This is a genomic window from Paenibacillus sp. FSL R5-0749 (assembly GCF_038595085.1).
Classification (GTDB): Bacteria; Bacillota; Bacilli; order Paenibacillales; family Paenibacillaceae; genus Paenibacillus.
The window spans coordinates 1,499,456-1,557,126 of the sequence record NZ_CP152005.1; the positions used below are offsets into that span (position 1 = coordinate 1,499,456).

Here is a 57,671-nt window from a genome sequence, read left to right on the forward strand (position 1 = left end):
TGCAAAAGGACATTTGCCATAAGTGAAGGGGAGCGGGTGATTGAGCGTCGTTTTGGAGCTGAGGCCGTTAAGAGGCTTGCAGAGAATGCGTCGCACATCCTATCGAATTCGTGTCTTGTCACAGAACGCTGGAAACCTCGCAAATGGCTACTGTCCATCTGGTAGTTACATAGGATAGATCACAACGTATAGGAGGAATGAAAGTGGAACTGAAAGGATATTTTCGACTCTTACAAAAGAAACTGTGGTTGATTGTTGCAATTGCTCTGGTAGCGGGTGTGGGTGCAGGGGTCAAAAGTATTTTCTTCACCCAACCGATCTATGAGGCGAGTTCCAAGCTTATCGTGAACCAGACCTCCAATGTTCAAGGCCAGGCGATGATGGACTTCAGCATGATTCAAACCAATATCAAACTCATTAACTCCTACAGAGAAATTATTAAATCTTCAGCCATTATGGATAAAGTGGCTTCCACGTATCCAGACCTTGGCTTAACCTCAGCACAGCTCATGAATAGCACCTCCGTCTCTACAGCCAGCGAATCCCAAGTGATGAGCATAACTGTACAGGGGACTTCCTACGAAAAAGCCGCAAAAACGGTCAATGCCATCTCCAACGTGTTCCAATCTCAAATCCCCCTAATCATGAAAATCGATAATGTCGCTATCCTCAGCGAAGCCAAAGTGGATAGTAACGCATCTCCAATTAATATGAAAACCACATTAAGCATCATTGTCAGTCTGTTCGCAGGTTTTGTGCTCGCGATTGCACTTGTATTCCTGATGGATTATCTGGATGACACATTCAAATCCGAGACTGAACTTGAAAAAGAACTGGGCCTGCCTGTGCTTACGGTGATATCCAAGATGAAAAAAGATGATCTGAAAAATACGAAAAATTACGTATCTCAACAGAAAGTGGGGGATGGCAAATATGTCACGGCTAACCAATGATAATAACAGTCTGGTGACCTATTTTAACTCCAAATCTCAAATCTCGGAGGGGTACCGTAAATTGCGGACCAATATTCAGTTCTCCTCAATCGACAGTCATATCAAAAAAATCATGGTGGCTTCAGCCGAAGCCGGTGAAGGCAAGACCACAACCATTAGCAACCTGGCGGTCACCTATGCTCAGGAAGGCAAAAAGGTTCTGCTGATTGATGCCGATCTGCGTAACCCTTCTTTGCACCAGGTGTTTTCCGTACCCAATCATATCGGGCTTAGCAGTGTGCTGTCCAATCAGTACGGTGTGGAAGAAGTGCTCAGAGAGAGCTATATCGATAATCTTCAGTTATTCACTTCCGGCCCAATTCCGCCCAATCCGTCCGAGATGATCGGTTCCAACCGGATGAAGAGGCTGATGGAGAAGTTAGAGGATCAATATGATGTCATCATGTTTGACACACCACCGGTGCTCGCAGTAACGGATGCGCTCATTGTGAGTTCGCTGTGTGATGGTGTGCTGCTGGTCGTGAACTCAGGCAAGGTCAAGAAGGAATTGGTGAAGAAGACCAAGGCTGCTCTGGAGCATGTGAATGCACGAATCCTGGGCGCAATCCTGAACAATATCAAAAACGTTGCAGTTCCGGTGGGTTACGGAGAGAAATAAAGTTCTGTCCGTTGCTCCAGGTAAACAGGTAATGTCTACTGCACCTTTATCACTGTAGGCACTCGGTCATGCTGTGGGTTCAGTGAACCTTAGACGTTAATCGTCGAAGGTGTGACGTGAGGACGGGTTAGATGCCCTGGTTCAACTTTTAAACTAAAAAAAAAGAGGATAGGGTGGTATTTATGAAAAAAGTGAGAAAAGCAATCATTCCTGCAGCTGGACTGGGTACACGTTTTTTGCCAGCCACGAAAGCGATGCCCAAAGAAATGCTCCCTATTGTGGACAAACCAACTATACAGTATATCGTTGAGGAAGCCATTGCCTCTGGAATTGAAGACATTATCATCGTAACAGGTAAAGGGAAGCGTGCGATTGAAGATCATTTCGACAACGCTTTTGAACTGGAACATAACTTGCTGGAAAAAGGGAAGCTGGGCCTGCTTGAAGAGGTTCGCAAATCCTCTAACGTGGATATCCACTACATAAGACAAAAAGAGGCCAAAGGACTTGGTCATGCTGTCTGGTGTGCACGTAACTTTATCGGTGACGAACCTTTTGCCGTGTTGCTCGGAGATGATATCGTCGTATCGGAAGTGCCATGCACCAAACAATTGATTGATCAATATGATCAGGTTCAACATTCCATTGTTGGCGTACAAACCGTACTTGCTGAACAAACAGACAGATACGGCATTGTGGACCCGCTTCAATCGGATGGCCGTTTGACAGAGGTTCTCAGGTTCGTAGAGAAACCTGCCCAAGGCACAGCGCCTTCCAACCTGGCGATTATGGGGAGATACGTACTGAGTCCAGAGATTTTCGAACATCTGGAACAACAAGAGATTGGCCAAGGGGGAGAGATTCAATTAACAGATGCGATTCAGCGTTTAAATGAGACACAAGGAGTGTATGCTTACGATTTCGAGGGAGTACGTTATGACGTGGGCGAGAAACTGGGATTCATCCTGACAACCATTGACTTCGCTCTGCAAAAACAGGAACTTAGAATTCCAATGCTGCAAGCACTGCAACATATTTTGGAAAAAGAGTCGGTAGAATATGCAGCCGGGGGGGAGTTTGAATGAGTCCATCTCCCCAAACGAAGGAAGCGGAGATTGTTATGGACCCAAGTCTGGGGTACAATGCATCAACGATGTCAGGACAAAATGCGGATAAAGTGTATCTATTTATGAAAAGAATGCTCGATTTGCTGGGTTCTTTCATAGGTTTGATCATTTTGTGCCCCTTGTTTGCGGTCATCGGAATACTAATCAAAATCGAGGCCCCTCAGGGGTCTGTTTTTTTTCGTCAGGTCCGGGTTGGACAGAATGGGAAAGAGTTTCATATGTACAAATTCAGGTCCATGGTTGCGAATGCTGAAGATTTGCTGGAACAACTGATTGATCAGAATGAAGTGAACGGGAATATGTTCAAAATGAAAAACGACCCCCGCATTACCCGCATTGGCAAGTTCATTCGGAAGACCAGTCTGGATGAGCTGCCTCAGTTGTGGAACGTGTTCAGAGGTGAGATGAGTCTCGTAGGACCCAGACCAGCTCTGCCCAGAGAAGTGAAGAACTACACTTCCTATGACAGACAACGCCTGCAGATGATCCCGGGATGTACGGGATTATGGCAAGTCAGCGGTCGCAATAGTGTTGGGTTTGAAGAAATGGTAGAGCTGGATCTGACGTATGCCCGTGAACGCAGCATGATGGTGGATATCAAAATTATCTTCAGAACGTTCAAGGTGCTGGTAGGTTCGAAGGATGCGTTTTGAAACACGATTCTGGCTTTGAGGTGGCATAGCAGATATGCAAAAAACCGGTATACTTGCTGCATTAAATATGAAGTCGTTTAACATCATTTTGTTTTCACTGATAATAGTCTTCGCAGCAATCTATCTTCCGCTAGTTTCAGTTGTTGCACTTATAGCTGTGATTCTGCTGGGCGTTTATGTTAAACAGCCCAGCTGGATTTTTATGATTCTTATTGTAAGTTTCTCATTGTCCATTGATAAGATATTTAGCATTCATCTGGCAGGACTGGATTCGCTGTCCTTCTACAAGCTGGCGATTCTGGGTTTTGTCATGTCTCTTTTTTTACGATTTGGTATTCGAAAAGATCTGATATATCCTGCACTCGCAATTGTTTTTTTATTTGTGGAGAGTTATTTTCTATCGGATCTGCCCAGTAAGGTTAATCCGCTGGATCCATTCAAGGCCTTTCTAGGAGTCATTGTTCCTTTTTTGTTGCTGATGCCCCATTTTTCAAGAGAGATCAGTCAACGAATTATACGTGTACTCGCATGGTTGCCACTGTTCAGTCTCGCTGGTGGTTATATTCTGCAACTCGCCGGCATATTGTCCATTACGAACCTGGAGATGTCGGGCGTAACCCGGTTACAGGGAGCTAATATCGCCGCGCATCTGGCCATGTTGTGTTTTATCTCGATCTGCGTCTGTCTGATCCAGATCAAGCAAGGCCATCAGGTTGTACTGTATTACATGCTTACCTTGACACATCTGGTTATTCTGGTCCAGACAGGAACAAGGGGACCACTTATTGCACTCATTCCAATTATTCTGGTCTATCTTTTTGATCAACTGAAAGCCTTCATCAAAGGCAGAGTCAGTGCCATTATTCCTCTCATTCTATTCGTTGTGGCCGTCGCCTATATGGTGATTGCGCAGTGGGACAACTATGAGATGAGATCAGAGAGCAAAGGCTTGTCGGGAAGGGATGTAGCCTGGAACTATTTCATTGGCAAAGCGAATGAGTATCCGATATTTGGACGTGGGCTCGGCTCAACGCTCGTGGCTAATGATGGAAGTATCTTTTCTGGCTTCGTCGTTCCGCATAATGAATACATTCGTTTTTATTACGATGGCGGGTTAGTTGGAGCCATCCTGTTGTTTCTATCGTTGCTTCTGGTATTCCGTGCCGTATTCTTCCGATTGAGCGGCATGATCCGTTTGTATTTTGCCGGTATGATTATCGGTTTCCTGACCTATTCCTTTTTTGACAATACCCTGTCCACCGTTCATCTGATTGCTCCATTCTGTATCTTCCTGAACGCATTATATGCTACGGGAAAAGGAGTACACTCCAACTCAGGGGCGGAAGCAGAAGTGGATATCCAGGTACAGCGAGCCAAGGACGCATCCTTTTCAAAGGAGATTAGAACATGAAGGTCTGTTTGATCAGTTCTACAGGCGGTCATTTTGATGAATTGACCAAGATTATACCTGCGGTTGAAGAACATGATTATTTCCTGATTACCGAGAAGAACAAAAGCAGAAAAGTAGATTCATCTCAGGGCAAAATATACTTCTTAATGCAGCAAGAGCGTAAGAATGCGATGTTTTTGCTGATTTTTATGGCTAACATTATCAAATCATTCTTTTTATATCTGCGCGAGCGTCCGAAGGTCATCATTACGACAGGGGCAGGGGCCACATATCCATTTTGCCTCATCGGTAAAATCTTCGGTGCCAAGCTGATTTATATCGAAAGTTATGCCAAAATCTATTCCTCCAGCGCAACCGGGAGATTGATGTACAAAATCTCGGATGAGTTCTTTATCCAGTGGGAAACGTTGCAGGATAGCTATCCCAATGCAAAATACAGGGGGGCTTTATTTTGATATTTGCTATTGTTGGAACCCAGCGCTTTCCCTTCAATCGCATGTTCGAGCTTATTGATGAGGCGATTGAGGCTGGAATTATTGAAGAGGAAGTTATTGCCCAGTCGGGATATACGGAGTATCAGCCGCGAAACTTCACTGCAATTCCTTTCCTGACGCAGGAAGAGATGAATGGATATGTGCAGCGCAGCAGATGTATTATCACTCATGCGGGTGTTGGCTCCATCACGAATTGTCTCGAACGCGGCAAGCCGGTGATCGTCATTCCGCGCCGGAAAGAGTGGGGTGAACATGTTGATGATCATCAACTTGAGATTTCTAAGGTTTTTCAGGAGAACGGCTATGTTGCCGTTGCAGAGAGTCAGGCTGAATTACAAAAACTGGTTCCTTGCATAGAGCAGCAGACGTTCCAGCCTTATGTGAGAAAACAGTCTGATCTGATCTCGTCCATCAAAAATTACGTGAATAGTCTGTAAGTATTCTGAAGATTAACCATGAAAAAAGGAGTCTATCATGAAACCAAAAGTATTGGTTGTTGGATCATCCTTGAAGGATATGGGTGGAATTGTGAGTGTAATCAAAAACATTGAGGATTCTTCCATCTCTGATATGTATGCCATGCAGCGGGTGGAAACGTATATCACGGGCAGCGTGTTCTCACGGCTGCTTATTTTTATACGGGGATTCATTCAATTCTGGATGAAGCTGTACACGTTCAAGCCGGATATTGTTCATATTCATATGGCGAACAACGGAAGCTTTTATCGGAAGTCACTATTCCTGCTAACCGCAAGAAAATTGTTTCGAAAGTCAGTCATTATGCATATTCATGCGGCCAGCTTTGATGATTTCTACAATCGATTCGCCCTGCAGCGCAAGTATTGTCACTACATTTTGAATCAAGCCGATAAATTGATTGTCTTATCCCAGACGTGGAAAGAATACTTTGTCACGATTGTTCCGGAGACAGCTATTGAGGTGCTCTATAACGGAGTCTTTGTGAAAGAGCCCTTTGCGAAAGAGCAGAAGGCTGCAGTTAATGCTCTCTTCATGGGAAGACTGGGTGAGCGAAAAGGCGTCTATGATCTGCTTCAGTCTATTCAGCAATTAAAGGCGCTGGGCGTTACAGCTACCTTCAATCTGGCGGGGGATGGCGAAGTCGAAGAGGTCAAAGCGCTTGTACAGCAGTATGGAATCGAAGAGCGTGTCAACGTACTCGGCTGGATTAACGGAGAGCAAAAGGAAAAGCTGATGCGGGAAGCGGATCTGCTGGTCCTGCCTTCTTATCATGAGGGATTACCTATGGCCATACTTGAAGCAATGAATTGTGGCTTGCCCATTATATCGACCAACGTCGGAGGCATTCCCGAAGTGATTACATCCGGTCATAATGGGCTGTTAATCGAGCCGGGAGATGTGCACGGGCTAACATCAGCACTGGAATATCTCATTACGGATGAAGAGATTAGAGCAAGAATGGGTTCATATAACAGAGCGATTATATCGGATAGGTTCGATATGAATCTTCTCGTAGGCAGGCTGTCAGGAATATATGATGCACTTCAAGTGAAGGTATCCTAGTGAACAGGAAAAGGTGATGAAATGAACCCCTTGGTATCTTGCATCATTACGACCCATAACCGGGCCGAGTTATTGAAAAATGCGTTGAGAAGTGTACGAGAGCAAACACATCCGTATCTGGAGATTTTCATTGTGGATGATGGATCAGAAGACCAGACGCCAGAGATCTGTCAGGCTTGGGCCCGGGATGATTCACGGATTCGGTACATTCGGGTTCCATATCCCAAAGGAGCCAATCATGCACGGAATGTGGGGATATCCCAAGCCAATGGCAAGTACATTGCCTTCCTGGATGATGATGATGAATGGATGGCCGACAAAATTAAAACCCAGGCGGAAGTGCTGGAGCGTACGCAGGAATCGTTTACCTTTTGCAGCAAGTATCTCGCATACACGAATGAGCAGCATCAGTTGGTCAAACGGAAATTGTCGGTGGAGCCTCGTGATGTTGTACGGTATGAGGATCTGCTTACATTCAATTGGATCGGGGAAACGTCCAAAATCATGGTACTCACCTCGCTTGCCCGTGAAGTTCGATTCGATGAGAATCTGACATCCGCTCAGGACTATGATTTTTATCTGCGCATATTGAAACGAGGCTACATTGCCGTGAATGTGAAAGAACCGCTCGTGGATATCAATATCCATAGCGGGCCGCGCATTTCAACCTCCACAACGGCCAAGTACAAAGGCCAACGCAAAATTATTTTGAAATACTACAACGATATGTCCAAGGAACAGAAACGCCGCCAATTACATCATTATCGAATGCTCGAATGGTCGAGAAATACTCTGCGCAATAACGTTTATTTGAAAAAAGCACTGTCGCTGTATCCCTGGTGGAAAGATTGGGTGCTGCTCAAGCGTAATACCAAAATTATGATGCAAGGTTTTCTGATGAGATTTCATGCAAGGCGCGCAGTTGGAACGTATACAGAGGAACCTGTGCGAATGAAACTAAAGTAAGAGGTGTCTGGATGGAAAATCCGACGGTGTATATGCTGCCTAAGATGATTGAGAACAATAAATTCAATGAGCTGTTATCCGATTCCATTGAGAACAAGGGATGGGAAGTAAAACAGTTTACCAAAAAAGATCTAATCAAACTGAGAAAAAATGATGTGCTGCATTTTCATTGGCCCAGCTTCTATTACAGAGGTTCATCCGTGCTGTCAACCGTGATCAAATCCATTCTATATGTTTTGATGATTTGTTTTGCGCGTGTGCGCGGTGTCAAGTTGTTTTGGACGGTGCACAATATCTGGCCTCACAACAGCGGTAAGACGCGCTTCGATTATTGGATGAGAAAAATACTTGTCCGAAACTGCTCCAAGCTGATTGTCATGGGCAAACCCCTGATCTCTGAGATCTGTTCGACGTTCGGGATTGATCCCAGCCGGATCGAGGTTATTCCGCATGGACATTACAAGGGCGTGTATCAGGGAAAAGGCGTGAATATTCGCTCCCGGTTTGGCATCCCGGAGGATAGTTATGTGTACGCGTTCTTCGGTCAGGTGTCACCCTACAAGGGCGTGGATGATTTGCTGGAGGCATTCAAGGAACTGGATTCGGACCAGGCCCATTTGTTGATTGCCGGTAAAAAAGTGAAGGACTACGATCTCGGTGAAGAATTCCTCAAGAGCGGTCATATTCATACCCATTTTCATTTTATTGAAGATGATGAATATTCGGACTATTTTGATGCGGTCGATTCCATCATTCTGCCATACAAGCAAATTGCAACTTCTGGTAGTGCAATTCTGGCTTTGACCTTCTGTAAACCGGTGGTGGCACCACGGATTGGCTTGTTGGAGGAATACCTGCCCGATGATTGTGCAGTACTCTATGAACCTTCCGATCCGGATGGATTGCTTAAAGCGATGAATATGATCCGTTTAAAACAATCGGAGTTTCAGGAAGGCAGTGGTTTTGTCAAAGCGTTAGAGCGGCTGGATTGGCCAGTGATTGCCCAAAGGACACTTACCCTGTACTCCAGTTAGTGCAGATGAGAGGGTGGACCTAATTGAACAATATGGGGATGAAATGATGAAGGTAACCGTCGCGATCTGTACGTATAACCGTGCACATGATGCGGTAGAGGCGATACGAAGTGCAATACAACAGAATTACGCAAGCAGCGACTATGAGATCATACTGATTGATAATAATTCGAAAGATAACACACGGGAAATCGTGCTTCAAACGATTTTGCAGCATGAGACCCATTCGATCCGGTATGTGTTGGAAGAAAAGCAAGGCTTGTCTGTAGCCCGTAACCGGGCCATTCACGAGGCGCGCGGCGAGTATATCCTGTTTCTTGACGATGATGCCTTTGCTTGCAGGGATTGGATTCGCCAGATCGTTAGTGTGTTTGAGATGAGCGAAGATATCGGATGTGTCGGTGGCAAGATTGATCCGATCTGGGAAGTGCCAGAACCGATGTGGATTCCACCCGAGAATAGGTCGCTGTTCACCATTCTGGATTTTGCAGATGAAGTCACTGAAATGAAAAGCCCCTATATTCCATTTGGTGCGAATGTGGCTTTTCGGTTATCCGTCTTTGATCAACTGGCTCCCTTCCGTGAAGACCTTGGAAGAGTGGGCAACAATCTTCTCTCCAGTGAAGAGAGTGAGTTAATTGCAAGAATACGGACAAAGTTCAAGGTATATTACACGCCGTATGGGGCAGTACAACATAAAGTAGCCAAAGAGCGAACGACGAAGAACTGGTTTCTGCGCCGAATCTATTGGCAGGGTGTGAGTGATGCCATTCGTGATCAGGATCGGGGTGTTGTGCGTACGGCCAAACATGGCATCAAGCTGGCACAGGGGATAACAACTTCTCTGATCTACATCTATAATTCAGATCGGTTCACACGTCAGCTTGCCAAAGTATGTTACCGAAACGGCATGATTGTTGGGTCGCTTCGTCAAAACAGTAAGGGATGAGGATCGCTATGGCGCAAGTTGCACTTCGCAAAGTATTCAGAGGAAATGGCTTAATGAGTGCCATATTTCAGACAAGTGGAACCAATCTGCTGGTCATGACACTGACGATGCTGTCTTCCATTTTGACGTCACGCATGTTCGGCGTAGAGGGAAAGGGCGCATTCTCGGCCATCCTGTTCTGGCCTGCGCTCTTAACCGGATTGGTCGGATTCGGACTACCCACGTCTATCATCTATAACATCAAACAGAGTGCAACCGAGAAGAGTGCACAGTATGTTCGATTAAGCTTTCTTTTTCAAGTTCCAGTGTGCATCATCATTGGTGTTGTGGCCTGGTTTGGATTACCTTTCTGGCTCTCCAGCTTTCCGCCGGAGGTCGTGCAGATCTCCAGATGGTATACGATTGCTACGGTTCCTGTACTTATTGTCATCAATCTCATATCAGCCCTCTCGCAGAGTCGGGAGAAATTTGCTGTATATAATGGCATCCGGTTGATGATCCCCCTGTTTAATGTAGGTGGGCTTTTTGTGTTATGGGGCCTGGGCATGCTGAGCATTCAGCTCGCGGCTGCGATCTATTTTGTAACCAGCTTCTCCGTGGTGGCGTGGGCCATCTATGCCAACCGTAATGAATTGAGACTGAGATGGTTCAAGGATCGGGTGGACCGGAGCTCAGCCAAGAAGCTTTTTGGTTATGGCAGCAGGGTGTATGGCGTTGAATTGTTAGGAACGCTGTATACCCAGTTTGATAAAATCATTATTTTGGCTTTGCTCACCCCGCGTGATTTTGGACTGTATTCTGTCGTATTTGCCTTATCCCGAATCTATAATGCCGTTCAGACGGCGATTAGCAATGTGGTTTTCCCAAAAGTGACCGGATTGCCTCAAGAGCAGATTATTCGAACGGTTGGCAGAGCCTTCCGCATCTCGCTCATGGTCATGATGATCATCGTAATTCCTACCATGTTTGTGGGGAACTACCTGATGGGTCTTCTGTTTGGCTCCGAATTCCTGGAAGCGAGCGTCGCATTTTATATTTTGGCTGTGGAATGCATCATTGGTGGTGGTTCATGGATTCTGGCATCCGCATTTAATGCGCTTGGACGACCAGGGCTTGTGATGATCAGACAGCTCATTGCACTCTCGGTGACGGTGGCCTTGTTCTTCGTGTTCACCCCGCTATGGGGGCTCAACGGAATTGCGATTGCTTTATTGATCGGGTCCATTGTACGAATGGTAGTCACTGTGGCCGCGATGAAGATTGTATTCAAGGTGAAGTTCGCCGCCATGTTCTATGACAAGGAAGATCTGCCGTTTCTCTATGAACGGTTAAACAAAAAAAGAAGAAGAGTCACCCAAGGAGGAGATGGAGATGCTGGGCACTAACAATATTCATCCAATGGAAGAGTTGAAGGGACATTTACGTCAGATTTTGAAGGTCATTCCACCGCGTACCGAAATCTATTATTTGGATTACCCGGTGCATAGCAATGGTGGCGACTTGTTGATTATGAAAGGGACTGAGGCTTTCTTCCGGGACAATGATATTCAAGTACGTGCCAGATACAGCATTCTGGATTGCCCTTTGTCTCTCAAGGTACCGGAAGGTATCACAATTGTGTTGCATGGGGGAGGTAACTTTGGTGACCTGTACCCTGCTCATCAGAAATTGAGAGAACGAATGATTGCCCAGCATCCGAATCATCGGATTGTCATTCTGCCTCAGACGATGTTTTACAAAAGTGATATTGAATTGAAAAAAACAGCCCAAGTATTCAATCGTCATAAGGATGTGCACTTTTTTGTCCGGGATACCTTATCTTATGAGATAGCCAGTAAAGAATTTCAACAAACAAATGTTTATCTGTCTCCCGATATGGCGCATCAATTGTGGCCTCTGAAGTCCAAGAGCAAGCCCAATGCAGAGATGTTGTATTTCTTCCGTAAAGACATTGAGAAGACTCAGAATCAGGTGCATTACGAATCCGTCAGTGGACCTAAAGCCACGTTTAAAGACTGGGAGACATTGTACAACCGGGTTGACCGGAAAATCATTCGCATGATTACATCCCGGTTGAAGTCAGGGAAAGGCAGCTCTTTCGCCCGCTGGTTGTGGTACAAATACTCTGATCGGATGGTACATACGGCCATTAAGGAATTCAATAAGTACCAAACCATTACGACATCCCGTCTGCATGGACACATTCTGGCCTGTCTCCTGGATCAACCGAATATCCTGCTGGATAATTCATATGGCAAGAACTCGAATTATTATGCAGCCTGGACCAAGAGCAACCCAGCAGGCAGACTCGAATCCAATCAGACCAGCACATATACCAAGCAGACCGAGACCGGCAAGGGAGCGAGTTCGGTCGTACTGTCAGATGGTGCAGCCCTATGAGAAGTATTCTGTTATCCGGTGGTTCTGGCAAGCGACTCTGGCCGTTATCCAATGATTCCAGATCCAAGCAGTTTCTTAAAGTGCTCCATGGGCCGGGGGGGAGTCCGGAATCCATGGTACAGCGGGTATGGCGACAGTTGAATCATGCCGGACTTGCATCACAGGCGCTGATCGCAACTAGTTTGCCACAGGTCGAGATTCTGACTTCTCAGTTGGGAGATGATGTGAGACTGGTCGTGGAGCCAGAACGGAGAGATACGTTTCCTGCAATTGCGCTGGCAGCCTCCTATCTTTATTCCGTAGAGAGTGTGAGTTTGAATGAGACGATTGCAGTGTTGCCGGTGGATCCTTTTGTTGAAAAAGAATTCTTCGAAGTGCTGGCAACCTTGCCGGAGATACTCGATAAGTCAGGTGCCGATCTGGCCTTAATGGGAGTTGTGCCGACCTATCCGTCAGAGAAGTACGGATACATCATTCCGCAATCCCGATCTTCCAGTGAAAATAACGATGAATACGTCAATGTAGCGAAGTTCCAGGAGAAACCCTGCGAATCCGATGCGGTCCTTATGATGGAGCAGGCCGCATTATGGAATTGCGGGGTTTTTGCTTTTAAGCTGGGTTATTTGATCAATCTGCTGATTGAGATGGAACTGCCGATCCAGTACGACGAGATGCTGAAGCAATACGGAAGATTGAACAAGATCAGCTTTGATTACCAGGTTGTCGAGAAGGCGAATCAGATTATCGCTATTCCGTATAACGGATTTTGGAAAGATCTAGGCACATGGAACACACTCACGGAAGAGATGGGAACTTCGGTGGTAGGAAAAGGGTGGATTACAGGCGATTCCCTGAACACACATCTGGTCAATGAACTGAACATTCCGGTTGCCATATTGGGCTTGTCGAATGTGGTGGTGGCCGTAAGTCCGGATGGCATTCTGGTCAGTGACAAAGAGGCAAGTCCACGCATCAAGGAAATCTTGAAGAACGAGGATCAACGTCCCATGTATGAGGAGCGTAGGTGGGGTTGCTACCGGGTTCTGGATTACACCAGAAACGAAGCTGGTGGTGAGGTTCTTACCAAACGAATCTGCATCAGTGCCGGGAAAAATCTGAGTTATCAATACCATTTGCTTCGCAATGAGGTGTGGACGGTTGTATCGGGAACAGGCGAATTGATTCTGGATGGGCAGAGCCGAATGATCGGGCAGGGAGATACGGTGGTCATTGACCGGAGCATGCTTCATTCCGTCAGAGCCGTTACGGAACTGGAGATCATCGAAGTACAGATCGGAAGCCAGTTGATTGAGGAAGATATCGTTAGAGTGTCTACCGAATGGCAGGACATTGTTCAGACATATGTGAAGCACGCGTAACCAACACATTAGGACATGGGGGAGATTATGGAATGAATATTACGGTGATTGGCACAGGGTATGTGGGTTTGGTATCAGGCGTATGCTTTTCGGAACTGGGAAATAACGTGATCTGTGTCGACAATAATGTGGAAAAAGTGAATTTGTTGACGGATGGTCACGTTCCGATCTATGAACCGGGTCTCAAGGACATTATGAATGCCAATATGAAAGCGGGTAGGCTGTCCTTCACGACGAACATTCAGGATGCCATCAGTCGTTCGGATATTATTATCATCGCTGTAGGAACACCATCCCTGCCTAATGGCGAAGCGAATCTGAGTTATATTGAGCTTGTTGCACGAGAAATTGGTTCTCATATGGATAATTATAAAATAATAATGACTAAAAGCACTGTTCCTGTCGGAACTAACGATCGTATTCAGGAATGGATCAGCAGTTTGACGAATCATCCATTTGACATGGCATCGGTACCAGAGTTCCTGCGTGAAGGTACCGCTGTGCAGGACACACTGTATCCTGACCGGATAGTCATTGGCACACATAGCGATCGGGCAATTGCCACCTTGAAAGAGCTGCATCAGCCATTAACCGATCAGATTATTGTCACGGATATTCGCTCAGCCGAAATGATTAAATATGCATCCAACGCATTTCTGGCAACCAAGATCTCCTTTATCAATGAAATTTCTAACATCTGTGAAAAAGTAGGCGCAGATGTCAGCCGCGTTGCTGAGGGTATGGGCTATGACAGACGAATCGGTGCTTCCTTCCTCAAGGCAGGCATTGGTTACGGAGGGTCCTGTTTCCCTAAGGATACACAAGCTCTGATTCAAATTGCAGGTAATGTGGATTATGACTTCAAACTGTTGAAGTCGGTGGTGGAAGTGAACAAGGATCAACGCTTCAACGTCATTCGCAAACTGGAAGACGCGTTGGGCTCGCTTGAAGGGAAGGAGATTGCGATCTGGGGGCTCGCCTTCAAGCCGGATACGGATGATGTTCGGGATGCTCCGGCAATTGAGATCATTCAGCGTTTGCTTGAGCAAGGAGCAGTCATTCGGGCGTACGACCCCATTGCTACTGAGAACTTCCGCAAAGAGGTGGATTCTTCATCCATTACGTGGGAGGATCGTGCGATGAACGCAGCGGAGGGCGCTGATGCACTCTGTGTTCTGACCGAATGGAAAGAGTTCATGGAGGTTAATCTGACCGATTTGGCAGCACATATGAATCAGCCCATTCTGATTGATGGAAGAAATATTTATGGAGAAGAACAGATTCAAGACACCCCCTTTCAATACTACTCCGTCGGTCGTCCAGGTCTAACCAATATCGATGGAAGAAAAACGGCAGTTATCTGACGGAGGCCATAACATGAGACGCGGGATTAAAATAACATTAGGTGCCATTTCCCTTGTTGCAGTCGTTATGATTGGATATTCTGTGTATCTGTATCTGCATGTTAAATCAGCGGCAGATCAGATGTATGAACCCCGGGAGCCCATCAAGCAGGTATCTATTGTCGACCAGAGGGGCGGGGGAGATTTCCCCGTGGACATGGAGAATGAGGAACCTTTCAATGCTTTGATTCTGGGTGTGGATGAGCGTTCGAATGATCGGGGTCGCTCCGACACCATGATTGTATTGAGTGTTAATCCTGCGAAACAATCGGTACTTATGTTTAACATCCCCCGGGATACCCGAACTAGTATCGTTGGGCATGGCACGGAGGATAAGATCAACCATGCCTATGCCTTTGGGGGCGTTAACATGTCTGTGCAAACGGTGGAACAAATGCTTGACATTCCCATACATTACTACATGAAAGTGAATATGGAGGGCTTTGCACAGGTCATCGACATGGTGGGTGGAGTGGACGTGAATAACCCGTTCGCATTTGACTACGAGGGTTACCGGTTTGAACAGGGGAATATTCATCTGGATGGTGAAGCTGCTTTGGGATTTTCGCGGATGCGTTATGATGATCCAAAGGGAGATCTTGGGCGTAATGACCGCCAGCGGGAGATTATCAAACAAGTGCTGAAGAATACGGTCCAGGTATCCAATGTGTTGCAACTGGAGACGTTGCTGGACGAAGTCAGTGCACATGTGAGAACCGACGTTACCTTTGATGAAATGAAGCAGATGTTCTCCAACTATCGTCCGGTGCTGAATCATATTGAATCTGTAGAGATCAAAGGCACAGGCAAGAAAATAGACGGCGTGTATTACTATATCGTGGAACAGTCAGAGCGAGACAGAATACATCAGATGATTGAAGGCCATTTAAAATGATCAGATAGGGCGGTGAACCAGATGCGTATCTCCAGGCTATTGAAATTATCCCTGATTGTGCTACTAATGTATATGCTCATGATACCCGCAAGTACAAACGTTGTTCAATCAGCCCAAGACTATCAATGGAAAAATATCCCCATTGGTGGAGGGGGGTACGTTACAGGTGTGGTCATTCATCCGACTGAGCCTGATCTGGTTTACGCTCGAACTGATGTGGGGGGAGCCTACCGACTGGATGTAACTTCAGGAGATTGGGTTCCACTGCTTGATCATTTTGGAGATGAGGATAGCAATCTGTATGGTGTGGATGGCATTGCGCTGGATCAGCAAAATCCCAATGTCGTGTATATCGCTGCTGGGAAGTACGGGAATGTGGGGCCAAGCGATATTCTAAAATCTACAGACCGAGGAGAAACCTGGATTCGAACCGGACTTAATCTTCGGAATGAATCGAATGGAAATATTCATCGAGCCATGGGAGAGAGCATCGCTGTGAATCCAACCAATTCCAATTACCTGCACGTCGGTACACGATATGATGGATTATACACCTCCAGTGACGGTGCAGCCACGTGGAGCAAAGTGTGGGATGTACCAAACGGGTTGGCCGGTGAGGGCATACGGAGTGTAGCATATGGATTAAATCCGGTGACGAAACAAGGTCAGGTTGTGTATGCGGGAGTTCGCGGTATTGGTGTCTATAGCAAAGCACCTAGAAGCAATGGGCAGACCACATGGCAGCTTACCGGGAGAAGTCCCGAATATCCTGCGCGTATGACTGTGGCGAAGAACGGAACCTTATATGTCACCACGGATAATCAGGGCGTCTATAAGTTCAATGGTGTGCAGTGGACGAATATCACACCAAGTTCCAGTTACTCTTCTTACTATGGGATCACCATCGATCCCAATAACGATAATCATATCCTGGTAGCCGTTCGTACAGGCGGAGATAATCTGCCCCTGTATCGTTCGGTAAACGGCGGAATTAGTTGGACTGTAGTTAATAAAACGCTGGTATCCAAACCATCATGGTGGACACCCAACATGTTTTTCTCAGCAACATCCAGTATCAAGTTTGATCCAATTCATCCGGGCACCGTATACGCTACAGACTGGTTTGGCGTGTACAAGACGGAAAATATCAATGGTACCAATGGATTGACTGGCAATACGTCGAGTACTTGGGAAGCCATTACCGATGGTCATGAAGAAGTCGTTGCACTCACTGCATCCACACCGCCTCAAGGTGTATCGTTCTTTAGTGGGTTAACGGATCAGGTCGGATTTAGACATGACAATGTAAATAATGTTCCTCTTAATAAAATTCCGCTCGCAGGTATGCGAGAAATTGTGAGTATTGACTATCATGAGGCAAATCCGAATTACATGATATTTCTCGGAAGCAGTGACTGGTATGGTACGACCACACGCTTATTTGTCTCTTCCAATAACGGAGTTACAGTAACTCCGGTAAATGTTCCGGCAGGCTCTACACTGGGGCGAGTGGCCTATTCTGCCATTAATCCAAATGTAATTGTTTATTATCCTCAGACAGGTAATCCGGTCAGAAGCACGAATCGTGGCGCAACGTGGCAAAATATGAATGGTGCCCCTTTTCAGGCCATTGGGGGAAATATGGTCTTCGCCTATAACCATCCACTGGCTGCGGATCGCATCAATGGATATAAATTTTATATGTACGCTGCTGGTTATCTATATCGCTCAACGGATGCAGGTGCGAACTGGTCCAAAGCCAATACAGTTCGTCTTCCTGTTAACACGGATATCAATACGAGCTTCATTAAAGTCGAGGCTGCCCCAGGTGTGGCGAATGCCGTATGGGTAAGTCTGGGAACCGATGGACTATATGCATCGACGAACTCGGGAAATACATTTTCTAAAATCCAGAGCGTGCAGAATTCCAAATTATTTGCCTTTGGAAAAGCTAAGCCAGGAAAATTGGTTCCAGCCGTCTATGTATACGGCACCGTTAATAACGTGTATGGTTTCTTCCGTTCAGATGATATGGGAGTAACCTGGAACAATATAGGTCCAGTAGGTGAAGGAATTGGGCTAGGCAATGAGCCGCAAATTATGGCGGCAGACCGTCAAATCTATGGTCAGGTATATGTAGGTACGAATGGCAGAGGCATGTATGTTGGATCAATAGAATAAAGAGAGATATGAAAGTGGTGAAGATCAACATGATGGAGGAGGGCTCCGGGCGCGCGAGACAAAAGCATGTACGAAGAACGTACGGGTTTCTCATTGCTCTGCTGTTGATTGTGATCTGGATTCTGGTCATCTGGTCCATGTCAACGCAATCCTCTCAACAGCAAGACATTCAGCCTTGGCTTCATAAATGGTCTCAAAAATTGCACATCGGTTTTACGCTTCCCGATGTGCAATTCACTTACGGGGAGTACGAGTATTCACTGAAACAGAGGCCGTATGATTTTGCAGAGTTCATCTTTCGCAAGAGTGCGCACTTATTTGTCTACGCTGTGCTTGCCATGCTTGTGTATGGCGGGCTTCGATACAGGAGAACATCCCTTGTGACCAGTATCGTGTCTGCTCTGGCTGTAGTGTTCGTCATAGCCTCTATCGATGAGTATATTCAGCAGTTCAGCCCGGACCGGACAAGCTCGATACGTGATGTTGGAGTGGATTTGCTCGGTGGTTGCTGTGGAATTGCCATATATGCAGGACTTCATTCCATTATTCGCAGGATTATAAAGAAAAGGCGTGCTTCCATCTACGATAAGTGATTTCCCAGGAAATGCTGTCTTCAGAACCTGCTTCTACTTGTCTTCCAACCATCATAAGTATGGAGTAGGACAAGGAGGGCGGGGACATGCTGCGAAGAAGGAATAGGAATGCTTTGTTTAAGAAGATCGGTTTCATTGCGATCATTCTAATGTTACTATGGTTAATCGGCAGAACCATTCCATATGTATTTCGTGCAGATACACCGGATGAAGCTGCAGCTGTTGCTGAAGAATTTTACAAATATGAGCAGACGGGTGACTTCGGCAGTTCGTGGGAACTCTTTCATCCGCTGATGAAAGAGCGGTTTCCGAAAAGCGCATATGTACAGAACCGAGCACATATATTCATGCAGCATTTTGGCGTGGAGACCTTTGAACTGGAGATGGAAAAGCCGGAGCGCGAATTCGATGTAACCGTGATCGATGGCGTTAAGCCATTTTCTGAAGCCTACAGAATCCGTGTCACCCAGAAGTACTCCGGTACCTTTGGCCAATTCGATATTGTGCAGACCTGTTATCTGGTAGAGGACGGTGATGAGTGGACATTACTCTGGTATTATCCAAATCAGAAGAATAAGGATACCTCACATGTCGACAATAGTGACTGATCAGGCATCGTGGGATCGTTGTGAGAGAGACTGGAACTCTGTCATGATGATATTCACCTATACATTGAACCAAATTGTATCATTTACCTTACATGAAGCTCTGTGAATGCGAGACTTTTGTCGCATTTATGGAGCTTTTTTTGTGTTTTCCTCGTTTTTATGGCTGTAAAGCCTTGACAACAGTCCCGGTGTCAAGTAAATTACGAGATAGATACAAAATGTATCAATTTTCAGCGTCTAACGACAAATAACAAGGACTTCTAAGCTCCTTGTGAGGGGAAGGAATATCATTGATCGAAACGGGCCGCTTTTACTGTGTCAGTTGTGGGATGATTGTGTCGGTCGCTAGGAGCTCTGTCGAAATGAAGGAAGAGGGCAATGGAGGCAATCACGTATTTCGCACCGGATTCTACCGGAGTGAAATGCCGCTTGGATGCTGTGAAGCGTGTGTAGTTGAAGCGAAACGTCAGGGGAAATCCCAGTTTGCGGGACAATATACTAAAGATTATGATACACTATGTGCATATGAGAAACGGGCATGATGTATATGTTCGTCCATGAAGGAGGGGATTGAATGCAGCAGGAGCCGGTCGTCCGGATTCAGGGCGTCAGCAAAATCATATCCTCCCGATCATTGGTCAGCGACCTGACTCTGGATATTTCTCCGGGGCAGGTTTTTGGTTTTTTAGGACCTAATGGCGCGGGGAAAACAACGACGATCCGAATGATGGTTGGACTGATGTCCATCAGTAAGGGTGACATTTTAATCTCGGGACACAGTGTGAAGAATGAGTTCGAGCAGGCGGTAGCGCAGGTAGGAGCCATTGTGGAAAATCCGGAGATGTACAAGTTTCTGACCGGGTATCAGAATCTCGTACACTTTGCCCGCATGTCACCTGGAGTTACCAAGGAACGAATTGCGGAAACGATTGAGCGTGTCGGGCTTACCGCCCGTATTCACGATAAAGTCAAAACCTACTCACTGGGCATGCGCCAGCGTCTGGGTGTCGCACAAGCGATATTACATAAACCAAAGTTGCTTGTACTGGATGAGCCAACCAATGGACTGGACCCACAGGGCATACGGGAACTGAGAGACTATTTGCGTGAGCTCACTCAGGCGGAAGGCATTACGGTCTTCGTCTCCAGCCATTTGCTGTCGGAGATGGAACTGATGTGTGATACGGTGGCTATTATCCAGAACGGCAAGTTGATTGATGTAAGAAACCTTCGAGCTGAAACGGGTGCGGATGCATTAATTGAAGTTGCTTTTGAAGTGAATGATGCAGAACGCGCTGTCAACCTGATTCAGGGTGCTACTGCACAGGGCAATGTGCTTGTGGCACGGGTGTCTCGTGAGCAGATTCCAGATATCAATGCCAAGCTGGTTAGCGAAGGGTTTCAGGTATACGGTATTCGTAACGTGACTCATACCCTGGAAGAACAATTCTTGCAAGTCACTGGGGGTGGAGGCATTGGGTAGTTTCGGTAATCTAATATTGAATGAAAATATGAAAATATTCCGTCGTCCACGTACCTGGATCATGTTATCAATTCTGGTGCTGATCTCACTGTTAATGCCCGTGTTATTGCGAGAAGGAATGGGTTCCGCTGGTGTTCCATTCTGGGAAGCGGCTGTAACCACTGTTCAGATTGTATTCTTTCTGAATACGATCTTCTGTGTTGTGATTGCAGCGGAAGCGGTCGCGGGCGAATTTACTTGGGGAACAATCAAACTGCTGCTTATTCGTCCATGGTCACGAAGCAAAATTCTGGCTTCCAAGTACCTCACTGTGATCATCTTCAGCATTTTGAGTACTCTGGTTGTCATTGTCATGGCAACAGGGATGTCCTATCTGCTGTTCTCGCATGATGCTCCTTCGGGGAGTGGCAATGCACTAACGTTATGGGGATATTTGTACGTTGATCTGTTCATTACACTTGCGATTGCCTTCATGGTGTCGTCCGTATTCCGTTCAGGCGCACTTGCAATTGGCTTATCCCTGTTCATTATGTTCTCACAAAGTATCTTCTCACTCATATTTAATCCGGCCCGTTATGAGTGGGCCAAGTATGTTCTATTCAACAACATGGACCTTAGCAAATACATGAGCTCGGGAGCGGATTTTGCGCTCATGGGTGGTCCGAGTGCAGGAATGACACTTGGTTTCTCCATTGCAGTCCTAGCAGTGTATTATGTTATTTTCATGGTGATTTCCTGGGTTGTATTCAGCAAAAGAGATGTGGCAGGCTAACGCCTGCTTCTTTTTTTTGCTCCAATGCTGTCTTGGTAAGAAAACAGTGTATAATCAGCATCGCCTGTGGCATGACTGTCATTTAAGGGTAATTAGTACCATAAGTAAATGACTATATACATATGAACGCCGCAGTCACTTTGGCCGAGCAGCGCATGGAGGGATCACGTTCCTTGATTAACAACAAGTTCTACCGCATATGTACAGCAATTATTTTGTTGCTGCTCATTGTGTACCTTGGGGATAAAGTAAACTTTATATTCAGCCCCCTGACCTCACTGATTCATATCATCATCATTCCGCTGCTGATTGCCGGGTTCTTCTATTATCTGCTTAGACCGCTCGTCGATTATATGGAAAGGCACAAAATTAAGCGTGCATTGTCAGTTCTGATCATTTATGTCGTGACTGCATTGATGATTGCAGGTTTTAGTGTACTGGTATGGCCTTCATTGAGAGAGCAGCTGCTGAATTTTGTGGAGAATGCTCCAGCATTGGTTACTTCGCTCAGCGAACAGTTGAATGCACTTGAAAAGAGCAATTTTGTATCCAGATACCTGCCTGATGATTCCAATCTATTCTCACGATTATCCGATGTTCTGAGCCAAGGGATCACGCAGGTTACCGATTACGTCTCCGGGTTATTCTCCGTAGTATCGAATCTGGTTATCATTCTGGCGACGTTCCCGATCATGCTGTATTACATGCTCAAGGAAGGCAGCAAGTTTGGAACGAATCTGACCTTATTGTTGCCGAGGCATTATCGGAAGGATGGAGAAGAAACCGTCCATGAGATCGATGAAGCACTAAGCAACTATATTGTTGGCAGGGTCATTGTTAATGTTGCTCTGGGCATTCTGATGTACATCGGTTTTCTTATCTTGGGTCTGCCGTATGCATTGCTGTTGACTGTTGTGTCGATTATTCTGAACTTTATCCCTTATGTGGGTGCATTGCTGGCAGCTATTCCGGTTGTCATTGTCGCGTTTATTGAATCCCCTTCGATGGCGATCTGGTCACTGGTGATTATTGTGATCGCACAGCAAATTCAGGATAACCTGATCTCACCTTACGTTTATGGCAAACAGCTTGATATTCATCCTCTCACTACCGTTATTCTATTGCTCGTGGGTGCCGATCTGGGGAATATCCTGGGCATGATTATCGTTATTCCGCTGTATATGATTCTGAAAATTATCGTTCGCAAAATCCATTATCGGATTGTCGAAGATAAGACTGAACTTTGAAGAGCATTCAAAATATCCCGCTGTCATAGGATAACACTAAGGTTATTTTGAATCACATAGAATAAGCTCAATAGGATAAGCCGCATATCAATGGTGATGGGTCAGGTAAGTTGGCACTCACGATGGATATGCGGCTTTATTTTTTTATTTTCATTTTTATTGCTCACTTATGTTATAGCTGTTATACTTGATATATAACAGATAACAAAAAAAGAAGGTGAACCCTTGATTATTCAACTGGATATGCAATCTGAACTTCCCATATATTCGCAACTCGTTTATCAAATTATTGAAGGCATTGCCAGTGGAGAGTTACAGCTAGGTGAGGCGTTACCTTCGGTTCGGAATTTGGCCGCAGATATTGGTGTTAACCTTCATACAGTCAACAAGGCTTATACAATACTCAAGCAAGACGGGTACATTCTGGTTCATAGACAAAAGGGCGTTGTGGTAAACCCTGATGGAATGCCTAATTTAACGGATGATTTTTTGAAAAAGCAGCAAAGAGAATTAAGACCGATTATTGCCGAAGCAATATGTCGCGGAATGACCAAAGAGGAACTGTCTGCGGTATTAGACCAAATGTATGATGATGTAAAGATGGGTCACAACAAAGAATAAAGAATCAAGGGAGTGTGTTATGTATGCAACTATTTAGTATATTGCCTATCATTTTAATCTTTGCTCCATTAGCCCTACTTTTATCCTTTGCACCTTATGTGACAAGGGAAACCATCAGCTTTGGGGTTACGGTAAGTCAATATAATTACTACACACCAGTCTTACGTAAGCTCCGGAGAACGTTTACCACAGTAAGTCTGATCGGAAACGGGCTGATTATTCTTGCCTGTCTGTATGTACTCCGATCTGCCAATGAAGAGTCTACCGCAATGATCACCAGTGTTTGCACCATGATATTCATTGTGTACTGGTCCGCACTACACATAGTATTTCATTTCAAGATGAAAAAGATAAAAGAAACACTTACAACTGTAGAAGCACCTCAAAGGGTTAAAATCGACACCACCTTCCGCCAAAATAAACTCACCTATTCCAACTATTGGTTTCTCGTTCACATAGCTATTATTGTAGCCATTGCGATCATTACAATCTTGAATTATAACGCACTGCCTAACGTCATTCCGATGAAATATGATCTTCAGGGCAATGTCACTTCCAGTGTGCCCAAAACCTATCTTTCGGTACTGGCTATTAACCTTGTACAGCTAGGTATCATTGCACTGATGATGTTGGTGAACTGGAGTATTAAAACAAGCAAACAACAGCTTGCTCCATCTAATCCTGCCCAATTTGCTGCTGATCATATCCGATTCCGCCGTAAGTGGTCTCTATTTACGATCATAACAGGCTTGCTTCTTACCATCTTATTTGCCTTCATTCAGATAAATATGTTCGTTCCTAATCAGGTCTTGTTAACAGCGATTAGTCTGATCACCTCAGTGGGGATCTTATTAGGTGCTATTTTGTTGTCTCTCACAGGCAGACAAGGCGGTGGGAAAATTAGGAATCATCAGGAAGATCGCGAACGTTCCAGGGAGCAGCCTGTGAATGACGATGATTATTGGAAGCTTGGCTTTATTTACTTCAATGCCAATGATCCTTCTTTTACCGTAGAAAAACGTTATGGCATAGGCTGGACGATTAACTTCGCTCGTCCACTATCTTGGGTCCTAGTGTTACTCATTATTGCTATTGTTGTTTTAAGCAGAGTTCTGAGCCAATAAAAGCTCATAGACTATGCATATTATAAAAATGATTTGGAGGAAATATGACCATGACCAATTGGAAAAAGCTACTCCTGTCTCTTAGTTTCGTATGTCTCATCCTGCCCGTGACATCGATCTCAGCAGCTGCTGAAGAACACGCTGGGAATGAAAATCTGGTTCCTATTCGTGAGATTGCAGAACAGAATGGTGCAGAGGTATCTTGGCAACAAAAAACAGGACAGATCACGATACGCAAAAATGAACTTATCATTGTAGTTAAGGTAGGGGAGAAACAGGCGATAGTGAATGGGCAAGTAGTACCCATAAGCAATCCTGTTCGGTTAACGAAAGGGGTTACCTTCATGGATGAAGGATTTCTTAACGAGACTTTGAAGACATCAACTGAGGATCGGTTCATTTCACTTATAAGTGAGGGCAATGGCAAGGAAGCTGCGAAGTATGTTCATAGCTCTGTGAGTGGAGTGTTGTCTCCTGCGTTGTTGAGCCAGTTATGGACAGCATTAGAAGGACAAAATGGTAAAATCACAAATAAAGCCATAGCTAAACACGTAGAAAATAACACCGTGCATCGCAATGTCACCTACACGTTCAAGACAGAGCTTACTCGTATTAATATTACGGTCAGAATGAATGATAATGGACTTGTGGATGACTTGCATATTGCCGCCGCTACTCCAGATGTGTATCAAAAACCAAGCTACGATGACCCATCTGCGTACATAGAACAAGACATAACGGTGGGTCAGGGCGATTTAGCTTTACCAGGAACATTAACATTGCCCAAAGGAGAGGGACCTTTCCCGGTTGTCATTCTGGTACACGGTTCTGGGCCTAGCAATCGAGATGCTGCCATTGGTGGGGCGAAGCCATTCCGTGATCTTGCGGTAGGTTTAGCTTCACAAGGCGTTGCCGTATTGAGATACGATAAGGTCACGTATGAGCATACCTATAAGGTGGCTTCTCAGCCTAAATTCACGTTAAAACAAGAAAGTGTAGATCAGGTAGCCGATGCAGTAGATTTGCTTAAAAAGAATTCAAATATTGATCCTACAGCCATTTTTGTGGCTGGACATAGTCAAGGCGGGTTTGCAGTACCGTTGATTATTGCTGACGATAAGCAGCATGATCTTGCAGGAAGCATTCTGCTTGCTGCGCCAAGTAGCAGCTTTGCGGATGTGCTTATCGAGCAGCAGGACGAATTGGTAGACCGGATGGAGCGGCTAGGTTTAGACACGAAGATCATCAAAGAACAAGCTGCTTTTTATAAAAATGCTGCTGCGATCGTCAAAGATCCTCAATACTCTATAGATCATCTTCCTGAGGCATTTCCACTTCAACCTGCTTATTGGTGGTTTGAGCAGAGAGATTATGTGCCTGCGGAATTGGCTAAAACGCAAAATACTCCTATGCTTGTTATACAAGGCGAAAACGATGTGCAAGTGTCTATGAATCAGTTCCAAACCTGGAAATCGGCTCTTCAAGGTCATTCCAATGTAACGTACAATAGCTATCCAAAGGTAAATCATCTTTTATCCAGCTATGATGGACTTTCGATTGGTCAAGAGTACGCTGAGTCGTCTAATGTCTCCAAAGCCATTATCGATGATATAGCGAATTGGGTATTAAAATGATATGGAGAAGAGTAACACATTGAGCCTAAAATAATAAAAAAGAGGAGCACTTGCCAATGTAGGCAGCTGCTCCTCTTTTTTTGTTTATGAATGTGCTTTATTTAACCCGATTGGACTCTTTGTCGTCTTCATCGGTGTAATCAGACATCGTCAATGGTTCCTTGGGGACAATGGCCACTTTGTAGAACCGATTCTTGTCTTTTTCCAGCAAAACAAAAGTAAGATTCTCGAACTCATATTCTTCCTGTTCGTTCATCTCGGGACGATGACTGTAGAGCCATCCACCAATGGTGTCCCACTCATCTGCATCCAGGCTGGACATAAACATGTCGTTCACCTTCGATAAGGAAACCTTGCCATCCATAATGACATAGTTCTCATTGATGACCTGAATATCTTCCACTTCGTCTGCGTCGAACTCATCGCGGATCTCACCGACAATCTGTTCAAGCACATCCTCGATGGTTACAATTCCGGATGTTCCTCCATATTCATCCACCAGCACGGCGATGTGCACGCCATCCTTCTGCATTTTCTTGAGCAAGTCCTTTACAGGAGTTGTTTCGTGAACAGCGGATACAGGCTGAATCAGGGAAGACAGATCGACAGGCTCATCATTTCCGTATAGTTCCAGGAAGAATTGCTTCGTATTAATGATACCGATAATATCGTCTTTGCTCTCATTAACTACTGGAAAACGGGTATACTGTTCTTCACGAATAATCTCCAGGTTTTCCTCATTCGTTCTATTTACATAAAGGCAGACCATATCGGTCCGGGGTACCATGATTTCTTTGGCTAACATCTCATCAAAAGCAAAAATCCGGCTTACATAACCGAACTCGGCTTGGTTTATTTTACCGTTTTCGAAGCTTTCATTAATAATGATCTGCAACTCTTCTTCAGAGTGAGCATCTTCGTGCTCGGAAGCAGGTTTGATTCCGAACAGTTTCACCAGTTGGTTCGCTGAGCCGTTTAACAGCCAGATAAAAGGATACATAATTCGGTTAAACCAGATGATAGGTGTAGACGTCAGCAGGGCTACAGTTTCTGCTTTGCGGATTGCAATCGTTTTTGGAGCAAGTTCACCAACCACAACATGCAGATACGTGATGGAAGCAAACGCAATAACAAATGATAAGAATGAAGAAACGGCCTCAGGAATTTGCAAGCTTTCGAACACAGGGTGGAGAATCTTCTCTACCGTCGGTTCACCCAACCAGCCCAGTCCCAGAGAGGTAATCGTGATGCCGAGCTGGCAGGCGGACAAATATCCATCCAGATTGGCAACGGCTTGTTTCACAGCCAGCGCACGCTTGTTTCCTTCTGCAATCATTTGGTCGATCCGGCTTGGACGAACCCGTACCAGAGCGAACTCCACTGCAACAAAAAACGCCGAAAGTCCTATCAAAAACGCAACCAATATTAAATTTAACGCATACCTCTCACTGTCCATTCACTACTGTTCTCCTTTAAGTAATAAGTTTTTAACGAGTATTATATCTAATTTTACGTAAGAAGACCACCTTCTCATGAAGAAAAGAGGAAGAGTCTGGAAGGGACGATGAGCAAATTGGCGCTGCAATGGGGTTCTGTATCATGATTAATCTGATATGTAGAAGGTAACACAGTCATAATATACAACCTGTGATGAGATATTCCGATTACCAGAATCAAGTATGCGGTCTGCTTATGTAAAGTTTTATCTAAGCAAACGTTACGAATAGGGGCTACATTGGGTATCTATGATTAGCTGTATGCATAATCGTCAAAGCTGTGTAAGTGAGAGAACGGCAAGGTCATGAAGCTTGCCACCTAAGGAGGAAGCCGAATGTTCTGGCTGGTCATTATATTAGTCGTATTTATTTTTCAGGCAGCCACGATTCTTTTGCTGGAATTTCGGAATCCGGCTAAGGCTGTGGCTTGGCTGTTTATTTTGTTCTGCGTGCCTTTGATCGGTTTTGTAGTGTATTATTTCGTGGCGCAGGATTATAACAAACGAAAAAAACTCCGCAAGGGTGGATCGCGAATCTTCCGTGAAATGAAGGAAACGATCTGGAAACAAGCCCACATCATCGGGGATGTCGAACAGATGCCTGGCGATCGTTTCAGCCATCAGCATCGATTGTTTAATCTGTTAACCCATCTGTCGGAGAGCCCGATCACGGGTTGTAACCACAGTACGGTACTCACCAATGGTGAAGAGGCATTTGCGGCAATGCTGAGAGAAATGAAAAAAGCAAAGCACCATCTTCATGTGGAATTTTACATTTTCCGTGATGATGTCATCAGCACCATGTTTCAGGATGTCATGATTCGTAAGGCGCAAGAGGGAGTGAAGGTTCGGTTTATCTGCGACGGTCTAGGCAGCCACAAGATGAGTGGAAGCTTTATCCGCAAACTTCAGGATGCTGGTGTGGAATTCCATTATTTTCTCCCACCGCTGATCGCTACGATTGACCGCAGAGTGAACTACCGGAACCACCGCAAAATTGTTGTTGTGGATGGACGGGTTGGCTTTGTGGGCGGTATTAACGTAGGTGATGATTATCTTGGACAATATCCAGAGGTAGGTTTCTGGCGGGATACACATGTGCAGATTGAGGGAGACGCTGTATACTTTCTGCAAAGTACGTTCCTTAATGACTGGAAACTGGCTGCTGGTGAGCGAATTACCGAACCCCAGCTTGCAGAATTATTTCCTCCGCATATCTGTAGCGGGGAAGAGCGAATTCAGATATTGGCTAGCGGACCGGATCAGGACTGGGATGCGATTCAGGAGATGTGTTTTGGGGCCATTTCGGTAGCTTGTGAACGGATCTACATTACCACACCTTATTTTATACCTGATCCCGCATTATATGAGGCGCTCAAAACAGCTGCAGTCAGTGGCGTCGATGTGAGAATTATCATTCCGTATCAATCCGATTCAAAACTCGTACACCTGGCGTCACTTTCTTATGTGGAGGAACTGTTGCGAGCAGGTGTGCAGTTTTTCCAATATCGCAAAGGTTTTGTACATGCCAAAGTGATGATTGTAGATGAGTTGCTCGCTACAGTCGGAACAGCCAACATGGATATGCGCAGTTTTTTCTGCAATTTCGAGTTGACGGCGGTCCTGTTCGAATCCTCTGCGATTCAGCGTTTGATGAATGACTTTGAACGTGATCTCGGGGAATGCAGTCAGATCGATGGGAAGGTATTTCAGAAGCGTTCACGGGGACAAAAAGGCGCAGAAATGCTTTCTCGGATGCTTTCTCCGCTTCTTTAGCCGATTTAGGACAGATTTCTGAAGATAAGTTCACTTTTTGTGAATTTATCTTCTTTTTGCTTAGTATTTTGCGCAAATTTGATCTTTTATGATATAATAGATATATAAATCATGTCTTGGCGAAGGAGGGGAGTCTGCGGGAAAACAGGCTCCCTTTTGCTCTCTTTTGAAAGTACAAACCGGGATGAAGAACATTTTGAATCCATTTTATATCGCCTTTAGATGCTTGTGCTTGTATGGCCAGGGTACATGTAGAACGCAGTTTGCTGTTTTCTATATGTCGATTCACCCTGAGTATTTAAATGATTTATAAAATGGATTCACACACTGATTTAACGGGGGGGATACCATGTCCAATGTAACGGTGAAAGAACTAACAGCCAAGCAAGCTGACCGCGGGGTCAAAAGCTCGGTGTTTACTTTAAAGCTGCTGCAACGTATTGTGATGATTCTGATCGGTGCTGCACTAATGGCTGTATCGCTTGAAGTATTTCTCGTACCGAATGGTGTTATTGATGGTGGGATTACGGGGATTTCAATTATGGTGTCAGAGCTTACACATCTGCCACTCGGCGTATTCCTGACCTTGCTCAACTTGCCGTTCCTGATTCTGGGTTACAAGCAGATTGGTAAAACATTTGCGTTATCCACATTGCTGGGGATCGTGGTCATGTCCATCGGGACTTCGTTATTGCACCATGTTCCTGCATTAACACCGGGTGAGCCTTTGCTGGGAGCAGTTTTTGGCGGATTGATTCTGGGTGTGGGTGTTGGACTCGTTATTCGGTCTGGCGGTTCACTGGACGGTACGGAGATTGTGGCTATCCTGCTTAGTGAGAAGTCACCGTTGTCTGTAGGACAGATTGTATTGTTCATTAACGTATTTATTTTCGCAGGTGCAGGATTTGTATTCGGTTGGCCGAATGCCCTGTATTCCATGATTGCATATTATATTGCGATGAAGATGATTGATATCGTGAATGAGGGACTGGATCAGTCCAAATCGGTATGGATCATTAGTGAGAAGTATCGTGATATCGGTTCAGCCCTGACAGACCGTCTTGGTCGTGGTGTAACTTTCCTGGATGGCGAGGGTGGATTCAGCGGGGACGAGAAAAAGATCATCTTTGTTGTCATTACCCGCTTGGAAGAAGCCAAACTCAAGTCCATCGTTGAAGATTGGGACCCGCAAGCTTTTGTGGCGATCGGTAACATTCACGACGTGAAGGGCGGACGTTTCAAGAAAAAAGGTATCCATTAGCGATTTATCCACGCATATATGATAATAGCCGACTCCCTTGTGATAAGGGGTCGGCTATTTTTTCTTCAAATGCTTGAGAATGAGTTCAACCGGTTGCGGCTCGACGGCTGCGATCAAATCTCCGATATCATTCAGGCGTTCCACAATGTTCATCAGATGGTAATCCTGGATGGAGACGTTGTTTCGAACCTCATCCCAGGTAAGTGGCGTAGATACGGTGGCTCCTGATTTGGCACGAGGTGTATAGGGGGCCGCAAGGGTCTTGCCACCATAATGCTGGAGGTAGTCAAAATATATGCGGTCTCCACGATCCTTTTTGAGTCGTTCCAGTGTGAACAGATCGGGGTGCTTCTGCGTGACATATTTGCCAACAAAATAACCGATATCCCGCAATTCATCAAAGGTAACACCTTGCACAATAGGAACGATAATCTGAACTCCGGTTGCCCCTGAAGTTTTGGGAATGGACCTCAGACCAAGGGAAGTCAAGGTTTCTCCAACGATGAGTGCAGCCTGCATGATCCGTGGCTCATGTTCCTGAGAGGGGTCCAGATCAATCATCCATTCACAGGGCAGCAGGCTTCCGACAGCATGAAGAGAAGGATGGAATTCAAGTGCAGCCAGATTGCCGAGCCACAATAATTCAGGCAGTCCATTCATTACCACATAACGGATGCCATCGTGTACTTCAGTCCGAACATAATACGGGACGGGTTCGGGGGCATTCTTTTGGTAGAAAAATGTCCCTCCCGCCCCATGGGGGTATCTTATGGTGGTTAATAGTCGATTGCTTGTATATGTGAGCAGGTATGGAGCTAAAGCTGCCAGCTTTTGCAGATAGATTGCTTTGGTGACACCTGCTTCCGGCCATAACAGCTTGTCCGGGTTCGTAACGGTTAGCTCTGTGCCTTCTATTATGATGGTTCCTTGAATCTTAGGGGCCACACCGAACACCTCCTATACGTAATCTATATACGAACTCATTCATTGAAGAAGCTGATTCGCCAGGCAATCCTCACGGGTTACCTCTGCGAAGGTCTGAATACTGGGATGGCGTAGTGTGCGATGATGCGTCAGTTCCATATATTGCACTTTGACACCTATTCGTGGTTCTACCCAGGTGGTTTCCGCACTGCGTTCGGGTACATTATGGAACGGTCGGTCCTGCCTAATCAGAGGCTCAACCTGATGGGTAAGTTCACGCCAAGTATTGGAGTTCAGCTTGCCAGTCCCGACATGACCAATATAGACAAAGTTAGGCCCATCATATACGCCAACCGCGACGGCGTTAACAATACCGCTTCGGTACGTGACTCCACCGATCATGGCATATACATCATGCATGATTTTGACCTTCTGCCAGCGCTGATCCTTACCCTGTATGCCATAAGTGCTGGTGAGATCCTTGCAGACGATGCCTTCCATCTGATGCTGTCTCATGACCGTAAGCAGGGATGCGGCATCAAGTGTATTGGTGACCTCCTGAACATGGGGAGCGCTCTTAAGAACCTCGTGCAACAGGCGCTGTCGATCTGCCAAAGGCTGATCCGTCACCCATTGTCCCTCATAGAACAGGATATCAAATACCATATACGTGACCGGAATCTGATGTATGGCTTGGGCGATGCCTTCCGGTCTGCTCATGCGATCCCGCCGCAGAACGTGATAAAACGAAGGTTTGCCGGTGTCCGGGTCCAGTGCAATTACTTCTCCATCCAAGATATAGGATGCTCCTGAACATAAATTACGTGGTGTGACCAACTCGGGATACTGTGCGGTTCGATCATGTAACCTGCGATTCACCAGGCGAAGCTCATGCCCGTCCTCATAAGCAAGCATACGGACTCCATCCCACTTGATTTGTGCAATCCATTGAGGTCCTGTGGGCAAGGTATCCCTGGAGATGGGTTCGAACGGAATCAGGGGTTTGAACATGGGGGAACTCCTTCCTCGCCCTAATGATCCGGCGCAGGTTCATTCAGAATTTTGTTATATTTTTTGGAAGCGGGACTTCATATGATGCACCAGAATGAGCAGTAACGGAAGTGCAATACCACAGGTCAGATCCCAATCAATCCAATAGGGAATGATGACCTTGAGATAAAAGGTCTCGTTCGGAGCGATTAGAATAGACATGGCGAGAATAAGCATGGAACCCGGCAGGATCAGAGAACGGTGACTGGACAAGTGAAACAGGTGAGCGACGCCCAGGATAAAACCGTAGAAGAACAGAGCAGCTTTGAAGAAAACAGCAATAATCCAGACCGATGTTATGAAGGCTTCGACGCGTTGCATAAAGTTTCCGATATTGATCTTCTGTGAAAGGTTGAATGAAGCGAACCAGTGATGCTGCGTCATCCATGGTCCCATAACGAACAGACACATGCTTAGCGTCAATGTGAGTAACAATCCACCAATCATGCCAGCGAACAGAATGTCCTTTTGCAGATGGGGCTCATCTTTCGTGTAGGGAAAGAGCATCATGAAGATGCACAACTCGCAGTAAGGATAGGTGAGTACAGCAACAAAACCTTTGAATGGATCAAGAAAGCCTTGTGCAAGCACAGGTTGGATGTTAGCTATACGTATATGGGGGATTAGAAATACCGTCAGAAAAAGCAGAAACAATACGATCAGAGGAAGAAAGACCTCAGCAGTCTTACCAATGCTCTCCAGACCGGAAAAAAGCCCCCAGACAAGTGCACACATAAAAACCAAATGAAGGATCATTAATGGAGATTCCGGCAAGATCTGGGTAGACATAAAATCGCCAATCTCCCTAATGAACGTTGAGGTGCTGATTAGGAAATAAAAAATATAAAAAGAACCAAACAATGTCCCGATCCAGGGTCCCAATGTTCGAAGGGCATTTTGAATCAGATTCAGCCGGGGATGCGTTCTGTAGGCAACAAGCATAATGAAGAGTATTCCAAGGCCCCCTGCGACTCCCAACAAGGCTGATAACCAGGCATCCTGATGAGCATAGGATGTGATCATGGAAGGGAAGACGAGAATTTGCTCCCCGATGGTGCACAGGAACATAAGTGAAGCGAGCTGTCTAACAGTCAAACGTCCCTTTTCGATCATGAAGTATCTCCTTAACAGATCATGTCTATGTATTGGTTAGAATGCACCAATTGTGCCAGTTTTATAAAAGCCAATGTAAAAAGCCCGTGCAGCCGACCTCTCTGTGATGTAGAGAAATCAGTTACCCGGGCTTATTAACATGTGGTTAAGCAATCATATTGTATTATAACGGCTACATAGAATCAGTTCGCAGTTGTCAGACGTATACGAATATTCTGTGGGTCTACCGTAAACCAAGTGTCCTCTACTGGTGTAACGACTGCACCGGATTGACGTAATTGTTCAAGTGCCTGTTCCAATTGTTCCTTGGTGGCGTACACAATGGTGAAGTAATCAATTCCTGTAGCGTTATCTGGATTGACAGGTGCATTCACTCCTGCCCAGATATTGAGTCCCAGATGATGATGATAGCCGCCTGCGGATACAAATAGTGCTGACATGTTGGCGAAGTTACCCACGATATCAAAACCGAGTATGCCGGTGTAGAAGTTGCGGGCTTCTTCCAGGCTGCGGACGTGCAAATGAACGTGACCGATAACTGTGCCAGCAGGCAGACCTTGCCAAGGTTCATTCTCCGATATGGCAAACAGGCTTTCCACATCAACCGGATCACTTGCCATCACGTAGTTATTGTCGCTATCCCGTTTCCAGGTATCACGTGCACGGTCAGCATAGATCTCAATTCCGTTCTGATCAGGATCGGAGATATAGAAGGCTTCACTGACCAAGTGATCGCCTTGACCGATATCGATACCGGATGCAGCCAGATTACGAAGAGCGAGACCCAGGGACTTACGGTCAGGCAGCAGAATGGCGAAATGATACAAGCCAGCGTGTGAGCGTTCCGGCAGGGTAATGCCATCCGTGAGCTCTTCCAATCGCAGCAGGGAATGTTTTCCGTCAGCTGTCAACGTAGCCACTTTGTCACTCCGCTCCAGTAATTTCAATCCAACTACATCGGTATAGAACTTAATCGAACGGTCCAGGTTCATAATTCGGAGACTCACTTCACCCAGATGGGTTGTGGCAGGGATTTGATACGGCGTATTCATGATTGTTTCCTCCTGATAATAAATAATATGGGTTCTCGTTTGAATGTGTATATGCGTTGAAGATGAATTATTAGATTGCATGTTGTTAAAGCAGGATTGCAGAGTGACTGTATATTCATAAATAAGTTACTTTTCATAAGTTAATATAAAATATAAATCAGCTTTCGTCAATCGCATTTTACAAAAACAAAAAATCCGACTGTGAAGCCGGATTGGAGTAAATTTCATTACATGAGCAGATAACAAAATCGTTCTTGCCTTGACGACATTCAAACTTTTGGTTTGGGTGCTGCCTTTTTCCTTTTGGCTGGTGCAGGTGCATCGGATTCCCCTCCGGCAGCCGCCTGAGCGGACGTTTTTCGCGCTGCGCGTTTCTTCGGTTTGGCCGTTGTTGTCCCAGGGTCAGCCGGAATAGGTTTCACCGCCTCGATGCTTGCCTGTAAGGCAGCCATCAAATCCATCACATTAGCTTCAGGTTTGGCTGGAGCAATCTTGATTTCTTCGCCTGCCACTTTGTGCTGGATAAGATCAAGCAGTTTGTTGCGATAGTCATCGGTGTATTTACCAGGTTCAAAAGGCGTAGACAATTGATCAATCAACAGCTTTGCCATCGTGAGTTCCTTCTCATTCACGTTTTGCACTTCCGGCAAGTTGGGCACCTGGGAGACAGGACGAATCTCGTCCGGATAGAAAATCGTCTCCATGGAGAGGCAATCTTCCAACACGCGTATGGCAGCCAGACTGCTCTTGGAACGAATGGAGATTTTGGCGATGCCGATTTTGCCGGTATCCCGCATCGCGTTCATCAACAGCTGGTAGGCATTTCCTCCGGCCTGATCGGGCGAAAGGTAATATGTTTTCTGAAAATAAATCGGGTCAATCTCAGTTAAGTCTACAAAATCCAGTATGGTGATGGTTTTGTTGGTGGAATCATTTAATGCTTCTAATTCATCTTTTTCGAAGAGTACGAACTTTCCTTTTTCATATTCATAGCCTTTGGTGATCTCTTCCCATTTGACGTCCACTTCACAGGATGGACATTGGCGAACATAAGCGAGCGGGCTGCCGCAGACTTTATGGATATAGCGCATGGAGATGTCTTTGTCTTCGGTAGCCGAGAACATTTTGACAGGGACATGAACAAGGCCAAAACTGATTGCGCCTTTCCAGACGGTATGCATAGGTCGGCTCCTTTCGAAAGGGTGTTCAAAAATTCAGCTTTTGATTACGTCAGCCGAATGTCCGTTACTGAAAACCGGATTTGTTGAACACGGATTTATATTCAATAGTATGGGCATATGGCGCAAGGGATAATCGTCTTATGGACGAACGAATTCGTATGGTTCGACGAGACTCGGGGATGATAACAGAAGTGATCTCACAATGATTAAGCTGGGAGGTGCTGAAATGAAGAACAGACGGGATGAAGAGGAAGCACACAAGCATGCGTTTTCTCCGTATCCTCTTGCGGAAGCCGAAAGCGCAGAAGAATTCTATACACCCGCTACAGCTGTGAACTGGGAAGCGGTAACCTCCGAAAAATTGCCCCTTGATCGGGAGTCGTTCATGCTCGACATTGACCGGATGGTGAATGAAGGGTTAGGCGGGGGACAAGTTACGGAAGATAACGGTTATATTGGTGAAAGTACAACAGATAGCATGGTTCGAGAATCACATGAGGATCCGGAAGGGGAGTATGAATAAGTTGATGGATGCAAAGCGTGCCAAAGCGATATATGATTCCAAGGATACGATTGCCGTTACGCTGGAAGGAGATCCGGTCTGGATCGAGAATGTGGATGAAGCCAATGGTATGGCGACCGTTCAGGTTGGCAGCAGACCAGGAAATACCCAGACGGTACGTGTGGATCGCTTGGAGGAGTAGGTACAAGTAGCATATTGTTATTAAGCAATTCGAGAATGAATAAAAGCTGAATATATGTATAACACGGCCGGTACCGGGAGGTGCCGGTTTTTGGTTTTTGCTAGGGTTGTTGCGGGGGAAGAAAGGGACCGATATAATAAGGTTCAAAGTGAACTCAGGCGGCTAGACCGCCAAAGGTGGGGCGAATATTGAATCAGACGCACGAGCAGTGGGTGTTTTTATCCCATGGCATTGCAGATACAGAAGCACTCGCTTCCGCACTCGCCAGACAGGCAAACGCCGGCATGGTAATTGCTTTGGATGGTGATCTGGGTGCGGGTAAAACGGCATTTTCGCAGAAATTTGCCTGGCATTTGGGTGTACGTGATGTGGTGAGCAGTCCCACATTCACGCTAATCAAGGAGTACGAAGGGCGTCTGCCTTTATATCACATGGATGTATATCGCATATCGCTGGAAGAAGCGGATGAGCTTGGACTTGATGAATATTTCTATGGAGCCGGAGTCAGTCTGGTGGAGTGGTCGAGTATCATTCCCGAATTGCTGCCGCAAGAGCACTTGCATGTGCAGATTGAAACAACGGGCCTGGAGGATCGAACGATTACACTGGATGGGTACGGCGAGACTTATGCAGCCTTGTGCCGACAGTTCAGACAGAATGGGGTCAAATGATGATGGAAGATTTACAAAAAGAGCCGCGTCAGCGGTTTTTGGCGTTGGATACATCCACCGCAGTAATGGCTGCTGCGATGATGGAAGGTCATGCGCTTCTGGAAGAACGCAATGAACGGGCTGAGCGCAACCATTCGGTACACGTTGTACCGGTGATGGAACAGCTGCTGGCCGCCAGCAGCACACAGCCTGGCCAACTGGATGGCATTGCCGTTGGCGTTGGGCCAGGCTCGTACACGGGCATCCGCATTGCGGTGACCGCGGCGAAGACACTGGCCTGGGCGTGGGACATCCCCGTAGCCGGGGTGTCCAGCCTTCAGGCCCTCGCCTGGGGCGGCTGGCACAGCGGCCTTGCCGCCAAGGCGGAAGCTGCGGCAGACGATGCCGCAGCAGGGGCTGGCGGAACGCCATCCGCGGACCAGGGCAGCACAGGTGCTGCCCCTGTCCACTGGATCGTTCCGCTTGTGGATGCAAGGCGCGGTCAAGCGTGCACCGCGCTGTTTGCCTCCGCCGGGAGCGATGCGCCCCGGCGTCTGGCGCCTGATGCCATCCGCAAGATGGACGGATGGCTGGAAGCCCTCGCCGCCCGAATGGCGGAGGCGGCGCCGGAAGAGCGGCCCGCAGCCGTCTGGTTCGTCGGCGAGACGGGCCCTCATGCTGCGGCAGCGGCGGAGCTTCGCTGTCCCGCAGGAACGGCGCTCCAGCTCGTACCTTATGAGCTGGAAGGCCGCTGGGTTGGGCGGCTTGGCGCCGCCGCGCTGCTTGCAGGTCAGCGTGATGACGTGCATGCGCTGGTGCCGAACTACACCCAGTTGTCTGAAGCGGAAGCCAATCTGCTGCGCAAAAGCTGAAGGGGAGGGGAAGCAGATGGACAACGTGGCGAATAATAAGCAGGAAGCATCGCTTCAGTTCAGGTTCATGACACTCGCGGATATTCCCGATGTGATGGAGATTGAACATGAGGCCTTTACCCTGCCTTGGACAGAAGAAGCATTTCAAAATGAATTGACACACAATCAATTTGCTAAATATATGGTGATGGAATTGGAAGGCAAAGCCATTGGTTATGCCGGAATGTGGACGATTATGGATGAAGCCCATATTACCAACATTGCAGTCAGAGGCGCGTATCGTGGACGCAAGCTTGGCGAAAAGTTACTGGATGAATTAATGAGTACAGCGGCTTATCTCGGGATGGAACGAATGACGCTGGAGGTCAGAGTGTCGAACAGCATAGCTCAGCGTTTATATCAGAAAAAAGGGTTTGAATCGGCGGGTCTTCGTAAAGGGTATTACTCCGATAATGGGGAAGATGCGATGATTATGTGGGCGAACTTGCCGTCTGCAGGCCGGAGCGGCGAAGAGGAAGGAAGCGTACTGGATTCATGAACGAACTCAATGAAAAAATAAATTCTGCACCATCCTACATTTTGGCGGTGGAGACAAGCTGTGATGAAACATCGGTAGCTGTAGTCAAGGACGGACGGGAAGTGCTGTCCAATCTGATCTCAAGTCAGATCGAGACGCATAAGGCATTTGGTGGTGTGGTCCCTGAAGTCGCTTCACGTAAACACGTGGAAGTCATTACGTTGATGCTGGAACAGGCGATCGAACAATCCGGTATTCGTCCGCGTGATCTGAGTGCAATTGCCGTGACGCAAGGCCCGGGACTCGTTGGGGCATTGCTGGTAGGCATTGTTGCGGCCAAAACGCTGGCGATGGCACTGGGCAAACCGCTCATTGGCACACACCATATTGCTGGGCATATTTATGCCAACCGACTTACCCATGAACTGCAATACCCGGCGATGGCACTGGTCGTATCGGGTGGACATACAGAACTTGTGCATATGGAATCCGAAGGCAAGTTCAAGTTGATTGGTCGTACGCGAGATGATGCCGTCGGCGAAGCCTATGACAAAGTAGCACGTGCATTGGGCTGTCCTTATCCGGGAGGTCCGCATGTGGACCGGATGGCGTCTGAAGCGGAGGATGTGGTACCACTACCAAGGGTATGGCTGGAAGCAGGTTCATATGATTTCAGTCTCAGTGGTCTGAAGTCTGCTGTACTGAATGCGCTCAATCAGGCTAAAATGCGCGGAGAAACCTTGGAGCCATCTGCCGTTGCACGTGGTTTCCAGGAAGCTGTCGTAGAAATCCTGGTGGAGAAAGCAGTAAGAGCCGTTCGTGAGTATGGTTCAAAACAATTGCTGTTGTGTGGTGGTGTTGCCGCTAACCGGGGATTGCGCTTTGCATTACAGGAGCGATGCACGAAGGAAGGGCTTGAGCTGTTAATCCCGCCAATGGAATATTGTACGGATAACGCGGCCATGATCGGAGCGGCTGCATATCTGAAATGGCAGCGGGGAGAAATCTCTGAATTTGATGCCAAAGCTGACCCGGGGCTTTCCCTGGAGGCATGGTCCGTTCAGTCCCTATAAACAGGCCGTTTGAGATTAAGAGTTGACAGCCTGCATGTGAAGAATGTATATTAGTTACAAATTTAAACAGGAAGTTATTTTCCTGAATGAATAAACGCGATGAACAGGAACAGTAAGGTCAATTCCCGGTTTAGAGAGCTGCGGGTTGGTGCAACGCAGTCGAAGGAAACCTGAAACTCACCTGGAAGCGGAACGATGGAACACGGTGACTCCCCGGGAGAATCCGAAGGCCGATTATGGCCCAAAGTACATGGTTACGGGTTGCCTCCGTGAATGGGCCGTTGTCGGAAGGACCGTTATTACAAGGATTGCCGACAATAACTGAGGGGGCTTTCAGGCTGCTTCAAGTGATCCGGAGGTGCGAAAGCATCTAGGGGTTCTCTTGAATGAACAGGAAGGAAGTCAACAAGAGTGGTACCGCGAAGGTGAACAGCCTGTCGTCTCTTGCATTATTGCATGAGGTGGCAGGCTTTTTTTGATTTTTAAAATAAGGATGATTGAATTTAGGTCATATGATAAATGTGATGAACGGGAGCAGTAGAATGATAAAGCGCTCAGAGAGCTGCGGGGTGGTGCGACGCAGTGGCTTAAGTCATTCGAATCTCGCCCGGGAACGGAGTTGTGGAAGCGTGGGGACGATTTCAATAGCCCAGTTGTCCTAATGAACAACGACATGTGTTACACAGCAACGGTTAACCCGCGTTATAGGGTGTTTCTCCGAATTCCAGTGATGAATGTACGTGCACGCACATTCAGCGGATATCGGAGACGACGAGGTGGATGGAGTCCGGCGCAAGCCTGACCCATCAAGCGAGAGTGGTACCGCGGAGGGGATAATAACCCGCCGTCTCTTATATGAGATGGCGGGTTATTTGTGTTTGCTGCCGGCAGCAGGGTGGGCATGGGATAAACCATATGGAGATTGAAAAGGGAGAAAGACAGGGTGTAAGTCGACGTACAGCCTGTCACAAGCAAGTAGGCTATTTAACAAACGAGCAATGAATATGGAACATCGAGTAAATGAACATGAAATATCAAGTATAGGCACTAAATATGCAATAGGCTCTAATGATTACCAAGGACTAAGCTACTAACGACATACGCATTTACAAACAAAATATATAACAACATTGATGGCGATCAGCGGGTGTTCTATGGCTCGTGGATCGTAACAAAAATGAATATAAAATTTGATGGAGGTTGATGAATATGACAACGATTAATAACAAACGCATGATTGAGATTTTTGATACAACGCTGCGCGATGGAGAACAGGCACCGGGAGCGAGTCTGCAACCCGAGCAAAAGATCGAACTGGCACACCAACTGGCATCTCTGGGGATTGACGTCATTGAGCCTGGATTCCCGATCTCCAGTCCAGGTGAGTTCGCGGCGGTTCAGGCGATTTCGAGACAGTTGCAGAACGTGGAGATCTGTGGATTCGCGCGTGCGGTCAAAGGTGATATTGATGCAGCCGTTCAAGCAACAGCGGATGCAGCACGGCGCCGAATTCACCTGTTTATCTCTTCCTCGGATATTCATATAGAACATCAGCTGCGCCGTCCGCGTAGTGAAGTGGTGGCTACCGCTCGTGAGATGGTATCTTATGCGCGTCAGTTCACGGACATCGTAGAGTTCACTGCTATGGATGCGGCTCGTACCAAGATGGACGATCTGATTGAAATGGTTGAAGTCGCTATTGAAGCTGGAGCGAGTATTATCAACCTGCCGGATACGGTTGGTTATGCTCTGCCACATGAGTATGGCGAGATGTTCCGCCGGGTACGTGAGGGTGCAAGAGGCGGCGATCAGGTTCGCTATAGTGCACACTGTCACAATGATCTGGGCCTGGCCGTAGCGAATAGTTTGGCCGCGATTGCCAATGGGGCTTCCCAGATTGAAGTGACGATCAATGGTATCGGAGAACGGACGGGGAACTGTGCACTGGAAGAACTGATTATGGCTCTGGAGACCCGGGGAGATGCAATTGGTGCAACGACCAACATTAAGCTGAACCAGCTGTATGAGACTTCTCGTCAGATTAGCCGTGCCATGCACTTCCCGATTGCATACAACAAACCGGTGGTGGGACGTAATGCATTCCAGCATGAATCCGGCATCCATCAGGATGGTCTGCTGAAGAATCGGAGCACTTATGAGATTATGGACCCGGAAGCGCTGGGTATCCCTCGCAGCATGATTATTCTGGGCAAACACTCTGGTCGTCACGCCCTGAAGGATCGGGTTCGCAAATACGGTTTTGAGCCGGATGAGCAACAAATGGAGCAATTGTATGAGGTGTTCAAAGAAACCGCAGACCAGCAAAAAGTGGTCAGTGACGACCAGTTGCTGCAGATGGTTAGCCAGACCATGAATATTCCTGCACAGGATTATGAGCTGGTTGAATTGCAGGTGACGGCGGGCAGCATGACAGATCGAATGGCCGCCGTTCGTATTCGCACAAGTGCTGGAGAACAGTCTTACTCTGCCGTTGGCGGGGGTCCAGTGGATGCGACCATTCGTGCGATTGGTCAGAGTATTTCGGATGACATTGCTTTTGTTGATATGGAGATGCATGCCTTGAGCGGTGGAGAGGGTGCAAGTGCGGAGGCTGTAGTTACCGTGGAGCGTGCAGGACGTGAGTTCCGGGGAACGGCAACACATAATGATATCGTCATGGCTGCCGGTTTGGCTTATGTGGCGGCTTGCAATGCTGCTGGGCTGAAGGCGGAGCCTTCCGAACATCATGAACAAGCACATGCGTAGATCATCTGGGTCAGATCGTATGTGCAGCAGGTATAGTACTCATCGTGATTCGATTTGATCTACATTGCATCATGTGAGTAAACAACGGGCAGGCCTTGAACGACAGAGGTCTGCTTTTGTCTTTTTATGGAGGAAGTATGAAGAGAGGGAAAGTCTATTTGTCAAGGTGTGACTATAGTTATCCACATATCCAGTGAAAATTGTGGGTAACTGGGATAAAGTCAAACCAGTGCAGTTTTCGAAACGAAAAGGGTTTAGGGGATAGAACGACTCCTTACTATCCACAAAGTTGTGGATAACGTGGATAACGTGGTGGATAAATATGGTTTTTGTGTGTAAAAGGCTATTCTACCGCTGTATAATTAAGGTTATTAATGTGCTTGCTATCTTGCTTTGCTGTGGATAAGTATGAAAGATGGGCGTATAAAAATATTTCTCCTCATTCGAGTGAATTTGACAAAATCCAAAACAAGTCACCCCAATTTAAACAAAAAGCTGATCCCAGTAAGGAATCAGCCGAGGTACAACTATATTTGTAAGGACTTGTTCAAGCCATGTTTCTCAATTTGGGCTATTCCATAGCTAGTTCTTCCCACTCCTCATACGCCTTGGTGAGCTCTGCTTTGCGCTCCTCCGATTGTTGCTGGAGTTCTTGCAGCTTCATATAATCCTGGTAGATTTCAGGCAGAGCCATCTGCTCCTCAAGCTCTGTAATTTTCGTTTCCAGTTCCGCGATCTGTTGTTCCAGAGCTTCCTGCTTGCGTTGCCGGTTACGTTCTTCACGCTTTGCTTGTTTTTCCGCTTCGAACGAAGCCGCTCCAGATTTTTCGGTTGTTGCTGTACTCGGATCGGATTTGGAAGAGTTCTTGGATGAAGCTTGACGTGCCTCAGCAGCTTCGCGTGCGATGTCCTCAAGCTCCTGTTTCTTCTCCACATAATCATCATAATTTCCGAGATAGTGTTCTGTTCCACCTGGATGAAGCTCGACAATGCGCTCGGCCATTTTGTTGAGGAAGTATCGGTCATGGGAAATGAACAGCAGGGTACCTTCATAATCCATTAACGCCGCTTCCAGCACCTCTTTGGCAAACAGGTCGAGATGGTTCGTAGGCTCGTCCAGAATGAGCATATTGGCTTCCTTCAGCATCAGCTTGGATAGAGAGACACGTGCTTTCTCGCCGCCGCTGAGGGAAGAGATTTTCTTGAGCACATCGTCACCGCTGAACAAAAAGTTCCCCAGTACGGTACGAATACGTGCTTCTTCCATCCCCGGATAGGCACTCCACAGTTCTTCCAGAACCGTGTTGGACGGATTGAGCCCCGTCTGTTCCTGATCATAATAGCCAATCTGGACTTTCGTTCCCCATTGGATATCCCCGGATACAGGACGTAAACTTCCGGTTAGACACTTCAGCATGGTGGATTTGCCGATTCCGTTTGGACCGATCAGAGCAACGGTTTCCCCGCGCCGCAGATCAAAGGATACATTGCGGAACAATGGAGAAGCCTCGTCATAAGCGACAGACAGTTGATCCACACGAAGCACTTCTTTGCCAGACATCACGGCTGTTTCGAAGGAAAAATGAGCTTTTTTCAAATCTCCCATCGGCTTATCTAGGCGCTCCATTTTTTCGAGGGCCTTCCGGCGACTTTGAGCCCGTTTGGTCGTCGACGCACGTACAATATTTTTCTGGACAAAATCTTCCATCTTCGAGATTTCACCCTGTTGTTTCTCATATTGCTTCATCTGCGTCTCATATTCGGCAGCCTTGAGTTCCATATAACGGCTATAATTGCCCGTATATTTTTTGGAGCGATGCCGTTCGATCTCTACGATGGTCGTTACGAGCCGATCGAGGAAGTACCGGTCATGGGATACCACGAGCAATGCGCCTGAATAACCTCTCAGATAATCTTCCAACCAGGTGAGGGTGGCGATATCGAGATAGTTGGTAGGCTCGTCCAGCATGAGCAGATCGGGTGCCTGAAGCAAAATGCGAGCAAGTGCAAGGCGTGTCTTCTGCCCGCCGCTCAGCGTAGCAATGGGGGTATCCGGCGAAAATTCCCCGAATCCCATCCCGTGCAATACGCTGCGAATGCGGGTTTCCATCTCATAACCGCCATGGTCCTTGAACCAGTCGGAGCGTTTCGCATAACGTTCCAGCAGGTCCGCGTACTTTTTCTCGTCTTCCATCTGGGCAGGGTCGGCAATATCGCGCTCCATCTGACGCAAATCGGCTTCAGCCTGTGTCAGGTGAGCGAACACGTTCATCATTTCTTCCCAAATGGTGCGATCGGATTGCAGCCCGCTATTCTGAGCCAGGTAACCGAGCGTCGTTTCTTTGGATTTGAAAATCTGTCCCCCGTCATAAGACATTTCACCAGCTACAATTTTGAGCAAAGTGGATTTTCCTGCACCGTTTACACCAACGAGGCCGATGCGCTCGCGTTCTAATATTTGTAAGTTCACGCCGTCCAGGATTGGATCGACACCAAAACGTTTGATAATTCCGGATACTTGCAGCAGCATAAAATTAAGTTCCTCCATAGGTCCAGTTCTTGATATGACAACTATATCCCAGTTTACATGAAATACAGAGCAATTGCACCGATTGGGAACGCATGGGGCATGTAGTCTTTTTGATCAATCAATGATAAACTGAAAGAAGGCATGTTATTACATGAGGATTTTGCAGAAAATGAATCATTTTAACCTTTTCAACAAGATGACAACTGGTCATAACATATAAATTGTTTTTCAATGAGCGCTTTTTTGTACCTTCCCTATCAACAGGAGGTTATTCAAGGATATGCAGGATCATGCGGAACTGAAAAGCCAGCTTCGATCCAGACTGAGACAGAGCCGTGATCTGATGGATGCGAGCATGCATCAGCAGGCGATGACTAAGATTAACGTTGGAATGAGGCGTGAGCTGGATCGCCTTAGACAGGCCAAGAGTAAGGTCATGAACAGACCACTCGTCATATTCAGTTATCTGTCCTATGGAAGCGAAGCATCCACAGCTTTTCTTTTTCAAGAGGGCTGGAATCATGGAGATGTGATGTATGCACCGAAAGTGTTGGCGAACCCACCTCGAATGGAGCTACGGCGAGTGACCGGAGAACGGGATCTGGAGCCAGGCATATGGGGGATACCGGAACCCAAGGATTCCTGTGAAGTTCTCAAGCCTGAAGATTGGCCGGATATCGATCTCGTACTGGTACCGGGGCTTGGTTATGATCTGCATGGGGGGCGTATTGGTTACGGAGGCGGTTATTATGATCGTTTTGCCGAGACGCTTGCAGCAACATGTGTGATGACGGGCAAGAAACCTTTGATGGCTGCGATGGTATTGCCGGGTCAGTTACAAGAGGAGATCCCGATGGACCTGCTCGATCTGCGGATGGATCTGTTGATAACAACCGAAGGTATATTACATATCGAATAAAGGGTTGTGATGTGATTGAGTTCAGAAGTGAACAACGGCCAGGCTTCGGGTGGAAAACTGACCCATTTTAATGAACAGGGGCGGGCCCGGATGGTTGATATTTCGGGTAAGGAAATTACCGTGCGTACGGCTGTGGCCGTAACCAAGGTGACGATGAATCCAGATACACTGGAAGCGATTCGGGAGGGCCGAATCGGCAAAGGTGATGTTCTGGCTGTGGCTCAGATTGCCGGGATTCAAGGCGCGAAGAAAACGTCGGACTGGATTCCGATGTGCCATCCGCTGGCACTGACGGGTGTGGATATTCGTTTTCATGATAACGGAGTGGATGAATTACACATTGAAGTTACTGTCAAAACCGAAGGTAAGACGGGTGTTGAGATGGAGGCGCTCACGGCTGCCTCGGCTGCAGCACTGACGGTCTATGACATGTGCAAGGCCATGCAAAAAGATATGATTATCGGTCCAACCATGCTGAATTCCAAGAGTGGTGGCAAAAACGGTGATTACAGCCGATAGACAATATTTATTTTCATAGAGGAGAAGGGTGATCTTTATGGTGTGGAGAACAGCAATCCTGACAGCCAGTGACAAAGGAGCCCGCGGGGAACGTGAGGATACGAGTGCACAAGTCATTCGGGAGCTGGTGGAAGAAGAGCTGGGTGGTCAAATCGTGGAGTACCGTATCGTTCCGGATGAACCCGATGAGATTATCGCGGCTTTGATTGAGATGACGGATTATTTTCACGCCGATCTGGTGCTGACTACCGGTGGAACGGAGCTGGCCATTCGTGATATTACTCCAGAAGCGACCCGGCGCGTAATTGAACGGGAAGTTCCAGGGATGGCAGAGGCTATGCGGTACAGTGTAATGAGCAAAAACCGTTCTGCCATGCTGTTCCGTGGGGTCTGTGGCATTCGTGGTCGCACGCTGATTGTCAATCTCCCAGGCACGCCAAAGGGTGTGCACGAACATCTGGCTGCCATTATGGATCAGCTGCCGGAAGCGCTGCTGATGGTTACCGGTCAGTTCAAGCAATAAGCGAGTACGGACTCTCGTGCATGATATCCGATTAGACATAAACCATTGTTCAGGTAATATCTCTTATTTGTGAATATTGCGGGTTATGTAAGTGGTTACATCTGTGGTATGATGGGCTTAAATTAAGAACGACGCAGAAGACATCTATGAACATCTGGCCGAATATGCGCATCTTTGAAGCTTGAGACGAGGAGGAATATCAATGTTAAGTTCCATTGGACCAACGGGTTTTATTTTGCTGGCCGTGATTGCATTGTTGTTGTTTGGACCCAACAAACTTCCGGAACTGGGACGTGCAGTTGGGCGTACCTTCCGTGAATTCAAAGAGGGCGCTCGCGAGATTATCTCTGAGGATGACTCGTCCAATCGCAAAGAGCAGGAGAAGGCAAAACCACTGGCGGCTGAGAGCACACCTGCAGACAAGCCTGCTGATAAACGCCTGCCGGAATAATCTTGACGGCAATGAAAGAGAAATCCCTTCCTGCCGGAAGGGTTTTGTATTTTAAGCTGGCAATAATGGGGGGCAGGCATGACGCAGCAAATGGAAGAAATGTCGATTACGGAACATCTGAGTGAGCTGCGGAAGCGGCTGATCTACGTATTAAGTATTTTTGTGCTGGGACTGATTGCAGGATTTTTTGTAGCGGACCCGGTATACCAATATCTGACCAAGTCAGAGTCGGCCAAAGGTTTTGTATTGCATGCCTTCTCGTTCTGGGACGGTATTGGCATTTACATGAAGATTGCGGGTTTATTTTCACTTATCATTACGCTGCCGTTTACGGTGTATCAGATCTGGAAGTTTGTTAGTCCGGGGCTTAAACCGCGCGAACGAAAAGCAACGCTGAAGTATGTTCCCTATGTATTTCTGTTATTTCTTATAGGGATGGCTTTTTCGTATTATGTTATATTTCCGATGGCACTCGCCTTTACAACAGCGATTACGGAGAAGATGGGGCTTGTGGAGACCTACGGGATGAAACAGTATTTCAGCTTCCTGTTTGGCATTGTGCTGCCTGTATCCCTGTTATTCGAGCTTCCTTTGCTTATTATGTTTCTGACAGGACTGCGGATTCTGAATCCCATTCGTCTTCGCAAGATGCGCAGAGTGGCTTATTTTGTCCTGATCTTCATTGCAGTGGTGATTACACCTCCAGACTTCATATCCGATCTGCTGGTGATGATTCCCTTGCTCCTGTTATATGAGATCAGTGTATTATTATCCGCAATTGTATACCGCAAGCAGCTTGCGGCCGATGAAGAGATCGAATCCCGTTACGTCCGTGCCGAGGATAAGAAGCATGCGGGTTAGAACATAAGATGGTATCAAAATGCAACACAGGATATCTCATTCATTATGGCTGGTATATGACTGGTATGCGTGTGAGTGGGGATGATCAGTAACTGTAATATGCCCGGAGAAGACGGTTTGTTCTTTTCCGGGCTATTGTTGTAGATTGTTCCACTGCTAGGCAGGACAAGCAGGCATATTATGTTCAACAATGGATACAATGGGAAAGGGACTGTCTGCTAACGTTGCAGAAGGGCTCAAGAATTTCGTAAAATAAGAATAGTGAATTTCCACATAGAACCAGGCACAGCGGGTGTACTTTGGCTATGTTCGTGTAAATTCAACGTAAATTCTCACAGGAATTCGTCAAAAGGACTTGAAATCATGCTTCAAGTTGAGTATCATAAAGTTGGTTGTTAGCACTGAACACTGTCGAGTGCTAATACATATGGCTACAACCTACAATGTAACGTTATATAATTTCAAAAGGAGGCTATTTTTCATGATCAGACCTTTAGGTGAACGCGTATTGGTAGAACCACTGGAGCAAGAGCAAACAACTTCTTTCGGGATCGTACTCCCGGACTCCGCCAAAGAAAAACCGCAAGAGGGTAGAATCATTGCAGTTGGTGCTGGAGCATTGAAAGACGGCGTACGTGTGGCTCTGGAAGTGAAAGAAGGAGATCGCGTTATTTTCTCCAAATATGCCGGTACAGAAATCAAGTTCGAAGGTAAAGAATATTTGATTATGAAAGAAAGCGATATTCACGCGATTCTCGACTAATTCAAATTTAATCGGATAACCGAACCATATAGCAATACCATTTTCCAACAAAAACTAGGGAGGTTTTCTTAACATGGCTAAAGACATTAAATTCAGTGAAGACGCTCGTCGCTCCATGCTTCGTGGTGTGGATGCATTGGCTAATGCAGTAAAAGTAACACTCGGTCCTAAAGGCCGTAACGTGGTTCTGGAGAAAAAATTCGGAAGCCCGCTCATCACTAACGATGGTGTAACGATTGCTAAAGAAATCGAACTGGAAGATGCATTCGAGAACATGGGTGCACAACTGGTTAAAGAAGTAGCTACTAAAACCAACGATGTTGCCGGTGACGGTACTACAACAGCAACTGTACTCGCGCAAGCGCTGATCACAGAAGGTCTGAAAAACGTAACTGCAGGTGCTAGCCCAATCGGTATCCGTAAAGGGATCGACAAAGCGGTTAAAGCTGCGGTTGCTGAACTGCAATCCATCTCCAAACCGGTTGAAACCAAACAATCCATCGCACAAGTTGCAGCAATCTCTGCAGCTGACGAAGAAGTAGGCGAACTGATCGCTGAAGCTATGGAAAAAGTAGGTAAAGACGGCGTTATCACTGTAGAAGAATCCCGTGGATTCGCTACGGAGCTTGAAGTGGTTGAAGGTATGCAATTCGACCGTGGATACATCTCTCCTTACATGATCACAGACACGGACAAAATGGAAGCTGTTTTGGACAATCCGTACATCCTGATCACAGACAAAAAAATCTCCAGCACGCAAGACATCTTGCCATTGCTTGAGAAAATCGTTCAACAAGGCAAACCGCTGGTATTGATCGCTGAAGATATCGAAGGCGAAGCACTGGCTATGCTGGTTGTGAACAAATTGCGTGGTACATTCAATGCTGTAGCTGTTAAAGCTCCAGGATTCGGTGACCGTCGTAAAGCAATGCTGCAAGACATCGCTGCCCTCACTGGTGGCCAATTGATTACGGAAGAACTGGGTCTGGACCTGAAATCCGCTGTTGTGGAACAACTGGGTACAGCTCGTCAAATCCGTGTAACTAAAGAAAACACAATCATCGTTGACGGTGCTGGTAACAAATCCGATATCGATGCACGTGTTAGCCAAATCCGTACACAACTGGAAGAAACAACTTCCGAGTTCGACAAAGAGAAACTGCAAGAGCGTCTGGCTAAATTGTCCGGCGGTGTAGCAGTAATCAAAGTCGGTGCGGCTACTGAAACAGAATTGAAAGAACGCAAACTTCGCATCGAAGATGCCCTGAACGCAACTCGCGCTGCGGTTGAAGAAGGTATCGTATCCGGTGGTGGTACAGCGCTCATGAACGTATACAACGCGGTTTCAGGCGTAGCCCTGTCCGGTGACGAGCAAACAGGCGTAAACATCGTCCTGCGCGCTTTGGAAGCACCAATCCGTACAATCGCAGCTAACGCTGGCGAAGAAGGTTCCGTAATCGTGGAACGTCTGAAAAAAGAACAAACTGGCGTAGGCTTCAACGCTGCGACTGGCGAGTGGGTTAACATGATCGAAGCAGGTATCGTTGACCCTGCGAAAGTAACTCGTTATGCATTGCAAAACGCTGCTTCCGTAGCAGCAATGTTCCTGACTACTGAAGCGGTTATCGCTGACAAACCAGAACCAGCAGGTGCTGGCGGCGGAATGCCTGACATGGGCGGTATGGGTGGAATGGGCGGCATGATGTAATAAAGGTGTAAAAACCTTTAAAGCATCATGTGCCTGGCAGAGCGAATTCTCGTTAGATGTAACGAGAATTCGTGAAGCAGCCACTGTTATGAATGATAAATCAATGGCCACTCCTTAATATCTATTAAGGAGTGGTTTTTTTGTTTTATTGAGTATTTTCATAATTTAAGCCACTAGCATTTACCTTATTTATGCTTCCTATTGCATAGAGGATATTTGCAGTTGTATGATGAAGGTTAGTATTGAGATTTGGGGGCCATATATCATGAAGCATATTAGAAAAATGATAGTGGCAGTTCTTGTTTCTGCTGCGGTTATCATCTTAATCTACAATTTCACTTCCCAAGATGAAGAGAGATTCGTAAAAGCGAATGAATCTATAAGTACTTCATTAACAGTAATCAATAATGAGGATTTCGCGGGTACTGCAAATATGCATCGGTTTGATATTGCAGCAGGATCTGCATTGGTAAAAGTGAGTTTTACAAACACGGGTTCGAAACACTTTACGTTCACCATTAATGAAGGATCGACTAGTGGAGCGAAGATCATGTCTGGCAGTATTCCGGCTGATGGAAAAGAGCATACATATTATAGTGACAAAGCGCTGTCGACGGGGGGGTATTATGTGAATACCTCTTCTGCACAAGGGATGTCTGGCATATTGAATGTTTCTCTGGAGATAAACGCTAATTAAGGAGGAAATGATTTTGAGAAAGGGTACAAAATGGACATTGTTGATTCTGGGCTTGATGCTCGCTGCAATATTTATCAACTTCTTCATGAATCTATATAGCTTTGCATATGCACTGATTACGGTGCTGCTACTTGCTTTTATGGGCTGGGGATTCTTAGCGAAGTTAAAGAACGATGTCCGTCAGCACGAAGATCACCATAGAAGAGAGCACGAGTCAGCGATGGATGACATTGACCGATACACCAGGTAATAACTAACGGGTAAACAAAATATCATCATATTTAGGTTCAAAGTTACGCTAGATCTAACCCACAGCTGAAATATGTAAAGGCTCCCGCGAGGGAGTCTTTTTATGATTTTTTGAAAAAAAGGCAGTGATGATTTCTTCACTTGCTAAACAGCCAACTCTTAAGTAAAATAAACATATGAATAAGTGCTCATATATTAATACATAAATGATATTGGAGATGATACATATGTACGATGCATTGGTTATCGGAGCTGGGCAAGCAGGATTGGCAGCAGGTTACTATCTTCAGAGGTCGGGCTTAACCTTTGTAATCGTTGACGCTGCTTCATCTGTCGGGGAATCTTGGCGTAAACGGTACGATTCCTTGCGTCTTTTTACCCCACGAATGTATGATGGGTTACCGGGAATGCCGCTTGGTGGAAACGAAAATGATCTGCCAAGCAAAGATGAAATTGCAGATTATTTTGAAAGTTACGCCAAGCAAATGCATCTTCCCATAAAGTTAAACTGTTTAATCTCCCGTCTCTCCGAGCAAGATGAGGTGTACTATGCTGAAACCAATGATGAAATAATTGAAGCGCGCAATATTATCGTTGCCACAGGGCCTTTCCAGACCCCAAATGTTCCATCTTTTGCAAAGTCATTATCCGAGAGTGTAATTCAGCTTCATTCATCAGAGTATCGAAATAGCTCTCAATTGCTCCCTGGCACAACAGTAGTTGTAGGCGGAGGCAATTCGGGTGCCCAAATCGCCGTAGAGTTAGCAGCAGATGAACAACAAATGGTATACATATCCATAGCTCGAAATATTACCTTTAGGCCATTGCATATTATGAAACGAAGTATATTCTGGTATTTCGAAAAGCTCGGAATATTACGTGCAAGTGCTGACCGTATGGTTGGAAAATGGTTGCGGAATCAGCCTGAGTACGTCTATGGCTATACGTTAAAAGAATTGATGACCCAGGGGAAGGTCAACATGCGCCCACGTGCCATTAATGCGATAGATGACCGCATCCTATATGAGGATGGGAGTGAGACACGAATAGACAATATGATCTGGGCGACTGGATTTAAGCGAAATGATAGTTGGATCGATATCCATACTGCTTTTGATTCCAAAGGTGAAATGATACACGAGAGAGGCGTATCACCGGTTGCTGGACTGTACTATGTTGGACTACCTTGGCAAACATCTCGGGGCTCAGCGCTGTTGGGATGGGTCAAGTACGATGCTCAGAAGATCATTAGTCATGTGATTCAAAGGTGAGACACATTATACTGGAGCAGATGCTGGGGATAATTAGGCAAATATCACATCTCACATTTTTGGGTATATTCCTAAAAGGAGGGATTTTATGAAATTATATAAACTGCCAATGATTCTTTGTATTATAGTGCTTGTATCTATTGTCTCAGCTTGTGGTGCGGATGATATCATCCGCGGAAAGAGCGATAACTGGAATATATCTCTTCAGAGATCGACAGGGATCTATACGATAACCTACATCGGTGATGAAAAGCGTATAAAAGATTTTGTGTTTGACCTTACGGGCAACAATTTATCACAACAGGGGAAATCACTTGATGAAGAAGGGGTACCGTTCACGATGTCGGGAACAATAACTGAGACGGAGAAAATGAAAGATCCGATTACCTTTAAAATGAGTTGGAACAATCAAAGCGAGACTATAACTTTTGAGTAAATCTCGCATGGCGGAGGTGTTCATCATTGGTTTGGTGGCAACCACTGAGTCAATCTATAGTACATAGAACATATCACCCGATAGGCCGTTCCTTCATGGAGCGGCCTTTTTACTCCAATGCATCTCACTTCGCAACAGTTATTTTAAAAGTAGATTGTTCATGATCCTGGATGCTGAAGCGATATTCCAATCCATTTCTAACCGTTGCCCCATCGAAATCTGACTGATTCACATCACGATCCAATAGACCGATATCCTGAATGACATCTTGTGCATCGTTATACGTGTACTCACTATTGGTTGTGAGAATGAGCGTGGCAATAGCGGTCAAAAAAATTCCACCCGTTGGTTCTCTTGTATCACCAGTATCATATAACGTGACTTCCTGTAAGCTCTCATCTGCATTCACTACACCAACCAGGCGCAATTTGTCATTGAACACATACTCGAAAGTGCTAGTAACCTGCTCGGAAGACTCTTTCATATTTAAACGGGTAATACTCAAACCATTCAGTCGGTATTTGCCTACGGCGCCATTAAACTTGTTTTTAAACTCTTCGGTAGTCATGTGGAAGCCTGAGGGACTCGTCTGATTTGCAGCTTCCTGTTCTTTGTCTGTGGTAACATTACCTGAATTTTGTTCCACTGTCTGATCTTGTCCAGTCTGAGCGGAGTTCGAAGATAAAGTCAGTATGCCATACAACCCTATTGAAGCCATTCCAAAGCATAGCACGGATAGAATAGTATGTCTTATCGTTATCCGGTTATGTTTGCGCATGGAGAGGATCATCAAAACAAGAAATCCCAAGAAAGGAAGTAAGCCAAGAATAAAGATGACTGTAAAAAGATATTGCACATGCTCACCTCGTAGTAGACGGGTATTTGGAATAGTACTGTATCAAATGCTTAATAAGTGTGTCTCAACATCTGTGGCCCAAAATGATATATGTAGAATTGGGCCTATTCCAGCGGGCACAATTCCATTTGCGCCTCATTCATTATAATGGTTCCATCAAAAAGTTCAAACTTCCAATGCTCACTGTCCCCAACAAAAAAAGCACTGCCGGCATACTGCCAGCAGTGCTTGCTTGATGTTATACAGGTCTTACCGTAAAGGTGAAGGAATACGCGCGGTTGGCCGGCAAGGTGTATTCAGCGTGGGTACGTGCGCCCCAGCTATCATCCCCGCCGACACCCATTTGTTTGTAATTAATGCGGGCGACAGTCTGTGTACTCTGAGGTAATTTATACACATGATCATTGGCTTCGAGTTCCTCAGGTGTCCACGGCAACGCATTGATCTCAAATGGTATGTTGGCTTCAACGTGCAGGCCACTTTGACCATCCGTTGACGTGATTTCAGCAAAGCGTACATCGGTTTTGTTACCACACTCTTGTGGTTTCAGGTATGGAACGAATTGATCTCGAACCGCACCTGTGTAATAGCCGAGACGTGCACTGGTTAGGCGGTCTGCGTAATTGTCATGCGGGCCTCTGCCGTACCAAGAGATTGTATCCAGGCTGTTATTCAGTTGCAGCAACATACCGAATTCCGGAAGATCAGGTAGGCCCTCGCCTGGAATAAGCGTTTGACTGATTTCCAATATGCCATCCGGGTTAATTCGGTACGTGATGGACAACGTACATCCCGGATGTTGATCCCACGTATAATCGGTCGTCACGAGAATACCATTCTCGTCTGAATGGTGCTCGAAGCGAATTAATCTGTTGGTAGCGTGAGCATCTCTCCAGAAGGCAGAACGCATATTCTGCTTGTTCCCCATATCGTTGTCTGTCATAGCTCTCCAGAAATTCGGGCGGACAGGTGCCAGCAATTGCTCCTGATTGTTGATCTGATAAGACGTTAACACGCCAGTAGCCGGGTTGAAGCTCAACGTGACTTGACCTGTTGCTACTTTCAATTCATCTTGCAGCTCCTGAACCTGTGGCGAATTACCCTGTCCTTGGTGTACCGGTTGGATTGGACGCAATCGCGGAGATACCACGAATTGATCCCAGGCAATTTCGTGACCGACTCCTGCCCATTTGGTTGCGACTTTGGTTACCAGAGATACAGTCAGCACCGCTTCCTGGAACAGATCGGATGATGGCGTGTAAGGGATACGCACTTCAGCTGATTCCCCTGGAGGTACCGCGATGTCCAACGAACCGTTTTCTACGGATACGCCATCGTGCGTTACTGTCCATACGAGCGAATAGTCGCTCAGATCCGTAAACAGGAACTGGTTTCGGATGCGCAGCAGGCCGTCTTTGACATTAATGGCTTCCATACGAACGTTCTGATAACATTTCTTCACTTCTTCCAGCTTCGGTGTAACCGTCTTATCGGCCAGAATCAGTCCGTTTCCGCAGAAATTGCCATCATGAGGGGATTCGCCGAAATCTCCGCCGTATGCGAGATATTCTACACCGTCTGCCGTCGTGGTACGAATGGACTGATCGACCCAGTCCCAGATGAATGCACCTTGCAACACTTCATATTTATCAAACAGATCCCAATACAGATGCAGTCCGCCGCAGGAGTTACCCATGGCATGGCTGTATTCACAGATAATATAAGGTTTCTTCGGTCCTTGCATGCGAGCATAATTCTCTACATCCTGAGGACTGATATACATCGTCGATTCAATGTCGCTTGCCGAATCGGAAGGGCGATAATGGAAAGTCCCTTCATAATGAACGAGACGGGTCGGATCGACTTGTTTCAGATAATCGTACATGGCGATGAAGTTATCGCCGCCGAAGGACTCGTTACCCAGAGACCAGATAATAACGGAAGGATGGTTCTTGTCTCGCTGGAACATCGAGTTACAGCGATCGATGACGTTGTTACGCCATTCCGGTTTACTCGCCGGGATGTTGTTCTCATTCATTTCCTTTTGCCCATAGTACCACGTGCCGTGAGTCTCCAGATTCGTTTCATCAATGACATAGAGGCCATATTCATCACACAGTTCGTACCAGAGTGACTGATTCGGATAATGGGATGTACGCACAGCGTTAACGTTATAGGACTTCATCAGCTCGATGTCACGGATCATGTCTTCCCGACCAATGGCTCGACCGGTATCCGGGGAAAATTCATGACGATTCACGCCCTTGAATACAATGCGTTTGCCGTTGATTTGCATCAGGCCATCCTTGAGTTCAAACTTGCGGAATCCGATCCGGCTGCGAACCGCTTCCAGCGTTTCGCCTGATTCATTCTGAATGGACAGCACAAGTGTATACAGATGAGGAGTCTCGGCGCTCCATAGAAGCGGCTGGATAACCTCTGCTGACAATTGGAATGAAAGTTCATCCTCACCCTGGAAAGTGACCGCCGCAGTAAGTGGTTGCTTCAATACAGTCTGCTGTTGTGCATCATAGAGCTGTGCCTGAACGGACAATCCGGCTGTGGTCTGCACCGCGTTATGATTGAATAATTTTACATCCAGCAGCAGCTCCGCATCCTGATAGGCATCATCCAGTTCAGTGCGAACAAAGAAATCGGCGATCTGAACCGGGGAAGGTGAATGCAGGTATACACCACGGAATATGCCGCTTAGCCGCCAGAAATCCTGATTCTCCAGCCAGCTCGCATCACACCATCGATATACCTCTACAGCCAGCTTGTTTTCACCTTCCGTTAGATATGCAGTGATATCGAATTCTGCGGGTGTGAACGTGTCTTCGCTATAACCGACGAGCTCCCCGTTAACCCATACATAAAAGGCGGATTCAACGCCCTCAAAGTGCAGCAGGACAGGCCGGTCTTTCCAGTCTGCAGGAACAGTAAACGTACGGATGTACGAACCCACCGGATTATAAGTTGTTGGTGCAAAGGGTGGCTTCAATTCAGGCTCACGCTCGACCCACGGATACGTCATATTTGTATATTGGGGATAATCGTAACCTTGTAGCTGCCAGTTGGAAGGAACGGCGATCTCGTCCCAGTCACTGGCATCATAGTTGTTCTCATAAAAGGAAGAGATCCGTTGCTCCGGTGTCTCCGCAAAGGCAAACTTCCACTGACCATTCAGTGATGCGTACCATGGCGATGCGCTGGATTCATTGGATAACGCTTCTGCTACAGATGGAAACGCTACCATAGACGCATGTGCGGGTAGACGGCCTACTTGAAAAGTCTCAGGATTATTGTTCCATTCCGGGTATCCATTAG

At 46.5% G+C, this 57,671-nt stretch carries 56 protein-coding genes and 2 other annotated features (2 of these 58 running past the window's edge); of the genes, 47 read left to right on the forward strand and 9 right to left on the reverse strand.

Going from position 1 to position 57,671, the window contains the following annotated elements; genetic code table 11:
• The 27 genes from MKY85_RS06495 to MKY85_RS06625 form a co-directional block, all read left to right on the forward strand.
• Positions 1–165, forward strand: partial view of a CpsB/CapC family capsule biosynthesis tyrosine phosphatase gene (locus MKY85_RS06495; protein WP_342572150.1) — the 3' end only. It extends 594 nt beyond the left edge of the window; the window shows 165 of its 759 coding nt (coding positions 595–759); its start codon lies beyond the left edge, outside the window; its stop codon occupies positions 163–165.
• A gap of 32 nt (positions 166–197) precedes the next feature.
• The gene (locus MKY85_RS06500; RefSeq protein ID WP_339240267.1) at positions 198–953 is read left to right on the forward strand and encodes a Wzz/FepE/Etk N-terminal domain-containing protein; all 756 of its coding nucleotides are present in this window, start codon (positions 198–200) and stop codon (positions 951–953) included.
• Positions 934–1,611, forward strand: coding sequence for a CpsD/CapB family tyrosine-protein kinase (locus MKY85_RS06505; protein ID WP_339240268.1), 678 nt, complete (start codon positions 934–936; stop codon positions 1,609–1,611). The genes MKY85_RS06500 and MKY85_RS06505 overlap by 20 nt, the downstream gene beginning before the upstream one ends.
• A 182-nt stretch (positions 1,612–1,793) precedes the next feature.
• A complete protein-coding gene (gene galU, locus MKY85_RS06510) occupies positions 1,794–2,696 on the forward strand; it encodes a UTP--glucose-1-phosphate uridylyltransferase GalU (RefSeq protein WP_253431548.1) in 903 nt (300 codons plus the stop codon).
• A gap of 35 nt (positions 2,697–2,731) precedes the next feature.
• Entirely contained in the window at positions 2,732–3,391 is a 660-nt protein-coding gene (locus MKY85_RS06515; protein ID WP_253442423.1) for a sugar transferase, read from the forward strand.
• A 34-nt stretch (positions 3,392–3,425) separates the two neighbouring features.
• Positions 3,426–4,802: an O-antigen ligase family protein gene (locus MKY85_RS06520; RefSeq protein ID WP_342572151.1), complete on the forward strand. Its 1,377-nt coding sequence runs from the start codon at positions 3,426–3,428 to the stop codon at positions 4,800–4,802.
• On the forward strand, positions 4,799–5,257 hold the full coding sequence (gene pssD / locus MKY85_RS06525) for a PssD/Cps14F family polysaccharide biosynthesis glycosyltransferase (RefSeq protein WP_339240270.1): 459 nt from the start codon (positions 4,799–4,801) through the stop codon (positions 5,255–5,257). The genes MKY85_RS06520 and pssD overlap by 4 nt, the downstream gene beginning before the upstream one ends.
• Positions 5,254–5,733, forward strand: a complete 480-nt coding sequence (gene pssE, locus MKY85_RS06530; RefSeq protein ID WP_339240271.1) for a PssE/Cps14G family polysaccharide biosynthesis glycosyltransferase — start codon at positions 5,254–5,256, stop codon at positions 5,731–5,733. The genes pssD and pssE overlap by 4 nt, the downstream gene beginning before the upstream one ends.
• Positions 5,734–5,770: 37 nt before the next feature.
• Positions 5,771–6,838 carry a glycosyltransferase family 4 protein gene (locus tag MKY85_RS06535; protein WP_342572152.1) on the forward strand — a complete coding sequence of 356 codons (1,068 nt, stop codon included), beginning with the start codon at positions 5,771–5,773 and terminating at the stop codon, positions 6,836–6,838.
• A gap of 21 nt (positions 6,839–6,859) precedes the next feature.
• Positions 6,860–7,804, forward strand: a complete 945-nt coding sequence (locus MKY85_RS06540) for a glycosyltransferase (protein WP_342572153.1) — start codon at positions 6,860–6,862, stop codon at positions 7,802–7,804.
• Positions 7,805–7,815: 11 nt separating this feature from the next.
• Positions 7,816–8,838, forward strand: a complete 1,023-nt coding sequence (locus MKY85_RS06545; protein WP_342572154.1) for a glycosyltransferase — start codon at positions 7,816–7,818, stop codon at positions 8,836–8,838.
• Between the two features lie 43 nt (positions 8,839–8,881).
• The gene (locus MKY85_RS06550) at positions 8,882–9,787 is read left to right on the forward strand and encodes a glycosyltransferase (RefSeq protein WP_342572155.1); all 906 of its coding nucleotides are present in this window, start codon (positions 8,882–8,884) and stop codon (positions 9,785–9,787) included.
• 8 nt (positions 9,788–9,795) lie between these two features.
• Positions 9,796–11,172, forward strand: a complete 1,377-nt coding sequence (locus MKY85_RS06555; protein ID WP_339240280.1) for an oligosaccharide flippase family protein — start codon at positions 9,796–9,798, stop codon at positions 11,170–11,172.
• Positions 11,159–12,187 carry a polysaccharide pyruvyl transferase family protein gene (locus tag MKY85_RS06560; protein WP_339240282.1) on the forward strand — a complete coding sequence of 343 codons (1,029 nt, stop codon included), beginning with the start codon at positions 11,159–11,161 and terminating at the stop codon, positions 12,185–12,187. The genes MKY85_RS06555 and MKY85_RS06560 overlap by 14 nt, the downstream gene beginning before the upstream one ends.
• A complete protein-coding gene (locus MKY85_RS06565; RefSeq protein WP_339240284.1) occupies positions 12,184–13,566 on the forward strand; it encodes a sugar phosphate nucleotidyltransferase in 1,383 nt (460 codons plus the stop codon). Before MKY85_RS06560 ends, MKY85_RS06565 begins: the two co-directional genes overlap by 4 nt.
• Before the next feature lie 32 nt (positions 13,567–13,598).
• Complete coding sequence (locus MKY85_RS06570) at positions 13,599–14,930, forward strand: UDP-glucose/GDP-mannose dehydrogenase family protein (RefSeq protein ID WP_342572156.1); 1,332 nt, start codon at positions 13,599–13,601, stop codon at positions 14,928–14,930.
• A 13-nt stretch (positions 14,931–14,943) separates the two neighbouring features.
• Positions 14,944–15,864 carry an LCP family protein gene (locus MKY85_RS06575; RefSeq protein ID WP_339240286.1) on the forward strand — a complete coding sequence of 307 codons (921 nt, stop codon included), beginning with the start codon at positions 14,944–14,946 and terminating at the stop codon, positions 15,862–15,864.
• 21 nt (positions 15,865–15,885) lie between these two features.
• Entirely contained in the window at positions 15,886–18,045 is a 2,160-nt protein-coding gene (locus MKY85_RS06580) for a hypothetical protein (protein ID WP_339240287.1), read from the forward strand.
• A gap of 29 nt (positions 18,046–18,074) precedes the next feature.
• Positions 18,075–18,638, forward strand: a complete 564-nt coding sequence (locus MKY85_RS06585; protein ID WP_339240288.1) for a VanZ family protein — start codon at positions 18,075–18,077, stop codon at positions 18,636–18,638.
• An 86-nt stretch (positions 18,639–18,724) separates the two neighbouring features.
• On the forward strand, positions 18,725–19,246 hold the full coding sequence (locus MKY85_RS06590; RefSeq protein ID WP_339259427.1) for a hypothetical protein: 522 nt from the start codon (positions 18,725–18,727) through the stop codon (positions 19,244–19,246).
• A gap of 362 nt (positions 19,247–19,608) precedes the next feature.
• On the forward strand, positions 19,609–19,788 hold the full coding sequence (locus tag MKY85_RS06595) for a hypothetical protein (protein ID WP_036668929.1): 180 nt from the start codon (positions 19,609–19,611) through the stop codon (positions 19,786–19,788).
• A gap of 32 nt (positions 19,789–19,820) precedes the next feature.
• Complete coding sequence (locus tag MKY85_RS06600) at positions 19,821–20,729, forward strand: ABC transporter ATP-binding protein (protein WP_339240290.1); 909 nt, start codon at positions 19,821–19,823, stop codon at positions 20,727–20,729.
• Complete coding sequence (locus tag MKY85_RS06605; RefSeq protein WP_339240291.1) at positions 20,722–21,501, forward strand: DUF2705 family protein; 780 nt, start codon at positions 20,722–20,724, stop codon at positions 21,499–21,501. Before MKY85_RS06600 ends, MKY85_RS06605 begins: the two co-directional genes overlap by 8 nt.
• A 173-nt stretch (positions 21,502–21,674) precedes the next feature.
• A complete protein-coding gene (locus tag MKY85_RS06610; protein ID WP_339240293.1) occupies positions 21,675–22,748 on the forward strand; it encodes an AI-2E family transporter in 1,074 nt (357 codons plus the stop codon).
• 225 nt (positions 22,749–22,973) lie between these two features.
• Complete coding sequence (locus MKY85_RS06615; protein ID WP_339240294.1) at positions 22,974–23,369, forward strand: GntR family transcriptional regulator; 396 nt, start codon at positions 22,974–22,976, stop codon at positions 23,367–23,369.
• 23 nt (positions 23,370–23,392) lie between these two features.
• On the forward strand, positions 23,393–24,493 hold the full coding sequence (locus MKY85_RS06620; RefSeq protein WP_339240296.1) for a DUF5808 domain-containing protein: 1,101 nt from the start codon (positions 23,393–23,395) through the stop codon (positions 24,491–24,493).
• 50 nt (positions 24,494–24,543) lie between these two features.
• Entirely contained in the window at positions 24,544–26,127 is a 1,584-nt protein-coding gene (locus MKY85_RS06625; protein ID WP_339240297.1) for an alpha/beta fold hydrolase, read from the forward strand.
• A 97-nt stretch (positions 26,128–26,224) separates the two neighbouring features.
• Here MKY85_RS06625 and MKY85_RS06630 read toward each other — a convergent pair whose 3' ends face one another.
• Entirely contained in the window at positions 26,225–27,583 is a 1,359-nt protein-coding gene (locus MKY85_RS06630) for a hemolysin family protein (RefSeq protein ID WP_339240298.1), read from the reverse strand.
• Between the two features lie 375 nt (positions 27,584–27,958).
• On the opposite strand from MKY85_RS06630, the gene cls reads away from it, so the two are divergent.
• Entirely contained in the window at positions 27,959–29,398 is a 1,440-nt protein-coding gene (cls, locus tag MKY85_RS06635) for a cardiolipin synthase (RefSeq protein ID WP_339259433.1), read from the forward strand.
• Positions 29,399–29,747: 349 nt separating this feature from the next.
• A complete protein-coding gene (locus tag MKY85_RS06640; protein WP_278296378.1) occupies positions 29,748–30,659 on the forward strand; it encodes a YitT family protein in 912 nt (303 codons plus the stop codon).
• A 54-nt stretch (positions 30,660–30,713) separates the two neighbouring features.
• On the opposite strand, the gene ligD is transcribed toward MKY85_RS06640, so the two are convergent.
• The 5 genes from ligD to MKY85_RS06665 all read right to left on the reverse strand — a co-directional run bounded on the left by ligD (position 30,714) and on the right by MKY85_RS06665 (position 35,979).
• Positions 30,714–31,604: a non-homologous end-joining DNA ligase gene (ligD, locus tag MKY85_RS06645; RefSeq protein WP_339240302.1), complete on the reverse strand. Its 891-nt coding sequence runs from the start codon at positions 31,602–31,604 to the stop codon at positions 30,714–30,716.
• Between the two features lie 39 nt (positions 31,605–31,643).
• Complete coding sequence (locus MKY85_RS06650; RefSeq protein WP_339240303.1) at positions 31,644–32,594, reverse strand: DNA ligase; 951 nt, start codon at positions 32,592–32,594, stop codon at positions 31,644–31,646.
• Positions 32,595–32,648: 54 nt separating this feature from the next.
• Positions 32,649–33,746: an endospore germination permease gene (locus tag MKY85_RS06655; protein WP_339240305.1), complete on the reverse strand. Its 1,098-nt coding sequence runs from the start codon at positions 33,744–33,746 to the stop codon at positions 32,649–32,651.
• A 182-nt stretch (positions 33,747–33,928) separates the two neighbouring features.
• Positions 33,929–34,798 carry a VOC family protein gene (locus MKY85_RS06660; RefSeq protein ID WP_342572157.1) on the reverse strand — a complete coding sequence of 290 codons (870 nt, stop codon included), beginning with the start codon at positions 34,796–34,798 and terminating at the stop codon, positions 33,929–33,931.
• Between the two features lie 269 nt (positions 34,799–35,067).
• Complete coding sequence (locus tag MKY85_RS06665; RefSeq protein ID WP_339240307.1) at positions 35,068–35,979, reverse strand: Ku protein; 912 nt, start codon at positions 35,977–35,979, stop codon at positions 35,068–35,070.
• A gap of 226 nt (positions 35,980–36,205) precedes the next feature.
• On the opposite strand from MKY85_RS06665, the gene MKY85_RS06670 reads away from it, so the two are divergent.
• The 7 genes from MKY85_RS06670 to MKY85_RS06700 all read left to right on the forward strand — a co-directional run bounded on the left by MKY85_RS06670 (position 36,206) and on the right by MKY85_RS06700 (position 42,561).
• On the forward strand, positions 36,206–36,502 hold the full coding sequence (locus MKY85_RS06670; RefSeq protein WP_342572158.1) for a hypothetical protein: 297 nt from the start codon (positions 36,206–36,208) through the stop codon (positions 36,500–36,502).
• 4 nt (positions 36,503–36,506) lie between these two features.
• Positions 36,507–36,683 carry an H-type small acid-soluble spore protein gene (locus MKY85_RS06675; RefSeq protein ID WP_026081228.1) on the forward strand — a complete coding sequence of 59 codons (177 nt, stop codon included), beginning with the start codon at positions 36,507–36,509 and terminating at the stop codon, positions 36,681–36,683.
• A gap of 188 nt (positions 36,684–36,871) precedes the next feature.
• Positions 36,872–37,354: a tRNA (adenosine(37)-N6)-threonylcarbamoyltransferase complex ATPase subunit type 1 TsaE gene (gene tsaE, locus MKY85_RS06680; RefSeq protein ID WP_339240310.1), complete on the forward strand. Its 483-nt coding sequence runs from the start codon at positions 36,872–36,874 to the stop codon at positions 37,352–37,354.
• A complete protein-coding gene (gene tsaB / locus MKY85_RS06685) occupies positions 37,351–38,205 on the forward strand; it encodes a tRNA (adenosine(37)-N6)-threonylcarbamoyltransferase complex dimerization subunit type 1 TsaB (RefSeq protein WP_253431635.1) in 855 nt (284 codons plus the stop codon). Before tsaE ends, tsaB begins: the two co-directional genes overlap by 4 nt.
• Before the next feature lie 16 nt (positions 38,206–38,221).
• Positions 38,222–38,743, forward strand: coding sequence for a ribosomal protein S18-alanine N-acetyltransferase (gene rimI, locus MKY85_RS06690; protein ID WP_237176573.1), 522 nt, complete (start codon positions 38,222–38,224; stop codon positions 38,741–38,743).
• Positions 38,740–39,795 carry a tRNA (adenosine(37)-N6)-threonylcarbamoyltransferase complex transferase subunit TsaD gene (gene tsaD, locus MKY85_RS06695; protein ID WP_342572159.1) on the forward strand — a complete coding sequence of 352 codons (1,056 nt, stop codon included), beginning with the start codon at positions 38,740–38,742 and terminating at the stop codon, positions 39,793–39,795. Before rimI ends, tsaD begins: the two co-directional genes overlap by 4 nt.
• Before the next feature lie 90 nt (positions 39,796–39,885).
• Positions 39,886–40,243: a binding site (T-box leader), on the forward strand.
• A 67-nt stretch (positions 40,244–40,310) separates the two neighbouring features.
• Positions 40,311–40,650: a binding site (T-box leader), on the forward strand.
• Between the two features lie 354 nt (positions 40,651–41,004).
• Positions 41,005–42,561, forward strand: coding sequence for a 2-isopropylmalate synthase (locus MKY85_RS06700; protein WP_253431642.1), 1,557 nt, complete (start codon positions 41,005–41,007; stop codon positions 42,559–42,561).
• A gap of 571 nt (positions 42,562–43,132) precedes the next feature.
• On the opposite strand, the gene MKY85_RS06705 is transcribed toward MKY85_RS06700, so the two are convergent.
• Positions 43,133–45,091: an ABC-F family ATP-binding cassette domain-containing protein gene (locus tag MKY85_RS06705; protein WP_339240314.1), complete on the reverse strand. Its 1,959-nt coding sequence runs from the start codon at positions 45,089–45,091 to the stop codon at positions 43,133–43,135.
• 280 nt (positions 45,092–45,371) lie between these two features.
• On the opposite strand from MKY85_RS06705, the gene MKY85_RS06710 reads away from it, so the two are divergent.
• From MKY85_RS06710 to MKY85_RS06760, 11 genes are all read left to right on the forward strand, one after another.
• A complete protein-coding gene (locus tag MKY85_RS06710) occupies positions 45,372–46,010 on the forward strand; it encodes a 5-formyltetrahydrofolate cyclo-ligase (protein WP_339240315.1) in 639 nt (212 codons plus the stop codon).
• Positions 46,011–46,025: 15 nt separating this feature from the next.
• Positions 46,026–46,529 carry a cyclic pyranopterin monophosphate synthase MoaC gene (gene moaC, locus MKY85_RS06715; protein ID WP_223869015.1) on the forward strand — a complete coding sequence of 168 codons (504 nt, stop codon included), beginning with the start codon at positions 46,026–46,028 and terminating at the stop codon, positions 46,527–46,529.
• Between the two features lie 37 nt (positions 46,530–46,566).
• Positions 46,567–47,052 (forward strand): MogA/MoaB family molybdenum cofactor biosynthesis protein, encoded by a 486-nt coding sequence (locus MKY85_RS06720; protein WP_017690080.1) that lies wholly within the window; start codon positions 46,567–46,569, stop codon positions 47,050–47,052.
• A gap of 202 nt (positions 47,053–47,254) precedes the next feature.
• The gene (gene tatA / locus MKY85_RS06725) at positions 47,255–47,503 is read left to right on the forward strand and encodes a twin-arginine translocase TatA/TatE family subunit (protein ID WP_036611264.1); all 249 of its coding nucleotides are present in this window, start codon (positions 47,255–47,257) and stop codon (positions 47,501–47,503) included.
• 78 nt (positions 47,504–47,581) lie between these two features.
• Positions 47,582–48,364: a twin-arginine translocase subunit TatC gene (tatC, locus tag MKY85_RS06730; protein ID WP_339240316.1), complete on the forward strand. Its 783-nt coding sequence runs from the start codon at positions 47,582–47,584 to the stop codon at positions 48,362–48,364.
• 481 nt (positions 48,365–48,845) lie between these two features.
• Complete coding sequence (gene groES, locus MKY85_RS06735; protein ID WP_153977313.1) at positions 48,846–49,127, forward strand: co-chaperone GroES; 282 nt, start codon at positions 48,846–48,848, stop codon at positions 49,125–49,127.
• Positions 49,128–49,200: 73 nt separating this feature from the next.
• The gene (gene groL / locus MKY85_RS06740; protein ID WP_342572160.1) at positions 49,201–50,835 is read left to right on the forward strand and encodes a chaperonin GroEL; all 1,635 of its coding nucleotides are present in this window, start codon (positions 49,201–49,203) and stop codon (positions 50,833–50,835) included.
• 265 nt (positions 50,836–51,100) lie between these two features.
• Complete coding sequence (locus tag MKY85_RS06745; RefSeq protein ID WP_342572161.1) at positions 51,101–51,532, forward strand: hypothetical protein; 432 nt, start codon at positions 51,101–51,103, stop codon at positions 51,530–51,532.
• A gap of 7 nt (positions 51,533–51,539) precedes the next feature.
• On the forward strand, positions 51,540–51,782 hold the full coding sequence (locus MKY85_RS06750; RefSeq protein WP_339259444.1) for a hypothetical protein: 243 nt from the start codon (positions 51,540–51,542) through the stop codon (positions 51,780–51,782).
• A gap of 226 nt (positions 51,783–52,008) precedes the next feature.
• Complete coding sequence (locus MKY85_RS06755) at positions 52,009–53,052, forward strand: NAD(P)/FAD-dependent oxidoreductase (protein ID WP_342572162.1); 1,044 nt, start codon at positions 52,009–52,011, stop codon at positions 53,050–53,052.
• Positions 53,053–53,140: 88 nt separating this feature from the next.
• Positions 53,141–53,488: a hypothetical protein gene (locus tag MKY85_RS06760; protein ID WP_339259447.1), complete on the forward strand. Its 348-nt coding sequence runs from the start codon at positions 53,141–53,143 to the stop codon at positions 53,486–53,488.
• 124 nt (positions 53,489–53,612) lie between these two features.
• Here MKY85_RS06760 and MKY85_RS06765 read toward each other — a convergent pair whose 3' ends face one another.
• Together MKY85_RS06765 and MKY85_RS06770 are read right to left on the reverse strand one after the other, a co-directional pair.
• Positions 53,613–54,344 (reverse strand): hypothetical protein, encoded by a 732-nt coding sequence (locus MKY85_RS06765; protein WP_342572163.1) that lies wholly within the window; start codon positions 54,342–54,344, stop codon positions 53,613–53,615.
• Positions 54,345–54,582: 238 nt separating this feature from the next.
• Positions 54,583–57,671, reverse strand: partial view of a glycoside hydrolase family 2 TIM barrel-domain containing protein gene (locus MKY85_RS06770; protein WP_342572164.1) — the 3' portion only. The gene runs 31 nt beyond the window's last position; the window shows 3,089 of its 3,120 coding nt (coding positions 32–3,120); its start codon lies off the right edge, out of view; the stop codon is at positions 54,583–54,585.

Coding starts and splice junctions, on each gene's coding strand:
- MKY85_RS06500 (WP_339240267.1), top strand. CDS start 198: ATGAAAGTGGAACTGAAAGGATATTTTCGACTCTTACAAAAGAAACTG.
- MKY85_RS06505 (WP_339240268.1), top strand. CDS start 934: ATGTCACGGCTAACCAATGATAATAACAGTCTGGTGACCTATTTTAAC.
- galU (WP_253431548.1), top strand. CDS start 1,794: ATGAAAAAAGTGAGAAAAGCAATCATTCCTGCAGCTGGACTGGGTACA.
- MKY85_RS06515 (WP_253442423.1), top strand. CDS start 2,732: ATGGACCCAAGTCTGGGGTACAATGCATCAACGATGTCAGGACAAAAT.
- MKY85_RS06520 (WP_342572151.1), top strand. CDS start 3,426: ATGCAAAAAACCGGTATACTTGCTGCATTAAATATGAAGTCGTTTAAC.
- pssD (WP_339240270.1), top strand. CDS start 4,799: ATGAAGGTCTGTTTGATCAGTTCTACAGGCGGTCATTTTGATGAATTG.
- MKY85_RS06535 (WP_342572152.1), top strand. CDS start 5,771: ATGAAACCAAAAGTATTGGTTGTTGGATCATCCTTGAAGGATATGGGT.
- MKY85_RS06540 (WP_342572153.1), top strand. CDS start 6,860: ATGAACCCCTTGGTATCTTGCATCATTACGACCCATAACCGGGCCGAG.
- MKY85_RS06545 (WP_342572154.1), top strand. CDS start 7,816: ATGGAAAATCCGACGGTGTATATGCTGCCTAAGATGATTGAGAACAAT.
- MKY85_RS06550 (WP_342572155.1), top strand. CDS start 8,882: ATGATGAAGGTAACCGTCGCGATCTGTACGTATAACCGTGCACATGAT.
- MKY85_RS06555 (WP_339240280.1), top strand. CDS start 9,796: ATGGCGCAAGTTGCACTTCGCAAAGTATTCAGAGGAAATGGCTTAATG.
- MKY85_RS06560 (WP_339240282.1), top strand. CDS start 11,159: ATGCTGGGCACTAACAATATTCATCCAATGGAAGAGTTGAAGGGACAT.
- MKY85_RS06565 (WP_339240284.1), top strand. CDS start 12,184: ATGAGAAGTATTCTGTTATCCGGTGGTTCTGGCAAGCGACTCTGGCCG.
- MKY85_RS06570 (WP_342572156.1), top strand. CDS start 13,599: ATGAATATTACGGTGATTGGCACAGGGTATGTGGGTTTGGTATCAGGC.
- MKY85_RS06575 (WP_339240286.1), top strand. CDS start 14,944: ATGAGACGCGGGATTAAAATAACATTAGGTGCCATTTCCCTTGTTGCA.
- MKY85_RS06580 (WP_339240287.1), top strand. CDS start 15,886: ATGCGTATCTCCAGGCTATTGAAATTATCCCTGATTGTGCTACTAATG.
- MKY85_RS06585 (WP_339240288.1), top strand. CDS start 18,075: ATGATGGAGGAGGGCTCCGGGCGCGCGAGACAAAAGCATGTACGAAGA.
- MKY85_RS06590 (WP_339259427.1), top strand. CDS start 18,725: ATGCTGCGAAGAAGGAATAGGAATGCTTTGTTTAAGAAGATCGGTTTC.
- MKY85_RS06595 (WP_036668929.1), top strand. CDS start 19,609: ATGAAGGAAGAGGGCAATGGAGGCAATCACGTATTTCGCACCGGATTC.
- MKY85_RS06600 (WP_339240290.1), top strand. CDS start 19,821: ATGCAGCAGGAGCCGGTCGTCCGGATTCAGGGCGTCAGCAAAATCATA.
- MKY85_RS06620 (WP_339240296.1), top strand. CDS start 23,393: ATGCAACTATTTAGTATATTGCCTATCATTTTAATCTTTGCTCCATTA.
- MKY85_RS06625 (WP_339240297.1), top strand. CDS start 24,544: ATGACCAATTGGAAAAAGCTACTCCTGTCTCTTAGTTTCGTATGTCTC.
- MKY85_RS06630 (WP_339240298.1), bottom strand. CDS start 27,583: ATGGACAGTGAGAGGTATGCGTTAAATTTAATATTGGTTGCGTTTTTG.
- cls (WP_339259433.1), top strand. CDS start 27,959: ATGTTCTGGCTGGTCATTATATTAGTCGTATTTATTTTTCAGGCAGCC.
- MKY85_RS06640 (WP_278296378.1), top strand. CDS start 29,748: ATGTCCAATGTAACGGTGAAAGAACTAACAGCCAAGCAAGCTGACCGC.
- MKY85_RS06650 (WP_339240303.1), bottom strand. CDS start 32,594: ATGTTCAAACCCCTGATTCCGTTCGAACCCATCTCCAGGGATACCTTG.
- MKY85_RS06655 (WP_339240305.1), bottom strand. CDS start 33,746: ATGATCGAAAAGGGACGTTTGACTGTTAGACAGCTCGCTTCACTTATG.
- MKY85_RS06660 (WP_342572157.1), bottom strand. CDS start 34,798: ATGAATACGCCGTATCAAATCCCTGCCACAACCCATCTGGGTGAAGTG.
- MKY85_RS06665 (WP_339240307.1), bottom strand. CDS start 35,979: ATGCATACCGTCTGGAAAGGCGCAATCAGTTTTGGCCTTGTTCATGTC.
- MKY85_RS06670 (WP_342572158.1), top strand. CDS start 36,206: ATGAAGAACAGACGGGATGAAGAGGAAGCACACAAGCATGCGTTTTCT.
- MKY85_RS06675 (WP_026081228.1), top strand. CDS start 36,507: ATGGATGCAAAGCGTGCCAAAGCGATATATGATTCCAAGGATACGATT.
- tsaB (WP_253431635.1), top strand. CDS start 37,351: ATGATGATGGAAGATTTACAAAAAGAGCCGCGTCAGCGGTTTTTGGCG.
- rimI (WP_237176573.1), top strand. CDS start 38,222: ATGGACAACGTGGCGAATAATAAGCAGGAAGCATCGCTTCAGTTCAGG.
- tsaD (WP_342572159.1), top strand. CDS start 38,740: ATGAACGAACTCAATGAAAAAATAAATTCTGCACCATCCTACATTTTG.
- MKY85_RS06700 (WP_253431642.1), top strand. CDS start 41,005: ATGACAACGATTAATAACAAACGCATGATTGAGATTTTTGATACAACG.
- MKY85_RS06705 (WP_339240314.1), bottom strand. CDS start 45,091: ATGCTGCTGCAAGTATCCGGAATTATCAAACGTTTTGGTGTCGATCCA.
- MKY85_RS06710 (WP_339240315.1), top strand. CDS start 45,372: ATGCAGGATCATGCGGAACTGAAAAGCCAGCTTCGATCCAGACTGAGA.
- MKY85_RS06720 (WP_017690080.1), top strand. CDS start 46,567: ATGGTGTGGAGAACAGCAATCCTGACAGCCAGTGACAAAGGAGCCCGC.
- tatA (WP_036611264.1), top strand. CDS start 47,255: ATGTTAAGTTCCATTGGACCAACGGGTTTTATTTTGCTGGCCGTGATT.
- tatC (WP_339240316.1), top strand. CDS start 47,582: ATGACGCAGCAAATGGAAGAAATGTCGATTACGGAACATCTGAGTGAG.
- groES (WP_153977313.1), top strand. CDS start 48,846: ATGATCAGACCTTTAGGTGAACGCGTATTGGTAGAACCACTGGAGCAA.
- groL (WP_342572160.1), top strand. CDS start 49,201: ATGGCTAAAGACATTAAATTCAGTGAAGACGCTCGTCGCTCCATGCTT.
- MKY85_RS06745 (WP_342572161.1), top strand. CDS start 51,101: ATGAAGCATATTAGAAAAATGATAGTGGCAGTTCTTGTTTCTGCTGCG.
- MKY85_RS06750 (WP_339259444.1), top strand. CDS start 51,540: ATGATTTTGAGAAAGGGTACAAAATGGACATTGTTGATTCTGGGCTTG.
- MKY85_RS06755 (WP_342572162.1), top strand. CDS start 52,009: ATGTACGATGCATTGGTTATCGGAGCTGGGCAAGCAGGATTGGCAGCA.
- MKY85_RS06760 (WP_339259447.1), top strand. CDS start 53,141: ATGAAATTATATAAACTGCCAATGATTCTTTGTATTATAGTGCTTGTA.